Here is a 57671-nt window from a genome sequence, read left to right on the forward strand (position 1 = left end):
TATCAGGCACGCAAGTGTTTGAGCGCAGCTTATCGGCGCAGCCGATAAGCATGCCTTGTGGACTTCGTCCACAAGCCGGGGCATTCGCCCCGAGGATCATCAAAAACAAATGCTTACGAATGCGAGTATTCGACGCATTGTTTTTTCCGATCCTTGCGGCTCAAAGATAACTTCATATTTTCGGTGGCGATGCGCCTGAGGGGAACACCCGTTAACATCCCGAACACGATGGTTAAGACTCAGGCGGCCGACAGTACTCGGCTGGAGACGGCCCGGGAGGATAGGTGGCTGCCGAATTATGGGCTTATAGCTCAGCTGGTTAGAGCGCACGCCTGATAAGCGTGAGGTCGGTGGTTCGAGTCCACTTAAGCCCATTCTCAACGCAAAGAGCGTTGAAGAGATACATAGCAATAGAAGATTAAAAGTATATGGTGAAATCGTCTGTTGCTGCATAGAAGTACCCATGGGGGTATAGCTCAGTTGGGAGAGCACCTGCCTTGCAAGCAGGGGGTCAAGGGTTCGAATCCCTTTATCTCCACTGACCGGTTTTCCGGTCACGGTACCTTGAAAACTTCATACAGATAGAAGAATTGATAAAAAGACCTTCTGAATCTGCAGATCATGAGCGGACCTGTTCGCGAATGAGATGGAGATTGCGACAGAAGGATCGACAAATATCAAGACATCCGAGAATTAACAAACCGATCGAAAGATCAAAACACAAGCTTTTTTAAGCTGATGCAACGCTATGCATCAAAACGAATACGAGGACAAAAGCAGCGTGCGAATAACGCGCCTGGCTACTAGGTTCAAGCTTCGTCTTAACAGACTCGCTTTCACCAAGGGCCATGCATGCATCGCACGTAAGACGCTAACATCGCCAAAGGGCTCGTTACCGTCTAAGTGCTCGTAGCGAGGTCAAGCAAGAAAGAGCGCAGGGTGGATGCCTTGGCACTAAGAGCCGAAGAAAGACGTGATAAGCTGCGAAAAGCCGTGGGGAGCTGCACATAAGCTGTGATCCACGGATCTCTGAATGGGGAAACCCGGCCGGACAAACTCCGGTCATCCATAGCCCAATCCATAAGCTATGGAAGGGAACCCGGCGAACTGAAACATCTAAGTAGCCGGAGGAAGAGAAAGAAACATCGATTCCGTAAGTAGCGGCGAGCGAACGCGGAAGAGGCCAAACCACGGTGCGTGCACTGTGGGGTTCGGACCGCAGAATTGATTCAACAAAGACAGCAGAAGGACTTTGGGAAAGTCCGCCAGAGAGGGTGACAGCCCCGTAAGCGAAGTCTGAGTTGACAAGGCGGGATCCAGAGTACATCGAGACACGAGAAACCTTGATGGAAGGAGCGGAGACCACTCCGTAAGCCTAAATACTCCTTAGTGACCGATAGCGAATAGTACTGTGAAGGAAAGGTGAAAAGAACCCCGGGAGGGGAGTGAAAGAGAACCTGAAACCCTGTGTTTACAAGCTGTGGAAGTGCAATGAAAATGCGCACGACCGCGTACTTTTTGTAGAACGGTCCGGCGAGTTACGCAGTGCGGCGAGGTTAAGGGCTTAAGGCCTGCAGCCGAAGGGAAACCAAGTCTGAACAGGGCGAGTCAGTCACATTGCGTAGACCCGAAACCGGGTGATCTATCCATGTGCAGGTTGAAGTTGCCGTAAAAGGCAATGGAGGACCGAACTCACATCCGTTGAAAAGGGTGGAGATGACGTGTGGATAGGGGAGAAATTCCAATCGAACCCGGAGATAGCTGGTTCTCCTCGAAATAGCTTTAGGGCTAGCCTCGGTTTAGTCTTATGGAGGTAGAGCACTGAATTTCCGCGGGGGCGTCAAAGCTTACCAAAGAATATCAAACTCCGAATGCCAGAAAGATGATGACCGGGAGTCAGACTGCACGAGATAAGTTGGGTAGTCGAAAGGGAAAGAGCCCAGACCACCAGTTAAGGTCCCCAAATACGTGTTAAGTGGAAAAGGATGTGGGATTTCGAAGACAACTAGGATGTTGGCTCAGAAGCAGCCACACATTCAAAGAGTGCGTAACAGCTCACTAGTCGAGAGGTCCTGCGCCGAAAATGTCCGGGGCTAAAACACGATACCGAAACTGTGGGATGTATCTAAGATACATCGGTAGAGGAGCATTCCCCAGGCCGACGAAGCCGTACCGATAAGGAACGGTGGAGGTACGGGAAGAGAGAATGCCGGAATGAGTAGCGAGAGCGAGGTGAGAATCCTCGCGGCCGAATATCTAAGGTTTCCAGGGTAAAGCTGATCTGCCCTGGGTAAGTCGGGGCCTAAGGAGAGGTCGAAAGACGTATCCGATGGACAACAGGTTGAGATTCCTGTACCTGATATCAACAGAACTGTGGGGACGCAGAAGGAAAGCGCGAGCCGGGAATGGAAAGACCGGTACAAGCGAGGTAGGAGACGCGTTGGCAAATCCGCTCATCAATCCGAAGACGTGACGTGGAGCGAAATTATAGTAGCGAAGCGCGTGAGCCGGCTGCCGAGAAAAGCCGCTATAGTTTGATATGAGCCCGTACCGCAAACCGACACAGGTAGATGAGGAGAGAATCCTAAGGCCGACGGAAGAAGCATTGTTAAGGAATTCGGCAAAATGACCCCGTAACTTCGGGAGAAGGGGTGCCATCCTTTCGGATGGCCGCAGAGAATAGGTTCAAGCAACTGTTTAGCAAAAACACAGGTCTATGCGAAACCGCAAGGTGAAGTATATGGGCTGACGCCTGCCCGGTGCTGGAAGGTTAAGAGGAGAGGTTAGCTTCGGCGAAGCTTTGAATTCAAGCCCCAGTAAACGGCGGCCGTAACTATAACGGTCCTAAGGTAGCGAAATTCCTTGTCGGGTAAGTTCCGACCCGCACGAAAGGCGTAATGATTTGAACACTGTCTCAACAATGCATCCGGTGAAATTGAAGTACCAGTGAAGATGCTGGTTACCCGCGCCAGGACGGAAAGACCCCATGGAGCTTTACTCCAGTTTGGTACTGGGATTCGGTGCTGCATGTACAGGATAGGTGGGAGACTGAGAGCCCAGGACGTCAGTCCTGGAGGAGTCGCTGTTGGGATACCACCCTTGCAGTATTGGATTTCTAACCTGCGGCCGTGACCCGGTCGGGGGACAATGCCAGGCGGGGAGTTTGACTGGGGCGGTCGCCTCCGAAAGGGTATCGGAGGCGCTCAAAGGTTCCCTCAGGATGGTTGGAAACCATCCGCAGAGTGCAAAGGCAGAAGGGAGCTTGACTGCGACACCGACGGGTGGAGCAGGGTAGAAATACGGACTTAGTGATCCGGTGGTATAACGTGGGATTGCCATCGCTCAACGGATAAAAGCTACCCTGGGGATAACAGGCTTATCACTCCCAAGAGTTCACATCGACGGAGTGGTTTGGCACCTCGATGTCGGCTCATCGCATCCTGGGGCTGTAGCAGGTCCCAAGGGTTGGGCTGTTCGCCCATTAAAGCGGTACGCGAGCTGGGTTCAGAACGTCGTGAGACAGTTCGGTCCCTATCCGGCGCGGGCGGAGGATATTTGAGAGGAGCTGACCCTAGTACGAGAGGACCGGGTTGGACGGACCACTGGTGTACCGGCTGTCTACCAAAGGCACCGCCGGGTAGCCAAGTCTGGTCGGGATAAACGCTGAAGGCATCTAAGCGTGAAGCCCCCCTCAAGATGAGATATCCCGTCTATAAGGACATAAGATCCCTTGCAGAGTACAAGGTAGATAGGGCAGAGATGTAAGCACAGCAATGTGTTAAGTTGACTGTCACTAATCGATCGAAGGCTTGACCAAAAGCGAAGAAAGCGGACGAGCAGGAAAAGAGGAGCGAGAGCGCTTGCGCTTGGAGCGACCTGTTTTCGAGCGAGTCCATTTGCGAAGCAAATGCACCGAGAAGAAGCGTCGAAGACGCGGATTCGAGGTGACCGCTTTCGTAGAAAATGGAAGAGTTTGCAAAGCAAACACATCGAGCAGAAGCAACGAAGTCGCGGATGCGAGATGACCATTTTCAAAGGTTTGCAATTCATCTGTATGAAGTTTTGAAGGTATCCTAATCGAATACTTTCAGAAATATTCCTCAATAGCTCAATGGTAGAGCACTCGGCTGTTAACCGAGGTGTTGTAGGTTCGAGCCCTACTTGGGGAGTTTTCTTTATCCGCAAACAAGAGATAAAGAGTTTGGGCTCCGTGGTCAAGCGGTCAAGACATCGCCCTTTCACGGCGGTAACACGGGTTCGAACCCCGTCGGAGTCATTTGAAGTGTGCCGATGTGGCTCAATTGGCAGAGCAGCTGATTTGTAATCAGCAGGTTATCGGTTCGAGTCCGATCATCGGCTCTTTGGACCTTTAGCTCAGTTGGTTAGAGCAACCGGCTCATAACCGGTTTGTCCCGGGTTCGAGTCCCTGAAGGTCCACTTTTTGATCATCTTTCATTTTTGGCCTAGTGGCTCAGTTGGTTAGAGCGCCGCCCTGTCACGGCGGAGGTCGAGGGTTCGAGCCCCTCCTGGGTCGTTTCATGCGAGGAAGTCTCAGAATATTTCGCATGAGTCACGCGGGATCTTAGCTCAGCTGGGAGAGCATCTGCCTTACAAGCAGAGGGTCATAGGTTCGAGCCCTATAGGTCCCATTTTTGTTGTATGGAATCCATACGACAGATCTGCCGCTGTGGCGGAATTGGCAGACGCGCGGGACTTAAAATCCCGTGGTGGCAACACCGTGTCGGTTCGAGCCCGACCAGCGGCATCATGAGAAAACCCCATCCATTCCAATCCTGGTCTGGCTGGGGTTTCTTTTTGTTATTTCGATAAGTATTCCTTTAATTCTTCGATGCGCTGTTTGGTCTCACGATATCCCTTCCAGTAGAGATCGCCGAGCTTATCCATGTCCGATTCAAAGCGGTTGATTTCGACGGGATCTTTGGGGGAGAAAACAAAGATTTTGCCGGCTTTTTCATCCCGGTCAATTTGATCTAAAAGGGCATTGTAATTCTCTGTGGAATGGCTGAGCGCATCCAGGAGTCTGGGATAGTTGTGATAGTAGAGATGGTTGATTCTCTGCTGGCGGAAGGCACCGCCCGTCGGCTTGCGATAGGAGTGATCTCTGGTTTTTACAACGACAATTTTGTCATAGCCTTCATCAACTGCCCACTGATAGGGAATATTGCAGACCATTCCGCCATCCAGATAGGGAACCTGATCGATGACAACGGGACGGGAGACATAGGGGACAGTTGCGGAAGCCCGCGCGGCGCGAAAAAAATCCCTGCGGCGGCCGTTTTCAAAGAAATGCACCAGACCGGTATTCATGTCCGTCGCCCCGACAACAAGGCGGCGGCGAGGATCGTTGAGGCGATCCAGTTCGATGGGATGCTCTTTGAGCTGGTCCTCAAAAATATAGGAGAAACCGGTGATGCCATGGTCGCGGCGCATGGCGTCAAGACCAATATAGTTGGTATTGTGGCGCAGGCTCAGATTCAAACGGGCAGACCAGCCGATTTCTCCGGAGACATAGCCCAGAGCGGAAAGTGCCCCGGCTGAAATACCTGCGGTCGTCTGAAAATTGATATTGGCCTCCATCAGGGCATCTAAGACGCCCTGCGTGTAGAGACCGCGGAAGGCGCCGCCCTCCAAGATTAAAGCACCCGGTCTGATTTCCCGACTGGCCCTGCCGCGGGGAATCTGATCCAGACCAGAGTAGATCGAAGCCCTGCTCCGGTCCGGAAGGAGCTCGCTGATGCGTTCGACAGCGGTATCCGGAACCAGGCCCGCAAGTTTCTCCATGGGATGGTCAGGAATCAGGTCTGAAATTTTTTCCGCGGTGGCGCGGGGGAGGGAACTGATTCCAGAGAGAAGAGAAGTCTTTGTCTCTGAAGATATGGCATCTTCGTCCGGAAGATCTTCGGGAATCAGGTCGTCCAGTTCCAGAATTGCCATGTGGAGAGAGTTGCTCATATGCTCCAGGCTCTCTGTCAGAGCATTGTCCTGATCACAGGACACTTCTGACAGTTGAGATCCGGCTTCAATCAGGTCCTCCTGCGCGCGCAAGACAGATTCCTGGGCCCGGCGGAGGAGACGGTATATGTTTTCGCTTTCCTGTTTCATCTGTGTACCTTATCCTATGGTCCTTTATCTTTGGACAGAATCTATGATACCACAGAAGACAGGGCAGCATTTGCTATTGGGACTTCGATTTACAGGCAAAAAAGGTGCAGCCCTTTTTCGGACTGCACCCTACGACGTGTTATCCGTACGCCGTGTTATCCGTACGCCGTGTCATGAAAGCACTCTTATCTGCCGAATGCCGCTGCTAAGGAGACAGGTTTGTCCACCTTGTCGTGCTGGTCTTCGATCTGACCGTACTTGTCTTTGAGCTCATCTATCATTGCCAGATAGTGATCCTGGACGCCTTTTTCAGCTGTCTCGGATTCAAAGGCCTCTACCTGGGCATCAATCCTGGCGATGATGTCCTCTGAGAGGGAACGCTCCGCCAGAGGGTAAACTACGGTGTTTTCCTTGCTGATATGCCGGTGGAGAGTGGTGGCATAGCCCTCAGCGGCGGTCAGGATATCCAGTTTGTAAATCGTCTGTGGATCCTTCTCGTAGAGATCCAGGGCTGTCTCCAGGTCCATGACATGCCTGCGGCAGAGATCGTGCTCTACGAGCATGCCGTGTTTGATCAGCTTGTCAGCGATGGGGCCAAGGTTGGTAACCATCTCGTTGAAGAGGAAATTCTCCTCCTTGCCGTGATGCTGGTGGTCAGAGTAATTGCGGGCAAAGCTGACGATCTTGCGAAAGTCATCGACCGGAAGAGGAAGACCTTCTAATACCTGGCAGCAAAGGGCACGCACCGTCTTGAGAAAGGTGAAAATATGATCGTGCTCCGCACGCATGATGTCGGTAGAGTACATAAGCGAATCCTTTCTGACTGGCTTAATCCAGTCTCTCCTCTGTCAGATCAGGGCAATTCGTATGGACAGGAGATGACAAGAGGCAGTTTAAAAGAGGACGTTTTGCTGTCAGGATTTCAATGATGCGACCTGCGCAATATGATAAGAGCCGTCCCCATCGGAGTAGAGTCTGTAGCCGCTCACAGCCAGCATTGCATTGACCAGTTCGCCGCGCAAAAGGTAGAAGATATCCCTGTCACCCCCTTCTTCTTCCCAGAATGGACCGTGCAGATCCTCAACCAGGGAGAAAGAGACCTGATCTTCCGCCTGCTCATTTATTTGGATAGCGTGGTCACAGGGCATACCGTCCAGAAGCACATCGTTTATCCCCTGGAAGGCCATGGTCGGATTGGCGGCGGAGACAGGATGGGCAGCGCCAAATGCTCTGACGCATTCTCTAATGGAAGCGAGGCGGGCAGGATCCTGTCTGAGCAGGCTGGTGATCAGTTTCGCGTAGCGCCTTTCAACTCCGTCAATCTGCCCGGAGAGAGAGGCATGAATCTGGGAGAGATCAAGGGCTTTTTCAATGGGAGGAAGCTCTCTTCTGGCGTAGGATTCCAGGGGAAAGCCATCCGGATCTTCATCGTAATTCTGCCTTTTGGCCAGGTCGACAAGGGAGGCGATCAGTTCCTCCCGCAGTCTGATCTTATTGTACATCCAGTAGTGGATGGGGCCGAGTGTTGCGCTCATGGTGTTCCTTTCCAGCTGTTGCTTGTCAGAGAATGCATCCGCATTCGATTTCGATCTCCTCAGGCGATATCCCCAAAGAAGAGATCCAGGTCGTCATCGACAGAGCCGATTCCCGCGATGCCGAAGTTATCGACCAGAACCTTGGCGACGTTGGGGGAGAGGAAAGCGGGAAGGGTGGGACCCAGGTGGATGTTCTTTACGCCCAGGTAGAGCAAGGCTAAAAGAACAATCACGGCTTTCTGCTCATACCAGGCGATATTGTATGCGATGGGGAGATCATTGACATCATCAAGACCGAAGACCTCCTTGAGCTTTAAGGCGATCAGGGCCAGAGAATAGGAGTCATTGCACTGCCCGGCATCCAGAACACAGGGGATTCCAGCGATGTCCCCAAGATTTAACTTGTTGTACTTGTACTTGGCGCAGCCGGCGGTCAGGATCACGGCATCCCTGGGCATCTTCTCGGCGAATTCGGTGTAATAGGAACGGGCCTTCTGACGACCGTCACAGCCGGCCATGACGACGAACTTCTTGATGGCGCCGGACTTAACGGCATCGACAACCTTGTCAGCCAGGGCAAATACCTGCTCGTGGGCGAAGCCGCCGATGATGGAACCGGTCTCAAGCTCTGTGGGAGCAGGCAGGGTCTTGGCCAGAGCGATGATCTCGGAGAAGTCCTTGGTCTGTCCATAGGGAGCGTCGATGTGCCTGACTCCCGGGTAGCCTGCGGCGCCGGTGGTGAAGATACGATCCTTATATGAGTCGCGCACGGGGACAATACAGTTGGTGGTCATGAGAATGGGGCCGTTGAAGGACGCAAATTCCTCAGCCTGCTTCCACCAGGCATTGCCATAGTTGCCGGCAAAGTTATCGTACTTCTTGAAGAAGGGATAGTAGTGGGCGGGAAGCATCTCGGAGTGAGTATAGACGTCGACTCCTGTGCCCCGGGTCTGCTCCAAGAGCATCTCTAGATCCTTTAAGTCATGACCGGAAATGAGAATAGCCGGATTTTTGCGGACGCCGATATTGACCTCAGTGATTTCGGGATTGCCATAGGCGCCGGTATTGGCGCTGTCCAGAAGAGCCATGCCCTGGACGCCGAATTTACCGGTTTCCAAGGTCAGGGCAACCAGGTCGTCGACACTGAGACTGTCATCTAAGGTTGCCGCCAGAGCTCTCTGGATGAATGCGTCCACCTCACCATCGTCCTTGAGCAGAGCGTTTGCGTGCTTGGAGTAAGCGGAGAGGCCCTTGAGCCCATAGGTGATCAGCTCGCGAAGAGAGCGGATATCCTCATTTTCTGTCGCGAGAACACCGACGGTAGCAGCCTTGACGGCGAAGGAGGCGGCGTCTCCCCTCCATGTAGCAGCTTCCGGCAGCAAAGAGCGGTCAGAGACCTGCTGCAGCAGCTGATCCTTGCAGGCTAAGGTCTTTTCAACTCTTGCCTGAATCGCTGCCAGATCAAAGTTGGCGTTGGTGATGGTTGTGAAGAGATTGACGGATACCAGATGGTTGACCGCCTCATCGATAGACTTGCCCTCCGCGCGCAGCTGAGTGCTGACAGCGGACAGACCCTTTGTCACATAGACCAGAAGATCCTGCATAGCGGCGACTTCCGGTTTCTTGCCGCAGACGCCGGAAATTGTACAGCCGGTACAGCCGGCGGTTTCCTGACACTGGTAACAGAACATTTTGTTTTCCATAATCGTATGCCTCTTTCTTTCCCATAGTGAAGTGAATATCGTTAAGTTCTAACCTGACAAGAGCAATCATAGGGAAATGAAAAAGGAAAGTTCGTTGGATTTCCAACGAAAATGCGGAAACATAAAGTTCACATTCGCCTTGAATTAGGGAAAACCAATAACAAAACCAAAACCGGACATTCGATGGATCTGCTCAATGAGCAGTCGGGGCTAAGCTGGCGTTCTGCCAGAACTGGACGGCTTCTTCCAGCCAGCCCTCAAGCTCCAGGCCGATTCCAAGGCCAAAGGAGTGTCCGCCTGTCCTTCCGATCCGGCAAATATGCGCAACGCCCAGTTCATTCAGCTTTGCGTCAAAGTTTCTGGTGTTTACAACAGGAACAACGTCATCGTCCTCGTTGGCAAGCAGATAGGTTCTGGGGTAAGAGCTGTCAATATGCCGGAGGATTTCGAAGGGCTCCAGGGATTGTTCGTCGAAGGCCGGACCGCCGATGCGGCGAAGGAAAGGGGACATGCCTGCGCGCTGGGGAGAATCGGCGGGAAGCTTCTGAAGCCGGTAGTAGCTGTCCATATTGCTGCAGGCAGTATAGGCAAGAAAAATCGCTTCCGGAGCAGGAATCGCCTCAGGCTTCCAGGAAATCTGTCCGGCGCTTCCGGCCTTGATGACAGCGGGGCGCGAGGCATATCCAAAATTATCACTGGCGATCTCCTGAGCCAGGCAGGCACCGGCGGAGAAACCACCGATCATATAGTGACCCTTTTGAATTCGAAAGGATGCCGCGTGCTCTTCAATATAAGCGACGGCCCGGTGCATATCCTCAATCGGTTTTGGCATAAGCGGCTCCTGCTTGGTGCGGTAGTATAGGACAAAGGCCGTATATCCCATTTCATTTAAGGCGGCGGCGATGGCCTGGCCCTCAATAAAGCCCCATTGGCGGTTAAAAGCGCCGCCGGGGATGACAAGGACGTAGGGAGTGCAGGGGGCGGAAGCAGGTGTTTGGATGTCAGACGAAAAAGATTCCGTTTCCCGGATTTTCGCGGGAAAGTGAAGCAGCGCGACAGCGGCCTTGTCATAGTTGGCAAGACAATCCTCCGTAGAATAAATCCGGTGGATGTAGGAGGAACCTCCCTGCCTGTCGGAAGCAGCCAGTTCCTCTAAGCGGTGCAGTCCGGGAACAAATCCGGCAGTCTTAAATCCCAGGCTGTCCAAGCTGGCATAATAGCGATCGGGAGTCATATACGTAAAGATATAGCGGGACAAGAGGCCATAGGCCGGATTTTTCACCAGGTCTCCGATGGTCATCTGCGGGGAAACGGGACTGTAATTCATGAGAACTTCCTTTCTGTCACTTGTCTTTGGGAGCAGCTTTTGCGGAAATTATAAGTACCATCTGTGTCCTTCATTGAAGACAGAAAACTATGCCTGCCGATTAGCTACCGCTTGTAGGCAGATCGACAAGAAAATTGCGCCAAAAACCGCATAACTTGCAGCTGTCATCCCAATTGTTCCAAATAGGAATAGCGGAGTAATCGAAAACAGCAGCGAGATGATGCTGCAAATAAATATGGCTTTTTTGAGTTCGGCAGCTTTCTTAAACTTGAACAAGGCGCCTACACCGAGCAAGATACTCAAAATTGTCAGGATCCCTGTCAATAATGGAGAGAAATTCGCATATCCAACATGAAGAATATTGAAATAGGAATACACTTTAATGCTTCGTTCCGTTGGACTCGTCGCAAAAACCATGACCGCACCAACCGGCAGTATCTCTAAAACGAATGCTACACCCTGTAGCAAAAGAGCAGATAGATAATACACTCTATTTGACGTTTTCATGGAAGCCCCCTTTTTTCGTATGTAGATAGAAAGAATTGCCACTGTTATGATAACGAGACCTGATGTCCAGGTGTAACTTTGACTTATCATAAATAGCGGTGAAATTATGAATGCGATGCCAATAATGAAAAGGATCACGCTTATAGCACTCGTAAGCATACGTTTTGAATAAATCAATGACTCCAAAAATATTTTGGCAATCTGTTCTTTCATACCCACATCCTCAGTTTTTGCCAGACAGCAATCACTGGCGGAGGCACCTAAAATATCTCCAATTGATTTTAAACAATGAGGTGTTTGGAAGTCCTTTACAAAATACTTTATCAAATAATCCTCTGGAATGAAACTTATGAGCGTAGAGAGTTGACGTTTTACATTTCACGTTTTGAAATGGTATTCACCAGGTCGCCGATGGTCATCTGCGGGGAAACGGGACTGTAATTCATGAGAACTTCCTTTCTGTCACTTGTCTTTGGGAGCAGCTTTTGCGGAAGGCAGTCGGCGTCATACCGGTTACTGAGCGAAAGACCCTGCTGAAGTGGGTGGAGGAGGCAAAGCCACAGTTGGCGGCCACCTGGGAGAAGGGGTGGTTGGTCTCCATGATTTCTCTCTGCGCATTGAGGATACGGGTCGTATTGATATATTGGTTGATGGTCCGGCTGGTGTATTTCTTGAATTCACGGCAGAGATAATACTGGCTGACGTAGAAGCGGCCGGCCAGTTCGTCCAGACGAAGGTCTTCCATGTAATGGTCGGAGATGTACTCGATGACCTTAATGACGCGTGATTTATTTACCGTGGGATTTAAGGTGCGGACATCCTTCAGGAGGAGAAGGAGAATCGCGCGGAGAATGGTCTCCATAGTAATATCATGCAGATCATCTGTCTCTGACTGCTCCATGAGCATCATTCCCAGAAGCCCATGAATCTGATGGTTCATTCTCCGGTCGGGGTGGTAGAGCCCGCCTGCATGCCGCATTTTCTCAATCAGGGTAAGGTCGCCGATCGCCTTTTCCGTGAAATAGACGACGATACGCTGGAAGGCCTGATCTTCGGAGGGAGCGTAAGAGTGATGCATGGAATAAGGGGGAAAGAGGATCATTTCGCCCGCTTCAGTCCGGTAGATCTGATCGGAAACAGCGTGCAGGCGGCAGCCCTCCTCCAGATAATAGAGCTCGTAGTAGGTGTGATAATGGGATTTCATCATATTCTCTGAGGAGCGGACACGCTCGGCGGCGATATCGGCGCCCTGTTCGATGAGAATACCTGCGTGATCAATCATAAGAATACCTGCCCTTCAAATGACCTTTTTCAAATGACAAGACGGGAACCACTGTCAGGATACCACAGGATATGTAAAATGAGTGAGACACCAGGACAAAAATAGTATAGTTTTGTCTTTTTTTTCGGGCTAAAATAAATACGATAGCGTTGATCTGACAGGCCGATTGGATCTGTGCAAGCAGGGGATGGACGAGTCCTCTTTGTGGGATCTCTGCAAATATGACGAATGTGGCGGATATCGGCTGTCTTAGAATCCAGGGAGGATGTCGGATGCGTGTTGCGAATAAAGTGACTTCGATTGAGAAAAGAGGATCAGGCTTCTCTATTATGACGGACGCGGTTGAAATCCGCCTGATGTTCATGACGGATGACATCCTGCGAATTCGCGCCGGCTTTGACGGCGATTTCGCCGAGGAATCCTATACCCTGGCCATGACGGCCTGGGAGGATCGGATGGACGATGTCCTCACGGGCTATCGACGCAGGATTGAACCAAAGGAAGGGAGACTGCTTACCGCCGATGAGAAGATTGCGCGTCTGGCCGGGCTGGACCATGCCCTTGGCTATCCCCACGCAGATGTCGACGGGGTTGAGCTGATCTGCGGAGCAAAGATGACCCTCGTGGTCTTCAGGGAACCCTATATGCTGAAAATCTTTAATGAGGACGGACAGCTGGTGCACGAGGATATTCCCTATATGGGTCTGCAGGAGGATTCGAACCATCGCCGCATCCACTATTCCGCCCTGACAGACCAGGATCACTATTACGGGTTCGGCGAGAGAACCGGCAAGATCGACAAGCGGGAAGAATATATGCAGCTGATCCCGGGCGATTCAATGGGTTATAACGCAGAGAAGACAGATCGTCTCTATAAGCATATTCCCTTCTATGTGCGTCTGAATGACCGAACCAGACAGGCGGTCGGCTATTTCTATCACAACACCTTTGAGTCTGACTTCGATATGGGAAGAAGCCATACGAACTATGTCAGGCACCACTCCATATACCGGACGGACGGGGGAGATATCGATCTCTTTTTTATCAATGGTCCCAAGATTTCCGATGTCATAGAAAGATACACAGATCTGACCGGCAAGTCCGTCATGCTCCCTGTGGGAGCCCTGGGCTATCTGGGGTCTTCCATGTACTATCCTGAGCTCCCAAAGGATGCGGACGATGCCGTCATTGATTTTATTGATACGACAAGGGAAGAGAATATCCCCATTGACGGTTTTCAGCTCTCCTCCGGTTACTGCAATGTGGAGACTTCCCAGGGACTCAAGAGATGCACCTTTACCTGGAACCATGATCGCTTCAAGGATCCGGCCAGGTTCTTCGCCGAGATGACAAGGCGCGGGGTATCGGTATCCCCCAATATCAAGCCGGGCATGCTCCTCTGCCATCCCCTGCACGACGAGTTTGTCGCCAGAGGGATGTTTGTCAGGGACTCCAAAGAGGATAAGCCCGCTGTCGGCATCTGGTGGGGCGGCCTGGGAAACTATGTGGATTTCACGGATCCGAGGGCTCGCACCGAGTGGAAAAACTATGTCAGGAAGTCTCTGGTTGACTATGGCAATTACTCCATCTGGAATGATAACTGCGAATACGATGGCCTGACCGATAAGGATGCCAGAGTTTCCTTCGAGGGCAAGGGAGCGACGATTGGCCGGACCAAGGCCGTCATGGCCAATATGATGTGTCAGCTGGCCCAGGAGGCAATTCATGAGGCCAAACCTGATCAGAGAGCCTTTGTTGTGACCCGGTCAGGGCATGCGGGATTACAGCGTTACGCCCAGACCTGGGCGGGCGACAACTTCACCTCCTGGACCTCCCTGAAATACAATATTGCGACCATTCTGGGCATGGGCCTGTGCGGAGTCTCCAATATGGGCTGCGACATTGGAGGTTTCTACGGCCCGGCTCCGGAGGAGGAACTGTTTGTCCGCTGGGTGCAGAACGGAATCTTCCAGCCCCGATTCTCCATTCATTCCACCAACACCGATAATACGGTCACAGAGCCCTGGATGTACTCCGGCTCCAAGGGCCTGATCTCAGCGGCGATTCACTTTCGCTATCAGCTGAGCCCCTATCTCTACTCCCTGATGCGCAGGGCAAATGAGACCGGACTTCCTATGATGCAGCCCCTTTTTATGGTCTATCAGGATGATGTCAATACCTATGGGGAGGGGATCAACTTCATGGAGGGAGACTCTCTTCTGGTCGCCAACGTCGTCGATCAGGGGGCGACAAGCAAGGAGGTCTACTTCCCCGCGGGTCATACCTTCTATGATTTCTACACCAGAGAAGCATATGAGGGCGGAGAGACCTATTGCTTTCCGGTCGATATGGGGAGCATTCCACTCTTTCTGGCGGACGGGGCCATCCTTCCCATGGCCGGCAATGAGCTCAATAATTTGACGACAGAGAAGGTGACAGGGCTGCGGCTGCTTCTGGTTCCCTCGGGAAGATCCTCCTTCGTCCTCTATGAGGATGACGGCAATACCATGCAGTATCAGCAGGGGGACTACAGGAGAACTGTGATTGAGATGGAAGAGGGGGAGAGAACTTCTGTGAAATTCGCATCCACCGGGACCTACCGGTCCCCCATCGAGGATATCTATGTCGATATGGTTCACAGAGAAAAGGCGCCCTTCTGGGTGACCGTTGCGGGAGAGCAAATTCCCCATTCCCTGCATCGGGCAAGATTTGAAGAGGCGGATTGCGGCTGGTACTACAGCCAGTCCAAGAGGTCAGTGCAGATCAAGTACCCGAATCCCGGGAGGGATTATGAATTGCTTGTCAGCTTTGAGGATATTGATCTGCTCGGGATGTGAGAGGAAAGGAAGTCTATTATGGCACTGATGGAAGTTCACTATTCCAGTTTCGCAATGGGATCCAATATCAGCTTGAACGTCTTTGTCCCGACGCCGGGATCTTCCGAGGCGATCACGGACATCAACGCAAGTCCCAAGTATGATTACTGTCGGGGGCTGCCTGTCTTATATCTTTTGCATGGCGCTTTCGGGGACGCTTTCTCCTGGATCAGGTACTCGAATATTGACCGCTATGCCCAGGACAGGGGGATCGTGGTGGTTATGGCGTCCGCGGAGAATTCTTTTTATCAGAACCTGAAGGGCGGCAGGAGGTACTACGACTTCTTTACCGAGGAGCTCCCGACCTTCATCCAAAATGTTTTTCCTGTATCCAGGGACCCGGCCAGGACCTATATTGCCGGTTTTTCCATGGGAGGCTATGGGGCCTGGTATCTGGCAAACAGAAGGCCGGATTTGTTCTCAAAAGCAGCATCCATGTCCGGCGCCCTGAATATCGCCTCGGTAATCAGCAATCCGCCTGAGGGGGTCTTCCCCCTTGAGAGCGCCTTTGCCGATGTGAGGGATCAGGATGGCAGCTACCGGATGGAAGGCAGCCGGTATGACTTGAAGACGCTGATTGCGGAGAACCATCAGAGGGGATGCCTGCCCCGGCTCTACCAGGCTGTGGGAAAGAAGGACATTCTGTATGAGGATAACCTGGCAATGAGAGACTGGGTCAGAAGTCAGGGCATTGCCCTGACCTACGAGGAAGGACCTGGCGCCCATGACTGGGATTTCTGGGACGAATATATCAGACATATCCTGGACTGGCTGCTGGAGGATTGACCGGTGAGGGTAGGATAAGGAGGATGAAATGAGAGATCGAAGTAAGGAAGCGGTGATGAACGAATTTGAGGAGCGGGCAAAAAAGCCCTTTGGCATTGCAGATAAGATCGGATATGCGGCCGGCGATTTCGCCAACGATCTGACCTTTGTGATTGTCGCCCTCTTTATGCTGAAGTTCTACACCGATATCATGAGCGTGCCCGCTGTCCTGGTGGGGATCCTGATGATGCTGGGGAAGTTTGTGGATGCATTTACTGATGTGGCCATGGGACAGATCGTTGACCGAAGCTCTTATACCGCCAAGGGCAAGTTCACTCCCTGGATCCGCAGGTTCATGGGGCCGGTCGCAGTTGCCTGTTTTCTGATTTTTGCCCCCTATATGGCGGGGGCTTCCATGGGAGTCAAGGTTGCCTGGATGGCAGTTACCTATATCCTCTGGGGCTCCGTCTGCTACACCGGGGTGAATATTCCCTATGGATCTATGGCCTCCGCGATGACGGAGGATCCCAACCAGCGCCAGCAGCTGTCCACCTGGAGAAATATCGGTGCGACGGTTGCCCAGATTGTCATAGTGGCTGTCCTTCCTCTGATTGTCTACCAGACCGACGCCCAGGGACACCAGGTGCTCAGCGGGGATCACATGATGGCTGCCGCCGGCGTCTGCTGTGTCTTGGCGGTTTTAGTCTATATCGTCTGCTATGCCCTGTCTACCGAGCGCGTTAAAATCGAGACGAAGAAGGAGGAGCAGAAGAATATCCTTCAGATCTTCGGCATGCTCTTTACCAACCGTGCTTTTGTGGGGATTATGAGCTCTGCTCTGGTTCTCCTTCTGACACAGCTGACCTGGTCCGGTATGTGGAGCTATGTCTATCCGAACTATTTTAATGATAAGACCTTTATGTCGATCGGAGGTTTCGTCAATAACATTGTCGTACTGCTGCTGGCGACTGTCATTTCCAAAGTCACATCAATCACCGGAAAGAAGGAAATCGCCGTGGTCGGAGCCGCTTTCTCCGCCGTCATGCTCTTTGTCACATATGCCCTTCAGGTAAAGAGTCCTCTTGTCTTTATGATACTGGCAGCTGTCACCTATGTCGGGCTTGCCCTCTTTAATCTGGTATGCTGGGCAATGATTATTGACGTCATTGATGATGTGGAGATTCGGACCGGCAGCCGGAATGACGGAACGGTGTATTCCGTCTATTCCTTCGCCCGTAAGCTGGGGCAGGGTCTTGCCACCGGGCTGACCGGCTGGCTGATCTCTTTGGTTGGCTACAGCAAGGAAACCGCGTTTGATCCGTCTGTCACCCAGGGAATCTATAATTTGGGAACTCTGGTTCCGGCCATCGGTTTTCTTGTGATGGCGCTTCTGCTCTTCTTTATCTATCCCCTGAGTAAGAAAAAAGTCCTGGAGAATAACGCCGAACTAAAAAAACGCCACGCCATGAGATAATGCGCGGGTGTCATAAAATAACAGAGCTATATTTTTTCGTTTCAGCCAATAGACAGCAGGACATGATTATAGTCGATAAATAGTAGAACATGGTTAGGCTGAATTTATCCTAAAACTCGTATATTCTATAAGAAAAGATCACGGAAGTGTTCACAATGACTATAGATACAAATACGATGATCTCCATTTCTGAAGCAAATCAGAATTTCTCCAAGGTGGCAAGACTGGTAGATGAGCGTGGCTCTGCTGTTATTTTAAAAAATAATGTGCCGAGATATCTTGTGATTGACTTCAGTAAGGCAGATAAAGATGCAGTTGCATCAGATGAGGATGTGCTGAGTATTTCTAAGAGGCTAATGGCTCAAAACAAGGAAGCATACGAGGTACTGGCGAAATGAAGAAATTGAGTAAAGAGCAAATTTTATTGCTCCATACTCAGCTGATCAAGGAAACCGGAGGAAGGAATTGGTCTCTCTGTCTTGAGTATCAATTGATTTATATGAGAAACAGCAAATCAAATTGGTTTGCTGTTTTTTAAGTGGTCATTCAAAGCAGTCAGGAAGGTACAGCCCGGAAATCTGTCGTCTGCCGCCAGTCGAAATACATAAGGTTTTCTCTCTGCAGGTTATTTTAAAGGAGAGAATTTGCGCAGACGAGAGGAGAGAGAGTATAATATACCAATCTATGGCTATCAGGGAGAAAAAATGAAAATCTGGATCAGTCGACATGGACAGACAAATCTGAACCGGGACCATCTCATGCAGGGGAGGACGGATGAGCCACTGAATGAGACAGGCCGCAGGCAGGCAAGGGCGGCCAGGCGGGCCGTGGAAGAATCCTTGGGAGAGGTGCCGGTCTTTGACGCAGTCTACGCGTCGCCCCTGGATCGAGCCATTGAGACGGCCTGCATTTTGTCCGGCAGACCCAGAGAGGAAATCACCATTGATCCCCGCATAACAGAGACTGATTTCGGAAGGTATGAGAGACGACCCTATTGGGCTCTGGGGCCATGGATGGGTCTCTACTGGTCCTGCGCGGACTATCTGCCCTGCCCGCCCACGGTGGAGCCCCTGCAATCCATGCGCAGAAGGTCGGCCTCCTTCCTCAGGGATCTTGAGCAAGCGGGAGAGGCCTGTGGCTATGATAATGTCCTGGTGACCTGTCACGGGGGAATTACGCGGACTTTGATCGGCTATATGGAGAATGCCCCGCGGGGGGTGGTCTGGCGGCCGAGGATGAAGAACTGTGAGATTAGAGTCTTCGAGAGCCGGGGCGCAAATCGCCGTTTTCTGCGGAGGATTTTGCCTGCGACAGATTAGCTCCTGCCAAATCAAGTCGCAGACAGGGACTTCCGCGGGAATCACTCTCTGTGGCAGGAAGACAGAGGGCGGACGGGATTTTGATTGAAAGAGAAGTCCTTACTGGACGGGAAGCAGAAAGAAAAGTGATCCCGGAGGATCGCGGGATACATGCAGGGAGATGGGAAGGAAGATGAAGAGAGAGGAAGAGTTCGAGTGCCCCTACTGCGGCTGGGTTCCGGATGCGGGGATGGAGAATATCGCCTGGGAGCACTGCCCCAACTGCCTGTCCGGGCTTCACGACTATGATCGGGAGGGAAATGCCTGCGGGGGTGAATTGGAGCCGATTTCCATCTGGGCCAAAAGCAGGAGTCAGGGACGGATCATTCAGCGCTGCGTCATCTGCGGTGAGCTGCGGACAAGTCCCATTACAAGGCACGATAATCCAGTCAAGCTGATGAGTCTGGCGGCAGGCCCGCTGGGAGCTCCGGCATTTCCGGTGGAACGCATGCAGGAGCTCCTGGATCTGATGGGGGGACAGGGGTCTATGGAGGGCTGGAATCGTGAACAGAGAGAATAAACGCCGCAAATATGATAAGAACTACTATATGAAGCATCCGGCGGTAGACTCCTTCAAGTGCAAAAACTGCGGCTGGCTGATCGTCTCAAACGGGGCCGGATCCAATCATCGCAACCACTGTCCCAACTGCCTGTACTCCAAGCATGTAGACAACCGCCCGGGCGACCGGGCAGCAGGCTGCGGAGCTCTGATGGAACCCATCGGGGTCTGGGCCAGATCCGATGGAGAATGGGCCATTATTCATCGCTGCACACACTGCGGGGCCATGTCGTCGAACCGTATTGCCGCGGATGACAATCCCATGAAGCTGATGGCCCTGGCACTGAAGCCCTTTGCCATGGACTACTTCGACAGGGACCGCTTATCTTCTATGCTGGAGACTATGGAAGATCAGGGAAATCTATTCTAAGGAGAGTGAGTTATGGAGAGACAATTGCCGGTGATAACCATTTCCAGGCAGTATGCTGCCTATGGATCTACCATTGCGAGGAAGCTGTCAGAGCGCCTGGGAATTCCCTTCTATGACAAGGACTTTCAGAAGCGGGCAGCTTTGGAATCCGGTTACGGGGAGGATGAGGTCGCCAGAGAGGGAGAGGAGATCTCCAGGGGCTCCATGTTTCTGAACACGGTACTCAATAACTCTGCCGCCTACACCTCATCTCACGATGAAATCAACCGGGCCCAGCGAAAACTGATTCTGGAACTGGCCCGGGAACACCCCTGTATTATTATCGGCAGGTGCTCGGACTACACCTTGAAACAGGCGGGAATCGATGTCTTTCGCGTCTTTCTTCACGCGGATTTAAAGAGCCGCAAGGCCCATGCGAAAGAGCTTGGCGGCTATACCGGAGATGTACTCAAGTATATTGCTCACAGGGATCAGCTGAGGGAGAACTACTGTAAGCAGTACACGGGACATGTGATGGGAGACAGCCGCCACTATGAGATCAGTCTGGATGTCGGAGCCATTGGAATCGAAACATGTGTCGATGTCCTTGCAAAAATCATCACAGAGAAATATGGAGTGAATCATGAGCGATAAAACAAATCAAGGCGGAACATTTACCGGACAACTGGGATTTGTCCTGGCGGCGGCAGGCTCTGCGGTCGGTGTCGGTAATCTCTGGAGATTTCCCTATCTGGCAGCTAAGGACGGCGGCGGTCTGTTCATCCTGATCTATCTGATTTTGGTTGTCACCTTCGGCTTCACCCTTCTGACTTCAGATATTGCCATCGGGCGAAAGACGGGAGTATCCTCTGTCAATGCCTATGCCAAAATGAAGAAGGGCTGGGGTTTTCTGGGAATTCTCACTTTCTTCGTCCCGGTTCTGATTATGACCTATTACGCGGTGATCGGGGGATGGATTTCCCGCTATATCGTCACCTATCTGATCGGGGAGACCCAGGCGGCGGCCGGGGACAAGTATTTTACCGGCTTCATCACAGGGGAAATATCCCCTGTCGTCTATGCTCTGATCTTCATGCTGATCACCGCGTTCATTGTCTACAAGGGTGTTGAAGGGGGAATCGAGAAGGCCTCCCGCTTTATTATGCCGCTTCTCCTTCTGATGATTATTTTCATCGCGATTTTTGCCCTTTTCCTGCACCACCGGGACGCGGACGGGGTCAGCCGAACCGGCCTGCAGGGGCTGGCTGTCTATCTGACGCCGAATCTGGAGGGCCTGACCCTGGGGCGTTTCCTGCAGATCCTGCTGGACGCTATGAGCCAGCTTTTCTTCTCCCTGTCTGTATCCATGGGAATTATGATCACCTATGGCTCCTATGTGAAGAAAGACGTCAACCTGTCCAAGTCCATCGCGCAGATTGAGATTTTTGATACCCTGGTCGCCTTTTTGGCAGGCATGATGATCATTCCGGCCATTTTCGTCTTCTCGGGAACGGAGGGGATGGGAGCAGGACCCTCCCTTATGTTTATCTCCCTTCCCAAGGTTTTCGCGGCCATGGGGGTCGTGGGACCGGTCTTTGGCCTGATTTTCTTTGTCATGGCGGCCTTTGCCGCGCTGACCTCCTGCGTCTCTGTCCTGGAGACCGTAGTGGCCAATTGCATGGAGATCTTCCACAGCGAGCGCAGGAAGACGACTTTGATTGCGACGGTGATCTACTGCATCGCCTCTGTGATCATTGTCCTCGGCTACTCTGTCTTCTATATGGAGATCAAACTCCCCAATGGCTCTACCGGTCAGCTTTTGGATATCATGGACTATATCTCCAACAGTTTCCTGATGCCCTTTATCGCCCTCTTGTCTACGATCCTGATCGGCTGGGTGGTCGGGCCAAAGTATGTGACGGATGAAGTGGAGTCCTCAGGGCACAGGATGAGCCGGAAGGGCCTCTATGTCGTCATGGTGAAATTCGTGACCCCCGTCATGATGCTGGTCCTCTTCCTGCAGTCCACCGGCCTGCTCAATTTCCTGAAATAGGAAGGCTTCCGGGAATCATCTCAGGAAGCATAGGTTGATTCACAGGCACAAATAGATTTCAAACATAAATGGATTCCAGGTATCAATAGATTCCAAGCATGGATGGATTTCAAGGATAAATAAATTCTAGGTATCAATAGATTCCAAGCATGAATGGATTTCAAGGATAAATAAATTCTAGGTATCAATAGGTTTCAGGCATGAATGGATTTCAAGGATAAATAAATTCCGGGTATCAATAGGTTTCAGGCATAAACAGATAGCAGGTATAAAAATTTTCTCCGCGAACAGGAGAAGAACAGCAACAGGGCCCCCGCAGGACAAAATCGTCCTGCGAGGGCCCTGTTATCGTCTTGCTGAAGATTGTGAGAAGCCGCTGCTAAGAGCATGGACTGCTCTGACCTTGCCCTGCATCCGCCCTGTAAATGGGGACTGTGAGAGGCCGCTTGAGGGCTTAATCCTCCCGGTCCATATGGGTCTTGAACTTGGACTGGGGGATCTTGTACTTGGCCATATAGCCGGCAACCAGAATCTCGAAGTTGTTGTCCTTGGCCTCACGGGCTCTCTGGACGAAATCGTGGGTGACGAAGTTGTTGTCGTTGGTAGCCATCATGTAGACAGCCATATTGGCGCAGTGGTCAGCGACACGCTCCAGATCGATTGTGATATCGGAGAGGACAAGGCCCATCTCAATCGTGCACTCGTTGTGCTGCAGACGGCGGGCGTGATGATCCTTGATCTCCATATTGAGGAAGTCGATGGTGTCCTCCAGAGGATCGACGCTGCGGGCCAGCTCCAGATTGTTGTCGTCGAAGGTTCGCATGGTCAGATCCAGGATCTCGCGGACAGCGTCGGTGAAGACTTTGAGCTCTTCCTTGGCCGCGTCTGAGAAGGACTGACCCTCCTCCCGCATTTTCGTAATGGAGCTGGCGATGTTAAGCGCATGATCGGAAATGCGCTCCAGATCGTTGGTGGAGTGGACATGCATGGTCAGGCGGTTGGCCTCGTGTTCCGTGTGGGTTCTGGTAGACAGAAGGGTCAGATAGGAGTCCAGTCGATCTTCATACTGGTCGACCAGGGCCTCAAGGCGAATTACATTTTTGGCCTTCTTCTCGTCGTACTCGAAGATCAGGTCCATAGCATCATTCATGGCCTCATTGGAATGCCGGAACATCTCCATGAGAACGACCTTGGACTGGTCTAAGGCCAGGACAGGAGAGTCCAGGAAACGCTCGTCCAGGACGTCGAAGGTGTGCATACTCTCTCTGGCCCGGGTCTCCTCCTCAGTGATGGGGAAGACGGTCTCAACCATCTTGACCAAAATGTCGGAGATGGGAAGTATGATGGCGACAGCCGCGATATTGAAGATGGAGTGAAAGATGGCGATGATGACAGGGTTGGCTGCCTGATACATGACGGGGAAATGAAAGAGCAGGTTTAAGGAGTAAAAAGCGATCATGAAGGTAAAGGTCTTTAAGATGCAATAGAACATCTGAATCCAGGCGGCGCGTTTGGCGTTGCGGGAGGCTCCGATGGAGGAAATGACTCCGGTCAAGGCGGAGCCGATGTTCTCTCCCATGATGATGGGAATGGCGGCGCCCATGCTGACGGTTCCTGTCGTGGACAGGGCCTGCAGGATACCGATGGAAGCAGAGGACGACTGGAGGATAGCGGTCATGATCAGTCCGGCCAAAAGTCCCAGGATGGGATTGGAGAAGGCGGTCAGAAGACTGGTGAAGGCCTCGTTGTTAGAGAGAGGAGCTGCCGCTGCCGACATAGAGCTCATTCCAATTAAGAGAATGGCGAAGGAGAGGAGGATGGAACCGATGTCCTTGGTCCGCTCCTTCTTGGCGGCCAGGAACATGACCAGGCCGATGAAGCCGAGAATGGGAGAAAAGTTAGCCGGTTTAAAGAGCTGAAGAATGATATTGTCCGAGGTAATGCCGGACAGGGACAAGAGCCAGGCGGTGATGGTGGTACCGATATTAGCGCCCAGGATGACGCCGACAGACTGGGTCAGGCTCATGATGCCGGAGTTGACGAAGCCGACGCACATGACGATGGTTGCCCCGGAGGACTGGATCAAAGCAGTGACCAGCATTCCCAGGAGGGCTGCCTTCCACTTGTTGGAAGTGAGGGTCTCCAGGATCTTCTCCAGGCGTCCGGAAGATACCTTCTTGAGCGAGTCGCCCAGATACTGGATCCCATAGAGGAAGAGAACCAGACCGCCGATCATCTGCAGGATAATGGTGATGTCCATATGTATATCTCCTTTTCGCGTTAGGGGGGCTATGGCCCATACACCGCTTATTCTACATTGCAAGGGGAGGTCTTAGCAAGAAAATAGATGCAAAACCAGCCACAGCGTCAGCCAGGAGCTGCAGAAATCAACCGCAGAAAACTCTCTCCGATTTTCTATGGAAAGGTATTTTTCTGGAAGCTATAAGGGGATTCCTATGGAAGCTATATAGAAGTTTAAATTAATTTGCATGTGTATGCACATGTATAGGTAAAATAAATATTCTATATAAGCGAAGCAAAAGGAGAAGCAAAAGGAGAAGCAAAAGGAGAAGCAAAAGGTGAAGTAAAAGCGAAACGATAGGTGAGAGGGGGGAGAATGTTAAATATAATCAAAGAAAGAAGATAAATTTATACATTAAAACCAGAAAATCAATATGATACTATAGACAAGAAAGATCAGTGCCTGTCCGCTCGCGGACGAAAAGAATGGGAGGGAGTCCTGTAATGAAACATGTGGAGAAATATACGAGGCAATATTTTCTACCCCCAGTCTTTATGTCAGACTGGGTCAGAAAGGATCATTTGGATCGTCCGCCCATCTGGTGTTCTGTCGACCTGCGCGACGGCAACCAGGCCCTGATTGAGCCCATGGGACTGGAGGAGAAGCTGGAATTCTTCCGTATGCTGGTCGAGGTCGGATTCAAGGAAATCGAAGTGGGATTTCCCGCCGCCTCCGAGACGGAATATGATTTCATGCGGGCTCTGATTGACCGCGATATGATTCCCGAGGATGTGACGGTACAGGTGCTGACCCAGGCCAGACCGCACATTATCAAGAAGACCTTCGAGGCGGTCAAGGGCGCGCCGCACGCTGTGATCCACCTCTATAATTCCACTTCCGTCGCCCAGAGAAATGTGGTCTTCCGCAAGAATAAGGAGGAGATCCGGAAGCTGGCGACAGAAGGGGCAAAGATGCTTTTGGACCTGGCAGAAAAGACAGAGGGGGACTTCTCCTTTGAGTACTCTCCAGAGTCCTTTCACGGGACAGAGGTGGAGTATGGACTGGAGGTCTGCAACGCCGTTCTGGATATCTGGAAGCCCTCCGCGGACAGGAAGTGCATCATTAATATTCCGGGGACGGTTGAGACGGCGATGCCCCATGTCTTTGCCAGTCAGATCGAATACATTTCCAAGAATCTGAAGTACAGGGACAATGTCATCCTGTCCCTACACCCGCACAATGACCGGGGCTGCGCGGTCGCCGACGCGGAGCTCTGCTGCCTCGCGGGAGTGGAGCGCGTTGAGGGGACACTCTTCGGCAATGGAGAGAGGACCGGAAATGTGGATCTTGTGACCCTGGCGATGAATCTCTATTCCTACGGCGTCGATCCGGGACTGGATTTTTCGGATATGCCAAAGGTTCGGGGAACCTATGAGCGCCTGACACAGATGCGTGTTCCTGCCCGCCAGCCCTATGCTGGAGACCTTGTCTTCTCCGCGTTCTCCGGCTCTCATCAGGACGCGATCGCCAAGGGGATGGCAGCCAGAGAGAGAGAGACGCAGGGCGAGCCATGGACGGTTCCCTATCTGCCCATTGACCCCAAGGATGTCGGCCGCAATTATGATAAGGATGTCATTCGCATCAACTCCCAGTCCGGCAAGGGCGGCGTGAGCTATATCCTCCAGCACAACTTTGCCTTGACCCTTCCCGCCAAGATGAAGGAGTCCGTGGGCTATGCCATCAAGCAGGTATCCGACGAGACCCATCAGGAACTGTCGCCGGACGAGGTCTATAAGGCCTTTCGGGCCAGATTTGTGGACCCCATGCCCTATTTCGCGGTCGAGGACGCGGAGTTCAAGCGTATGGGGGAGGCGGTTGTCGCCCAGGTAGAGATCCGCAGAGGAGACCATGTGAGCAAAGTGGAGGCCATCGGGAACGGACGCCTGGACGCGGCCTCCAACGCGGTGAAGGAATTCTTCGGCGTCAGCTATGAACTGGTTGCCTATGAAGAGCATACCCTGTCAAGAGGGTCTGCCTCCAAGGCAATTGCCTACGTGGGAATTTCTACGAGCGAGAGGGATTTCTGGGGAGCGGGAATCAATGAGGATATTCTGACTGCCTCAATCCATGCTCTCTGTGTCGCGGTCAACCAGCTGCCGAAGATCGCCGCGCAGGATAAGAGCGCGGATGCAAGGCTTACAGATATGCTCGACTTTATTCGCAAGAACTATCGGAATGTCACCCTGGAGACCATGTCAAAGACCTTCCACCTGTCAGAGCCCTATGTCTCCAAATACATCAGGGAAAAATCCGGCAAGACCTTCGGTGAGCATGTGACGGCAGAGCGAATGAAGAGAGCGAAGGGCCTGCTCAAGAACGGTGTCGCCACGGTGGAGAGCATCGCCTATGAGTCAGGCTATGCCAATGTCGAGCATTTCAACCGTACCTTCAAGCGTCTCTTTGCCATGACTCCCCTGGCCTATCGCAACAGGGAGAACGGACTCCCGGTTGACAAGAAAAGGCGCAAAAGCTAAACTGTAGGCACTTATTGACAAAGGCGTTGACGGAGACAGTAACAGATTCCAGAGAGACTCGCCAGAGAGGATGCCCCAGGCTGGAAGACATCCGGGTTTCGGAATCTGCCAAGACCACTCCACAGCTTCAGACCCCAAGCTTGTACCATCTTTTGACATGGACTGTGTGACAGCGGGTGTGTAAGGTCTGACGGTATCCCCCGTTACGGGAGAATGAGTGAAAGCTTAGGTGGAACCGTGCAAGAAGCACCCTGGGCGCGCATGCAAGGCGCACCTGGGGTGTTTTTGATGACAATGGAAGGATCGCGAAGCGCGCATCCTGTTGTCGCCGACAGGGAAATGCTTACAGAAGAGTGTACAGGATGATCCTGGATCCTAAGTGACAGGATGATGCATCCGATGCGATCAGCAAAAGGAGATACGCAATGGAGAGAGAGGAATTCTTACAGGTCTATCGTCATTCCCTGGCCCATATCCTGGCCAAGGCTGTCATTGAGCTCTATGGCCCCGAGACCCAGTATGCCATCGGGCCTCAGATCGACACGGGCTTCTACTATGATTTCAAGCTGCCCGTATCCATCACCGAGGATGATTTTCCAAAAATCGAGGCCAAGATGAAGGAGATCTTAAAGCGCAAGGAGGACTTTACTCGCGAAGAGGTCACCCGCGATCAGGCTCTGGAGATTTTTCGGGATCAGAAATATAAGACAGAGATCATTAAAGACCTGCCCGAAGACGCCGTGATCACCGTCTATAAGACCGGCGACGACTTCACGGATCTGTGCAGAGGACCTCATGTGGATAATGCCAAAGAGCTCATGTCCGCGGCCTTTGCCATCCGATCCACCTCCGGCGCTTACTGGAGGGGAGACGAGAAGAACGATACCCTGCAGAGAATCTATGTGGACGCATTCCCATCCAAGGAGGAGCTCAAGGAGCATCAGAGACTGCTTCGCGAGGCCAAGGAGAGAGACCACAAGAAATTAGGACCGGCACTGGAACTCTTCATGTTCCATGAGTCCGCTCCCGGAATGCCCTATTGGCTGCCCAGGGGCTGGAAGCTCTTCAATGCCCTGCTCGATTACTGGAGAAGCGTACATGAGCGCCATAACTACCTGGAGATCGCGGCCCCGGTCATCAACAATCAGAAGCTCTGGGCGACCTCCGGTCACTGGGGACACTATAAGGAGAATATGTTTATCATCCCGGGGGAGAAGGAGGATGAGTCGGATTATTACGCGGCCAAGCCCATGAACTGCCCCAATGCCATCATGTTCTATAAGAACGGTCTGCGCTCCTATCGTGATCTTCCCTTCAGGGTTTCCCAGGTGGATGTCATTCACCGCAAGGAGAAGTCCGGAGAGCTCAACGGTCTCTTCCGGGTGCAGATGTTCCGTCAGGATGATGCTCATATCCTGGTGACGGAGGATCAGATCGCCAGTGAGATCGCGGATATTATGTCTATCGCGGATGAGATCTATTCCACCTTCGGCCTTACCTTCCGCGCTGAACTGTCCACCAGACCGGATGACTTCATGGGAGATATCGCGACCTGGGATAAGGCAGAGGCGGAGCTCAGAGAGATCCTGGACAACATGTATGGGGAGGGTAATTATGACGTCAATGAGGGGGACGGCGCCTTCTATGGACCCAAGATTGATCTGCAGATGAAGGACGCTCTGGGAAGAGAGTGGCAGATGGGGACCATCCAGCTGGACTTCCAGCTGCCCCTCAACTTCGGGCTCAAGTACGCCGCTCAGGATGGAAGCGAGAAACAGCCGGTTCTGATTCACAGAGCGATCTTCGGCTCCATGGAGCGCTTTATCGGAATCCTGATTGAGAACTTCAAGGGCAGCTTCCCCTTCTGGGTATCCCCCTATCAGGTCGGTATCGTTCCCATCCGAACCAGTCACAACGCCTATGCCGAGAAGATCCAGGAGGAGCTGCGTTCCATGGGGATCCGTGTGGAAGCCGACTACGCGGACAAGAACATGAATGAGAAGATCAAGCGTTTCAGAACCCTGCGTGACCCTTATACCTTAGTCATCGGCGACAAGGAAGTGGAGAATGGGACGGTATCTGTGACGGTTCGGGGGCAGAAGGAGCAGATTCATGATCTGCCTCTGGCTGATTTCTGCGCCATGTGCAGGAAACTTCAGATGGAACACCTGAAAGATCTGCTGACCGGACCGGTCGGAAACGAAAACGGATGACAGCAGTGTCATAAGCTTATAACTTTCCACAGGTCGAAAGACCTGAAAATGGTGATGAAATGACAGATGCTTTCACGGGGAAACTTGGGATTTTGGGAGGTATGGGGCCTCAGGCCACGCAGATCTTCTATCAGTGGATTTTGGACCGGACCCCGGCCGCTCGCGACCAGGACCATATTCCGACTCTGATTTATTCTGACACCCAGATGCCGGATCGGACGGAGGCGATTTTGTCGGGAGATGAGGGACCGGTAGAGGAACGCCTGCTTAAGGACTGTAAGACATTGGAAACCTGTGGCTGTTCGGCCATTGCCATCCCCTGTAATACATCTCACTACTTTGTGGACCGTCTGCAGGACCAGCTGGCAGTGCCTATTATTCACATGCCCCGCCGGACCGTCCGGAGGCTGGCAGATGCGGGGAAGAAGAAGGTGGCCATTCTGGCGACGGACGGAACCATAGTGACGGGCGTTTACCGCAAGGCCCTGGAGGCGGCGGGAATCGTGGCCTATGAGCCTGATTCGCAGACGCAGAAGAAGGTCATGTCCCTGATCTACGATGAGATCAAAGCGGGAGAAAAGGGGAACCGGCATACCTTTGCAGCCATTGACAGAGCAGTCAGGGAGGCAGGATGCGACGGGGCAATTCTGGGCTGTACGGAATTATCGGTTTATCGGGAATACCATGGTCTGTCTTCCTTCTATATTGATGCCATGGAGGTTCTGGCCGAGGAGTGCATTAAGTTCTTTGGTCTGAAGCCGCTTTTGGTTTAGGAGAATGCGGGCTTTTATTTTCGGCGGAAGATCGAAAAAACGGAAACTTTTCAGCTTGGGCTTTAAACGTATGACTGCATTGAAAAAGTCATATTTATGAGGGCTTTATCAGTTGGAAGTTGTAGAGTAGGACCCGTGGGGTCAATGGAACTTCCATAAGGATTCAGGATGCCGACGCAGGATGTCTGCCCGGCGTAAACAGGTGATTTGCATGAAAGAAAAACTCTACCCCCTCCTCTTCGGAGGAGATATCAATGTCTACTCTGTCGCCAGGGCTTTCTGGGAGCAGTATCGGATCAGGGTGACCTGCTACGGCAAGTTCCCGTCAGGGCCCGCCTATCGGTCCAGTCTGATTGATTATCGGGTCAACGCGAACGCGGAGAAGGCCGAGACTCTGGTCAGGCTGATCTGCGATTTCGCCGCGGAGCACAGGGATGGTAAGGTCATGCCCATCGGCTGTTCCGATGACTATGTCTTTCTGGTGACGGACAATCGGGACAAGTACCCGGACAACGTTATTGTTCCTTATATTGACAGCAAGCTGATGGGAGAGTTGATCCGCAAGGAGCACTTCTACGAGCTGGCGGACAAGTATGACATAGATCATCCCGGGACTTTCATCTATCGCAAGGAGATGGGGCATGATTTTGAGCTTCCCTTCAAGCCTCCCTATATCTGCAAACCTTCTTCTTCCGCTCTCTATTGGCGGCATCCTTTTCAGGGCAATGACAAGGTTTTCGTCTTAAAGGATCGCGAGGCTCTTTTGGATGTCTTAGACCGCTGCTACGCAGCCGGTTATCCGGACACCATGGTGATCCAGGATATGATTCCCGGCGATGATTCCTATATGCGGGTACTCACCTGTTACTCCGACAAGAAGGGCAGGGTCAAGATGATGTGCCTGGGTCACACGCTTCTGGAAGAGCATACCCCCCACGGAAGAGGCAACCACGCTGTTGTCATCACAGAGAAGCTGGATGGGCAGTCCCGGACGCTCTGTGAGAAGATCCGATATTTCCTGGAGGAGATCCACTACACCGGTTTCTCGAATTTTGACATTAAGTACGATGAGAGGGACGGCAAGTATAAGGTTTTTGAGATCAATTGCCGTCAGGGACGCTCCAACTACTATGTGACTGCAGCTGGCTATAATGTAGCAAAGTACTGGGTCAGTGATCTGATCGAGGGGATTGATACCGGTTTTGAGATCTGTCAGAAGGAGAGCCTGTGGAGAGTGGTTCCGCGGAAGGTTTCCTATGACTATGTTCCTTCTAAATACCACGCTTTTATGAAGCGGATGGAGAAGGAGGGGCATGTGAGTAACTCCCTGATCTCACCCGATGAGAAGAACTGGTATCATAAGCTCTGGGTATGGCATAATCTGCGCAGCCATGTGAAGAAGTTCGCCAGCTACTATGAGAAGCAGAAGTAAGAAGAGATGCCATGAAACACTTGTTAGCCGATTATTTGCAAATGCTTGCGGGCCACGGTCTGCTGAGTCAGACCGAGGAAACGCTTGGCGAACGCCTGGGAGAGAGCCTGCAGAGGGAAATCACCCTGGTCTCCTGTGACTCCAGAAAAGTCATTCCGGGCACACTCTTTATCTGCAAGGGAGCCGGATTTCGGGCGGACTTTCTGCGGATGGCCAAAGAGAGAGGGGCCGCCTTCTATCTGAGCGAGAAGCCCTATGAAGGGGTCGACCTGCCATGGATTGGGGTCAGCGATATTCGCGCTGCCATGGCCCACAGCGCCAGCTTCTGCTATGACAGACCCTGGGAGGCCTTCCGTCTGGTCGGCATCACGGGAACCAAGGGCAAATCCACGACGGCCTTCTTCCTCAAGGCTATTTTCGACGTTTATGAGAAGAGCCGGGGCGGCAGGCCCTCTGGGCTGATATCTACGATCCTGACGGAAGACGGAAAGGAAAGTCGTCCCTCCCGCATGACGACCCCAGAGCCCATTGAACTGGAGGAACATTTTGCCAACGCCAGGGAAGCGGGTCTTGACTATGTGACCATGGAGGTATCCTCCCAGGCTCTCAAGTACGATCGGGTTTTGGATGTGCAGTTCGATGTGGCGGCATTTTTGAATATCGGCTATGACCATATTTCCCCCATCGAGCATCCGACTTGGGAAGACTACTTCGCCTCCAAACTCAGGATCTTCAGCCAGTGCAGGACAGCCGTCGTTCACCTGGGTGTCGATCACTCCGAGGAAATGCTTGAAGCGGCTCAGAAGGCGCGGAAAGTGATTACTTTTTCAGAGACCGACGAGAGGGCTGATGTCTACGGTTATGGGATGAAGAAGCAGGGAAGGGAGACCCATTTTAAGGCGCGTGTCCTCGGGCAGGAGAGAGAGTATATCCTAGGAATACCTGGTTTTTTCAACGTCTCCAATGCCCTGGCGGCGATTGCTGTGGCAGAGCATTATGGCATCCCATACGACTGCGTGAAGGAGGGCCTGAAGAGGGCCCGGGTGCCGGGACGCATGGAGGAGTATACCAGTGCCGATGGCAAGATCGTGACCATTATCGACTATGCTCACAACCGCCTCTCTTTTGAGAAGCTCTTCGCGGCAGCGAAAGAGGAATTCCCGGGCCGCCGGATTGTGGCTCTATTCGGGGCTTCCGGAGGCAAGGCGATCAACCGGAGAAGAGACCTGGGAGAGGTGGCGGCGGCCAATGCCGACTATATCTATCTGACGGAAGACGATCCGGGCAGGGAGGATCCGGCCCGGATTGCCGAAGAGATTGCCTCCTATATCAAACCCTTCGGCACCCCCTATGAGATTATCCCCGATCGAAAGGAGGCTATCCGAACGGCCATTCATATGGCAAAGGAGCCGACCCTGCTTCTTTTGGCGGGCAAGGGGCATGAGGTCATGGTCCGCAGGGCCAATGGCTATGAGAAGGGTCCCTCTGACGCCGACTGTGCCAGGAAGTATCTGGCGGACTATGACGGAGGACTTGCCGGAGATTGAGAGTTGAAGGAAAGAGGAAGAAGTGATATCTGTCTTGTCAAATGAAGGCGAGATCTGAAAAAGAGGCGGCGAAAGCCGTCTCTTTTTCAGTGCCGGATATCTGGAAAGGAACTTGAAAAAGAGAAAAGAAACGGTCGATATGAGCCCCTTTTTGCAGGAAATAAGAAATCATGATTATTTCTTGATAAGTCTTATGTATCGTAGCTGTCAATGGTAATACGAGAAGATTCTGGAAGGAAATATCTATGTTGATGCGAGACAATATTCTTGAGACAAGAGAACTGACCAAGAAATTCGGAGGACAATATGCGGTGCGGGGGATTTCCCTGCAAATTAAGAGAAACAGTATCTATGGCCTCCTGGGACCGAATGGAGCAGGAAAGTCCACAAGCCTGAAACTGATTCTTGGACTCCTGCGTCCGACCGAAGGTCAGATTCTATTTGACGGGGAGAACTGGAGGCGTGAACATCTTGCCAAAATCGGCGCCCTGATTGAGGAACCGGCTCTTTACGCTAATTTGACGGCAAGAGAGAATTTACTGGTGCATACCAGGCTGCTGGGACTTCCGAAGGAGAAGATCGACGAAGTATTGAATACGGTTGACCTAAAGGACACGGGGTCAAAACGTGTTGCGCAATTTTCGATGGGGATGAAAGAGAGACTGGGCATCGCAATGGCGCTGCTGAATGATCCATCGCTGCTGATATTGGATGAACCGACCAATGGATTGGACCCGATCGGGATTCAAGAGCTCAGAGAATTGATCGCCGGTTTCCCGAAGAAGGGAATGACGGTCATTCTTTCCAGCCATATTCTGTCTGAACTGGAACAGCTTGTTGATGAGGTTGGAATTATTGACAGGGGTCAGCTTGTCTACCAGGGAGAACCGGATCATGAAGAAGATTTAGAGACCTTCTTCATGGACAGAATAAGAAAGGGAGGGCGGTTATGAGGGGCTTGTCGTCAGAACTGCTGAAATACAGGAGAACAATGACAGAGAAATTGCTTGTGTTACTCCCTCTTTTCTTTGTCCTGCAGGCTCTGCCGAGTCTTTGGCTTATGCCGGCCGGGGTGGTGAGAAAATGGGAGAATGTGACCTCCATGGTCTTTAATCTCTGGACGGTTGCCTTTTTGCCTTTTGGGATTGCCTTACTTGCCTATCTGGTTGACCTGCAGGAAAAGAGAGCCGGAAATTATCGCGGCCTGCGCGTGCGTGCCTATGCACCCTGGCGCCTGTGGATTGACAAAGTCCTTGTCATGTCGATCTTCTTGCTCGTCACATCAATGGTTCTGCTTATCGCGACGATCTTTTCCGGTCTGATCACAGTGACAGAGGGGAAGTGGGCCATTCCCTGGAGCAAAATTCTGCTGGCTGTTTTCTTCTCGTGGTTTACATCCCTGGCACTGATCCCGCTCCAGCTGTGGATTGCAGCATGGAAGGGCATGTTTGCCGGTATGGGGATGGGATTTGCAGGGATGGTGTCGGGAATTGCGCTGGCCGCAAAGCCCTTTTGGTATCTGTCCCCCTGGGCCTGGAGTATACGTATGATGTGCCCTATCTTACAGTTAAACCCGAACGGTGTTATGATGGATGCCTCCGATGTCTTGCAGGATTCCTCGGTACTCCTGCCGGGTCTGCTTTTATCTCTTGGAGCTTCTTTCGTGGTTGCCGGGATCAGTGCATTTTGCTTTCAGCGGAGGGATTGTCAATGATTTCACTTTTGTTATCGGAATGGCTCAAAACAAAAAGAACAGGGATCCGCTGGCTTGGCTTTTTGCTTCCCCCTCTCTTTTCTCTGGCAGTCGCCGGATATATTGTACTGCGGGGGCAGCTGAGCGAGACAGAGATCTTTCAGCTCTTTTTCTTCTCCTGGGAGGGATTGATGGTGCCGATCATGACCGGTATCCTTGCGGCTTCTCTTGTGCAGGAGGAGGCCTTTGCCGGTAATTTCACAGGATATCTTACAACGAGCATTGACAGAAAGAAGCTCTATTTCAGTAAGTACCTGTTTTTGCTTCTCTTTCATTTCGTCAGCGCGATTCTGGCCTTTTTTGTGTTTCAACTGACGATGCAGATCGGTTCGCCGGATGCCGTTAAGGGTTGGGTTATTTTTGCCCTTGCCCTGATTTTTGGTCTGTTCGGCGCGCTTCCTCTGCTGGCAATCCATCTGTGGGCCAGCTTTGTGTGGGGGACGGGGATTTCGATCGGGATAGGAATCGGAGGTCTTATTTCCTCTATGGCTCTCGGAACATCTGTACTCGCTGACCGGGTCTGGATTTTGATGCCCTGGCTGTGGCCCTATCGTATGGCCGGATTACCGGGGGCCTATTTGAAATTTACGGCGGGGATGGATCGGCCTCCGGTTGAGATCGCCTCGGGCGCTGTCGCACGGCAGTTTTTGACAGGGAACCTTGTGCTTTTGATCAGTCTTGTGATTTTTTGCGCAGGAGGTATGGTCTGGTTTAACAGCTGGGAGGGGAGAAAATCCCAGGAATAGGATATATTGAATGTGGGATATTTTCGCGCAGGAGCTGAGGAAAGATGAGTAAAATTCTGCTGATTGACGATGAAGTCGAATTGCTTATGCTTCTGAAAAACGAGTTGGAGGCGCGAGGGCACCGGGTCCTGACTGCCTATCGGGGAGAAGAGGGAATCGCGCTTGCCAGACAGGAGCCGGATCTGATTCTTCTCGATATCATGATGCCGGATATGAGTGGATTTGAAGTCTGTCGGGCGATCCGGGATCAGATCCTGTGTCCGATTCTTTTTTTGAGCGCAAAACAGGCGGAAAGCGATAAAATCCATGCGTTGACACTGGGAGGAGATGATTTCATATCCAAACCATTCGGGCTCAGAGAACTTCTGGCCCGGATTGAGGCAAATCTTCGGAGGGAACAGAGATCTCAGGAGAATCATCATCAGAAAAAACGTACCAGACTCTATTTTGCTGACTTAAGCCTTGATCTGCTGGAGCACAGAGTTCGAATCGGCGATACGGAGATCCCCCTGTCCAGGCGGGAATATGAAATTGTAGAACTTCTGGCTCTTCGGGCCGGTCAGGTCTTTTCCAGAGAACATATCTATGAGAGGGTATGGGGCTGTGACGCCGAGGGAGATGCCTATACGGTCGTAGAACATATTCGGAAAATAAGAAAGAAATTTGCGCAAGTGTCTTCGGAGAAAGAATATATCTCCACCGTCTGGGGGATCGGCTACCGCTGGGAGCGCCTTTGAAAGAGAGATGAGAATGAGAAAACAATCACTTGTGGTCAGCTTTCGAATGACGGTCACCTGGATCGCTGTAGCATCCATTGCGGCGACCCTGCTCACCCTGGCTGTCGCTTTTGCTCTGTATCTTCTGGAAGAAAACAGGGGGATCTATCCGGCCAATTATCATGAGAGGCAGATCCCGGCGATTGAGCAGTATGTGCGGCAGATGAATACGGATCTGCTGTCAAAGGAGAGGGAAGAGGATCTGAGCGGAGTGATTGGTGATCAGGGAATTCGCTATCAGGTTGTCGATGGGCAGGGAAAATTTCTGTATGGGACAGAGACAAATCCGGTTCTTTCATCCAGAGGAGACCTGGTTCGTCATCTGAATATTACCAGCATCTATCAGGAGAAAAATAAATATCTGTCACTTGTTCCCCTGCTTGGGGAAGATGGGGAGATTCAGGGTGCCGTTGCTCTTGTCTATCAGGTGAAAATGTTTCCGGTCAATTCCAGGGGCTCATGGGTGTCAGTACTGTTAAATGGAGCTTTTTTTTCTCCAATTGTCTATATTGTCTTGTTTACCATGTACTTTTCCAGACGCTTTATCAGAAGAATCAACCAGCCCCTGCAGCTTCTGCAGGAGGCCGCAGAGAAGATCAAGAGAAGAGATCTGGACTTTCGAATCAACTACCACGCTGACAATGAGTTGGGACAACTATGCAAGGCTTTCTCGGAGATGCAGGAGGAATTGCGGAAGTCTCTGTCTGCGCAGTGGAAGATGGAACAGGAGCGTATTGAGATGGTTGATGCTCTGGCGCATGACATAAAAACGCCCGCCTCTATCATTTTGGCCTATACGGAATCTCTGCTGGATCATCCACATATGGATCCGGATCAGTCCAGGCGGTACCTGTCGGTGATTGAGAGAAACGCGAAGAAATGTACCCGTCTGGCCCGGCAGATGAAGGAGGCCTCCGAGTCGGAGCAGGCAGGGAGTAAGGCAGAATATGTCAGAATGAACCTGTACAGTTTCCTTGAACAGAAAGTAAGGGAATACCGCCTGCAGGCAAAAGAAAAGAGGATTGAGATACAATTGTGCGATGACAAAAGCCTGCACGCGTCTTATACACTCGACCGAAATAAGCTGGATCGTATCTTCGATAATATCCTGTCAAACAGTTTATCTTACACGCCCGCAGGTGGATGTATCCGTATCCGCGCATTTGCAGATGGGGAAGTCATACGGTATCAGCTGTCCGATACGGGATCCGGTTTTGCCGGAAGGGACTTAGAACACGCAACAGAGCGGTTTTACAGGGGAGATGAGGGCAGACACAGCGGGGACGGGCACTCGGGCCTTGGACTCTATACGGTAAAACAGCTTGTCAGCCAAATGGGAGGAGAGCTGGACCTGTCAAACGAAGAAGATGGCGGAGCCTGCGTGCGGTTCTCCCAGAGGATTTGCTCTGACTCGGATGATGTCTGACTGGGAAGAGGTCTGGCGAAAGAACCCTACTTCTTGACATAGGATCTGGCATTGGAGATGCGGTTGTTGTCAGTGGTCAGTTCGACCGGCTCACGGTAGTAGGAGACGACAGGAGTGCCGTCCGGGATATTTTCATAGACCCACTTGGCGGCTTCAAGAGGTAGGTTGATACAGCCGTGCGATCCCCTGGTCAGATATTCCTTTCCTCCGAAGACATGCTTCCAGGAGGCATCGTGGAAGCCGACGTCCGAGGCCCAGACGGTGAAGTACTGGACGGGAGACTCGTAATTCTCCCCCTTTAAGACAGCGGGGGATTTGCGGTAGATGATACGGAAAATGCCGTCGGGAGAGCCGCTGCCCTTGGACATATTGCCGGAGACGATGTCGCTTTCCCAGACGCGAGACCCATCCTTGACATAGTACATGTGCTGGTTGCTGTAATCCAGTTCCACGTAGGTTTTGCCGATATCATCTCCGATGGGGCCAAGCGCTGTCTGCTCCCAGTTAGGCTCCCGGGTCACCGGCTGCCCCGCCTCGATCTCCTGAGACAGCTGTTCGATTTCCTTCTTCTTGGACACGACCCATCCGTAGGTGCCGCCGGAGACCTCAATATCATCCCCCTTCTGGGTGTGGAAGGGGCGCTTGGAACCATAGGTGTTGAGCTCATGGGCCAGGCGGTCTACAAACTGACGGAGGCCGTCCGGATTGAGGCTGACATTGAAATTCTCGTCAATCTGAAGCATGGAGAAGATATCTGCTTTGGACAGGGAGGCTTCTTTGCCCTGCACCCGGTAGCTGACAGTGGACCTGGCATAGGAATCGATTTTGGCGCAGGCCGCCTTGATGGCGGGATCATCTGTCCTTCGGCTGGGGGCGGTGTAGTCGCTGTCCGGCAGGGTCAACTGGCTCTTTTGATCCGAGATCGCCCCTTTGACATCGGAGAGAATCTGATCCACTTTGATTCCCCAGTCCCCCTGACTGACCGTATAGCTGTCGCCGGAGAAGATGATTTTGGCGTCACTTGGCTCTTGAGACTGGCTTAAGATGGGATTGAGTGCGGCTTTCAGCATAGGCTCGTCATAGCTGACGGCGAGGGGGTAATGGTGTCCGGTGAAAATTCCCAGGGGCCAGAGAAAGGCATTCTGCGCCCGAAGGGCTTTTTTGGCGAGGAGGGCGTGGTCCTGATCGGTATAGGTCAGACCAATGGCGCTTCCCTCTATGGTTATGTCATGACTGTTCTTATCCCTGATCAAAAGACTGTATTGACCATCGGCCTTGTCCAGGGCGCGAGTCAGGGCTGACAGATTCATCAGGGAGACATCTATTTCAGCGACGCTGGAGCGGGGGAGGAAATGTCCCCAAAAGAAAAAGAGACCGCTCCCGTAAACCAGGAGGAGCAGGAGGGCGATTGCCAGACCGATGGCTCCGCGGCTGACAGATTTCTTTGTGGAGACAGGGAGATCCTGCGAGGCGGAAAGAGAGGGCGCGCCTTCTGTTTCCTCCCGCCTGCCGCGTGGTTTGGCAGGGACCAAGGTCAGATCTGTTTTTTCATTTGGCTCTTGCTTCATGTGTTCTCCCCCCCGGCCGAACTGGAACAGGCAGGTCATAAGGTTATATCCCTGAGGGAGAGTGGAATATCCCTGCCGGGCGCCCTTTGACGATGTCATTAGATCAATTATAGCATGACTGCTTTTGGAAGTGTAAAACCCGGGCAGGCCAGCAGACAAAGGGCTGATGAAATGAGCGGCAGCGGTCCGGCGGATTTGCGGAGACTCCGGCAGAAAGAGCATGTGTCTATGCTATAATGCGTTCCATGAAAAGACAGCGAATGGGACAGGAGGATGAAAGGAATTGGCCCTATGATGGAAGATATCTTAAATTACCTGACCAGACTGGCCAGAGACATGGTGGCCTGCGGGGCGACCATTGAGCATGTGGAAATTGCCCTGGAAAAGACGGCAGAAGCCTACCATCTGAAGGGGATGAGCATGGCCATTACCCATCAGCATGTCAGCATCTGTTTCAGTGATCGTCAGGGGAAGACATATATGAAGCAGATGGATATTCCTGAGATCAGCATTCATCTGGAGAAGCTGAAGGTGCTGAATGAGATTTCTTCTGAAATCTGTAGTCAGACGCCTGCGCCCCAGGAGCTGTGGGGGCGCCTGCGAAAGAGCCGCCAGGTAAGGCAGTATAAGAAAATGACCATAGCCCTGTGTCAGGTCCTGGCCATCTGCAGTATCTGCCTGATTCTGGGAGGGGGACTTTCGGATGTGCTCGGAACAGCTGTCGTATCCTTTGCCCTCTTCTGGATCAATCAGGGACTTGCCCGGCTTCGGACGGTGCAGATGATCAACAATGTGATCAGTATGTTCGCTGTGACGGTTCTGGCTTTCATTTTAGTGAGACTGGGATTGATGTCTGACACCCAGTGGACCCTGATTTCGGTCAGCCTTTTGATGATTCCGGGAATTCCCCTGATCAATGCCTTTCGCAATCTAATCTGCGGCAATGAGTTCAATGGCGTCATGCAGCTTTTAAATGTGTTCCTGGAGAGCGCGTCTCTGGCAGCAGGGACATTTCTGGGAGTGATTCTGATGGGAGGAGCGAAGGCATGGTAAATTCGATCATTATTCTAATACTGTCTTTTTTGGCCTCTTTTGGATTCGGCGTCGCTTTTGAGATTCATGAGAGAGAAAAACTGATCCTGGCCGGCATGGGGGGACTTGTGACAAGACTTGCCTATCTGGTTCTGATCGCCTTGACGGGGAATCCTTTTGTTACGGTTTTGCTGGCTTCTTTTGTAGCCTCTCTCTATGGGTCTATCCTGGCCAAAGCAAAACATGTCCCGGTGGCTTTTTTCACATATCCTGCGCTGATTCCTCTGATTCCAGGTGATCTTTTTCACTATATGATCGCCTCCATCCTGGTCGGGAATATGCCCCTGGCAAGGACACAGGGAATGCAGTGTGTCCTGCTTCTTCTGGCTTTAAGCATTGGCAGTATTGTCAGCTGGACAACGGTACAGAGTATTCATAGAAAAACCTTTTTCCAGGAGGAGGATTAGAGAGGGGAGCTCTGCAGAGAGAACTGCAGGAGATCAAGGAGATTTCTGTGCTGAAGACGCTTATTTGTTATATGGTACTCGGAAATAGTCCAAATACTTCTTGAACCTGTCCTGTGCAGACAGACAGGTATCACGCAGGTAGCCGCGCTCGTTCTGCCACTCCTTCAAGCCGCGGTAGTAAAACATCTTGATGTCGTCTTCAATGATAAACGGCACGATATTGTTCCGCAGACATTCTTTGAAAAGGAGCAGACGCCCGACTCTGCCGTTCCCGTCCTGAAACGGGTGGATGCGCTCAAAGCGATAGTGGAAATCCAACAGATCATCAAAGGTCTTATTTTCAATGGAGTTATATTCGGCAAGCAGCTTCTTCATCTCAGCACCGACATTCTCAGGCGCAGTTGTATCCATACCGCCGACCTCATTGGGCAGTTTCTTGTAGTCTCCGACGGCAAACCAATCGAGGCGGGCATCGGAAGTTCCGCTTTTCAGAACGGTGTGCAGCTGCTTGATGAACGCCTCGCTCAGTACATGATTTGCGCTGTCGATAACCATATCAATGCACTTGAAATGGCTGGCGGTCTCGACCACATCGTCAACTTTGACCGTCCCATCCGATACGCCGAGGGTGTTCGTCTCGAAGATATAGCGCGTCTGATCGTGGGTGAGGCGACTGCCCTCAATGTGATTGGAGTTATAGGTCAGATCGATCTGGATTTTATGATAAATACCGCCGTGCAGTTTTGCCGCTTTCTCGGCTTTCAGCACCTCAAGAAGTGTCTTTGGCGTGTTGGTTTTCTTATTAATGCGGTCGGGCTTCCCCGCGGTTTCGGGTATGTTCCATGTCTTGCCGGTCAGGAATGCATCGTCGATTTTTCCTTCGGCACAGTACCAGCGCACGCTGCGTTCGGAAACGCCCCACTTTTTTGCCGCTTCCGCGACAGAAATATACTTCATAGTGAACCCTCACCTTCTACACAGGGATAGTATAGCACGTTATCGGCAAAATATTAAGATTTAACAATTGAATAATATTGAGATTTTGCCGATAACGGAAATTATACTCATCCGGTAAATCAGACATAATATTTTTGTGCTTATCGAAAATTTGAAATCGCGTTCGCTGGATATTTTTGATTTTAAAGATGGTATGATCTAAGGAAATACAGCTATTGGAATATGAGGATGTGTCAGCTAAAATCGAGTTGTCTACTGAAATAGAAGTTCTAGCAGAAGATACATCGAATGGAGAAAAGGTTATTCATGTAAAATTTGATTCCCCAGGAAAGATGGAAGAAAGCTGCGAGAATGAAATTGCAGGGATCGCGGTTTCGGTCAAAAGTGGAATTATAGCGGTTTCAATCAAGATCTCAAGAGAGAACTATTTGCATTGCTATTAGTTGCATTATTTGGCAGTGGTGTTTTGACACCTGTATCGCTTTCGGTGATAGTACCCTCTGTTGTGCAGAAAGTCCTTCCATGATCCGGCAGAAAACACCTCTGAAAATTTAAGCAATAGGAGATCAGTCCCAAAATGCAGTATACACTTCATCCAACAGATTGTGACAAGAAAGTCCTTTTTGAACTTTTGCCTGACCAATGGGCGCATTGGAGCTTTTTAAAGAGGGCTTATATCTGGGTCTGTTTTATAATTACGATAGGAGCGCCTTTTTTTCTAGATCTAGATAAAGTGAAATTGATTATGGGTTTACGGATTGCATTGATCTTTAAGGTGCTTTTTATTTGCGTGTTTGTCCGATATGCGTGGTTTTTTTTGGTACGTTTCATAGTAAAGAAGCTGTGGAAAAAAGCGGTTCAGCGCATGCTCCCAGAAGAAATTCACGTTGAAATCTCACAGGACTCAATTCATGAAAATAGATACAGCCTCACCAAAGATGAAATTAAAAAAATATATCGGACCAGAAATTTTCTTATTTTCAGAGAAAAGAAAACGAAAAAGAAAACGATATTTCTGCCTTTTGGGGAAAATATAGAAGACATTGAGGAGGTACTGGCTCAGTTTGGCTATCCGGAAATAATCAGAAAGGAAACACTGGATCTGAAAGAAATATGGCGTTAGTTCCTGGCCGCTTCATTCATATGAATGGGCGGCCTTTATCTGTCTTTTTCGCTCGGTGTGAAATGGAGACGGTCAGGGCGGTTTTAAGGGAGTATGGTTATCCGGAAGTGATAGAGAAAACGAAATTCTAAAAGGGAAAAATAATGTATGTGTAAATCAGAATGGGAATGACTGCGGGCGTATGACAATGGTATTCTTACGAAATATGCATTCGGATGCATGGATTCTATGGGATTGCGTTTGCAGGAAAACTTGTATATAGACGGGCGTGTAGAAGATTTGCCGTAAATCCTGTGACTTCTGCCAATGGAAGAAGGAAAGGGGGAAGACTATACTTTGATAAAAGTACAGAGAAAAAGTACTGTATCTTCTTATTTTCTTGCTGCACATAACTGTCTCTTTACGCAATTCGTATGTAAGGCACATCTGTTTTTCAATTCTTTCATTTCGTAACGATATTATCTATGAACACATCGATTTCTCCCGCCTTTCTGGCAGAGGGTGCCCTTCTCGCATCGAAATATCGCATTATGGGGGAGCTTGGTCGTGGCGCAGGCTCCCGGGTTTATCTGGCAATCCAGGAGAATATAGGAATCCAAAGAGCGATCAAGTGCATTCCCAAGAACCGTTTGCAGTCAGGCTACGGAGAACTGATGGCTCTGCGGGACTTGGATCACCCTTGTCTGCCGCATCTTGTAGATCTGTTGGAGGGGGCGGATACCGTCTGCCTTGTGATGGAGCTTGTGGAGGGACAGTCACTGAGATCTTATATGGATCAGATCCGGCCCGGGGGACTGTCGGCGGATCAGCTGCTTGACTGGGGAGTAGAGCTGACGCGTATTTTAATCTATTTGCACGGGAGGAAGCCTCCCCTGATTTATCGGGATTTAAAGCCCGCCAATGTGATGATCTGCCCGAATGGCAGGTTAAAGCTGATTGATTTTGGAACGCTGACATCTCTTTCAGGTCTGCCGGATCAAGAGTCTTCTCTGGGAAGTCCGGCTTACGCGGCGCCGGAACAATTTGAAGGCAGCTTTGATGAGCGCAGTGATCTCTATGCCCTGGGCGTCTGCCTGAAGGAGATGTTTGACTATCTGCCCGATGATAAGGGCAGTCGAAGAGATGGGCTGAGGCAAGTGATTGAGAGCTGCTGCAAGAAGAGGCCGGAGGATCGCTTTCAGACGGCAGGAGAACTGGAAGCCGCGCTGACAAAATTATCCGCGACAGGAAATCTGCCTTCGGGCCAAGGACGCGTTAAAAAGAGGACTTTTCTTTTGCCCGCGGGAATCCTGCTGTTGACAGTGCTGTGTTTTTGCACAGTTCTGCCTGCTCTGTGGAGAGGCGACAAAACAAGTCAAAATCAGGCGAAAAGTATGGGAGCAAGGCTGGAGACAATGCTTCGCCGGGATAAGGAAGACCTGGTTTTCAGCCAGGAAGAGGAAAAGGACTTACTGGAGCTTCTGGCAAGCGAACCTTCAAAGAGACTCGCCAGAGAGGAGCCTCTGACTTACGCCGCGATCTGTCTGCAGCTGGGGAAGCTCTACTGGTATTACTACGGGATAGATGCATCTGGGGATCAAATCGGGCAGGAGGCCCGGATGCAGGCAGCCGGAGAGTGGCTTGAGAGGGGAGAGGAGGCCTTGCGCAGGAGCGGAGATCAGCATGTACAGGGAGAAGAGGCCCTGCGCGAGAGCATGGATCAACCTGCGCAGGGAGAGGGGACACATGAAAACAGAGCAGAACGGCAGGGCGCGTCCTTGCCTGATCTTTGGGAGAGCAGGGGGGAGGTGAAGAAGGATCTGGAAGAACACCTGGCTCTGATCCATTTCCATCGCGAGATCGCGAAGTGGACCCGTGAGGGGAGGGAGAAGGGTTTGTATCGGGCGCATTTTCTTCGGCTGAAGGAATACGAGAACAGCCTGGATAAGGCGGAGAATGACCTGATTCGATCCCGGGGGAGGCAGGAGGTCTTAGAGAGCCTCTACCGTCAGAGAGGGCATTTCCTGGAGGACGGGGTGTCAGAAGAGGAATATGAGCAGGTATTGGGCCGCCTGGCTGAGAACATTCGAGCCATGAGGTCAGGGAATCCATTTGTGACAAAGGTGCTTGAGGACAGCAGACAGGTGCTGGACTTGCTTGAGAGAGAAAGAGGGGGAAAGATATGAGAAAGATGTTGATACTGGGGCTTGTGACAGTGCTTTCAATGGGAAGGCCAATGATTCCCTTTCCGATTGAGGAGGGGGCCTTAAACCGCATGGTAGATCTGCGGATGAGTCCTGAGGTGGAAGCAGTGCAGATTGCGGACGGCAGAAAAATCTATGCAGAAAAATTTCATGTGAAGCTTGAGGTTAAGAGCGAGCAGATCCCCATCCGAAGAATTTCCTGGAGTCTTCAGTCTCTGACGGGAAGACAGAAAGAGGGACAGGAATCGGGAGAGAAACTTGAGATTAAAAAGGGAGAGCTTGCGCGGTTTGACAGGGAGGAGAGCGAAGAGGGATCTGTTTATAAGGGAGACAGTGAGATTGAGATCGAGGGCGCCGGGGAAGAAGATCGTGTTCGTCTGGCAGCAGAGATTGAGTTGATCACGGGACAGAAGATTCTCAAAAACGAGGAGTATGAACTGGACTTCCGGGAGCCGGAGCTTGCGGTCAGTCTCCGGGGAGAGAAAAAGGCAATCTATGCCGGGCCGGTTGAATTCCATCTCCTTGCCAGGGACGCTAATCTCGACCGGGAACACCTGGAAGTGACTTTAGATAAAAAACCATTGCCTGTCGAGTGGAAAGGAGAGGGAGAGGAAAGTAGAGGGAAAATCCGGGTGGGCGGGGATGGACGCCACCGGCTGGAGCTGACGGGAAGAGATCTGGCAGGGCATGAGAGCCGGCTGGTCTCAGAGACCTTTATCATTGATCAGACCAAACCGACCTTCCAGCTGGAAGGCCTGTCCGAGGGAAGCCATCGGGGAAAAGTCAGCGGAAGAATTCGGGTGGAGGACGCGCATCCTGACCCCAGGGCCACGCGGCTGCGCCTGGTGCGCCAGACCAGGGAGAAAAGAAGCGATCTGAGCCGGGAGGTTCAACAGACGTCAGAGGGAGAACTCCTCTTTCCGGAGCATATTTTTTCGGAAGATGGAAGATATTCCATCGAAGTCAGCGCAAGAGATGCGGCAGGAAACCGGAGTCATCTGTCCCGCAGCTTTCTGGTCAATCGGCGGGGATCCGCCTTTCAGCTCGAGGGGGACGCAAGAGAGCTCTTTGATCAGACCCTTCGTCATCTCCCGGATTTTTTGCTCCGCGAGGATAATCTTGACGCGATGGAGACAGGATTTCCCAGACTGCTTCTGCGGCAGGATGGGATCAGCCGTCTCCTGCGGCCGGAGGACTACCGGCTGGATTCGGATCAGGACGAGAACGGATTCTGGAGGCATATTTACCAAATTCCCAGGAATCTGTTTGAGACGGACGGGCTCTATGAAATAGAGGTGATGACCAGAGACGTTTCGGGTAACCAGGGCCGATTCGGAGAAAAGGAGGGCTTGCGCTTTCGCCTGGATCGGACGAAACCGGTAATTTATGCCTTGTCCCTGGAGGACGGACTCCGCGTGGATTCGGATCAATACACAGTGGAGCTTGTGATCCGGGATAATCAGGAGGTCAGCAAGGTTCGCTGTTTCCTAGATAAGAATGAGGCCCCCCTGCGGATTGAGGGAAATCGCTATTTCTTAGACCTTGCGAGAGGAAGCTATGAGGAAATCCGATTGGAGGCAGAAGACGCGGCGGGAAATCAAAGCGAAAAGGTCTATCGCGGCATTCATGTGGAGAAAAAGAATATCCTGGAGAGACTGACGGATCTGACACGCGGGAAGGGAAAAGAGGGAGAAGAAAGGGGGCAGCGGGCGGATGATCTGACAGGAAAGGAAGAGGCCAATACAGATGGTCTGATGTCAGCCGCCGGGCAATCGGATTTGAAGAAAGAGGATGCGTTTTTGGGCCGGGGATCACAGGGAAAGGCAGGGTTGAAAAAGACGCTGCCGACCAGTCAATATCTGATTCTTGGAGGCGCTTTCGGGGCGCTTCTGGCCGGGGGATTGATATGGGGCGTCCTGATCCGCCGCGCTCGCGATAAGAAATAATCATCAGGCTGACTGTCGCAGACCGCAGCTGTATTTCGGGATTTTTATGGAAGTGCGGGGTGGGAGAGATGGCGGTTGGCCTTTGCGTATTTTTATGGGAAGTATTTGTGTTAAAATAAAGCCGATTTATGTGTTCGGACGCGTTTTAACAGTGAGAATAATTCCGGAAAGGTACTTGAATATTGATGAAAACACAGACCATATACCTGGTCGATACAGAAAATGTGAATGAAATCTGGGTGGACGCGATCGCGGAGATCCAACCCAGAGATAAGGTGGTGGCCTTCTATACAGACAACAGTCCCAAATTGTCCTGGGAGCGTATGGCGGATTTTGCGGCCAAGGGATGTGAGTTTGAGGCGATCGGATGTCATAAGGGAACCAATGCCCTTGATTTTCAACTGGTCTCTTATCTGGGCTACATGATCGCTTCTAAGAGGGATTGTCACTATGTGATTATTTCCAATGACAAGGGCTATGATCCGGTCTCCTGTTTCTGGCAGGAGAGAGGGATCCAGATCAAGCGCCAGCCGATACAGACGAAGATGGAGAAAAAGGCGAGCCCTCAGCCGGTCGCGAAGGAGAGCGTCGTTTTAAAGATCTTTAAGAAGGTGACCGGTCAGGACCAGGCAGTCAGGACGCAAGAGCCTGCGGCGGAAAAGAGAAGTGAGACGCGATCTGCGGAGCCGTCAGGTCAAGGCTCCGGGCGAACGGGATCGAGGGCCGGTTCCGGTCAGGCCCCTGGTCGGACTAGATCGAGGGCCGGGTCGGGTCAAACTTCTGCGCAAACCAGAAAAAGTGTGCAGGGAAAGGAGAGATCCAGTTCAGGTCAGAGCTTTGCGCGGACGGGATCAAAGACCGGGCCAGGTCAGGATTCGGGGCGGACGAAATCAAGGACAGGGACAAGCCGGACCCCCGCACGGGCGGGATCAAGGACAGGAAGAGGTCAGGCCCCTGCCGGGGCCGGGACCAAGGACAGACCGCAGCAGCTGGCCTCGTCAAAAGGAGAAAAAGAGGCCGGGCGCTCACTGCCGGGTGCAAGAGAACTTCAGGCAGTCAAGGGACTGAGCAAATCCATTCCGATTTCAAAAGAGGCGGATTTTCGCCAGAGCCTCAATCATCTCCTGGGAGAAAATCCGGGCAATCGGGTCTTTGAGCAGCTGCAGAATCAGGCGGATTGGAAGACGGAAGCGGACAGGGCATATCTGGCCAATGCAAACGGCAGGCTGCGAAACTATGTGGAAATCTTTCTGCGGGTGAATGAGCTGCCGCAGACGGACCGCCCCGAGATCTGCAAGCTTTTGCGTCAGGCGGACGCAGACCATCTTGCGGACCTTCACAGGGAATTTGTCAAGCGTTTTGATGATGAGCAGGGTACAGCATACTATAAGCTTTTTAAGGGGAATCTCAGGGTGATCCAGTCTATGCTGAAGTAATGAATCGAGTGGTTGAAGGATGAAAATCAGTAAAAACTTTTACAAACAGACCTGGGTGCAGATTGCCCTGGGATTAGGGACAGCAATCCTCATTTATCTGGCCCTGTCTCATCTCAATGTGCTTGCGGGGGCGATCAGTACCGTCGCCGCGGTCACCCGTCCCGTCCTTCTGGGACTTGTGATTGCTTACGTACTGCATCCGCTGGTCAACGTATTTGAGCGGAAGGTCTTCTCGCGGATGAAGCATTTCAGGCCCAAGACCCGGCATGTCTTCTCGGTGACGGCAACCATACTTGTGGTATTGCTTCTGATCGTGCTTTTAATGATTGCCCTGATTCCGCAATTGATCGGGTCTGTGGTGCGCTTCCTTCAGAACGCGGGGGATTACATCGCAAGTCTGCAGAAGCTGATTGCTCTGGCTGTGGATGCCTTAAGGCAAAACGGGCGTGATGTCAGTAATCTGTCAGACATGATCAAGGAAGGTCTGGACGGCCTGACCAATCTTCTTCCCAGTCAGCCCAGTCAGCTTCTGCATTTTGTTACTAATATCGGCGTCGGCGTTTTCGACTGGGTGATCGGTATTATCATGGCCATCTATTTTCTGATGGACATGGAGCGGTGGATGGGGGGCCTGCGCCAGCTGATGGGATTGCTTTTGAGCCGGCAGCGTTACCGGGAGCTGAGAGATTTTGCCAAGAGGTCGGATCGGATCCTGATCCGCTATATTGGAGGTACGATCTTAGACGGTCTGATCGTCGCGTTTGCCAACTTCATTTTTATGATGATCATGCAGATGCCCTATGCCGTGCTTCTATCTCTTGTTGTCGGCGTGACGAATCTGGCTCCGACCTTCGGACCGATTCTGGGCGGGGCCATCGGATCTCTGATCCTGCTTCTGATCAATCCCTGGCATGCCCTTTGGTTCCTGATCTTTACGATTATCCTGCAGACCATCGACGGATACGTGATTAAGCCCCGTCTCTTTGGCAACACCTTAGGAGTGGCGGGCATTTGGATTTTGATCTGCATTATCGTGGGAGGCAAGGCCTTCGGCGTGATTGGAATCCTTTTGGCAATTCCCTTTGCGGCGATTTCCGATTTTGTCTATCGAGAGTCGATCCTGGTTCGGCTGAGGCATTTCCGCGAGAGAAGAGACGCGGAATTCCGCCGGGGAGAGGGCCAGGAGCATGCCAGGGTCATTTCTCCGGAAGATCCCACGACAAAGGTGCCTGATTCGACCGGGGAACCTTTGGAAGCGGACAGCACTGCCCCGTGAAGAATGATCCCGAACGGGATGGAGCGAAAATACAGGCAGCTATTGAACGCAACTAACTTATAGAGGTTTATATAGGGAAACAGGTTTACATAGGGAAACAGGAAAGTTAAGCAAGCTATCAGGAAGAGGAGGAGTGTATGTTTCAGATTCTCAAGGCCATTCTCTTTGGCATTGTGGAGGGAGTGACAGAGTGGCTCCCGGTATCCTCCACAGGTCACATGATTCTGCTGAATGAATTCGTCAAGCTGGATGTCTCGAATGAATTCTGGAAGATGTTTCTGGTTGTCATTCAGTTCGGCGCTATTCTTGCGGTCATCCTCCTCTATTGGAAGACGATCTGGCCGGTTCGAAGGTCGAAAAAAACGGGAAGGCACTATGTCAGCCGCAAGACCATTGCCCTCTGGATCAAGGTCATAGCGGCCTGTATCCCGGCGGCTGTCGTGGGGCTTGTCCTGGACGACTGGTTAGATGAGCATCTCTACAACTGGTGGGTGGTTTCGATTATGCTGATTTTAGTCGGCCTTGTCTTCCTTTTGGTGGAGAAGAGAAATGCCGACAGACAGCCTCTTGTGACAAGCCTGGAAGAGCTGACCATGAAGGATGCCCTGATCATCGGGATCTTTCAGCTCCTGGCAGCTGTCTTCCCGGGAACATCCAGATCCGGAGCAACCATCGTCGGCGCCCTCTCCATTGGCGTCTCCCGCAAGATTGCCGCGGAATTCACCTTTATTCTGGCGATTCCGGTGATGCTGGGGGCCAGCCTTCTGAAGATTGTCAAGTATTTTGTGGGGGGAGCTTACTTCAGCGGCATGGAAGCGGCCATTCTTTTGACGGGGATGCTTGTCGCCTTCTTTGTATCCCTTGTGATCATCCGCTTCCTGATGGACTACATCCGCAAGCACGATTTTAAGCCTTTCGGCATGTACCGTATCGTGCTGGGGTTCGCGGTGATTCTCTATTTTGCGCTGTTGCATTAAACCGGTTCGAAGGGGGCCTCGCTGAGCAGGCATTTTGTTGACATGAAGTTGACATGGGCCGCAGGCTGTAAGCGCTGCTGATGCCCTGTGGTCATGAAATCGATGAGAGGATGGGAAGAATATGAGTATTTTCGGGCGTGAGCACAAAGAGGATGGAATCGGAGTCTGCCTTTTGACTCTCACGAACGAATTTGAGGCGGACCGGGCTATTGCCGCCTTAAAGAGCCAGGGGATATGCGCCTACAAGCACGAGGACGGAGCCAATCAGCTGATGGGGATTTACATGGGGGCAGGGGATTTCCACCCTGTCAGTATTTTCGTGGCCGAGGAGGCCAGGGAAAAGGCGGCTGAACTCCTTGAAGAGATGGGATTCACCGGTGACCTCACGGACAGCTCCAACATCCGTCTGATCACACACGCGGCTGTTCGGATGGAAGTCTGCGGCAAAGTAGTCTATCTGGATCCCTATCAGATCAGGGAGGCTTCTCATGACGCGGATCTGATTCTGATCACCCATGAGCACTATGATCACTACTCCCCAGAGGATATCGACAAGCTGGCGACAGAGGAAACGCGCTATGTATTCCCGGAGAGCATGGAAGAGATGATCTCAGTGGGAAGGGCGGATCTGCGGGGGAAGACCCGTTATCTGAGGCCGGGCCAGGAGATGGACTGGGAGGGGATAGGGATCGCCGGCATTTTAGCCTATACGATCGGGAGAGATTTTCACCCGAGAGAAAAGGGCTGGCTGGGGTATCTGATCGATGACGGGAAGAAAAAGGTCTATGTCGCCGGGGACACGGACGCGACGGCTGAGGCCAAGTCCGTGGTCTGCGATATCGCCCTGATTCCATGCGGGGGTAAATACACCTGTGACCCTGAGCAGGCGGCGGAACTGGCCAATGCCATTGCACCCGATATTGTCATCCCGAGTCACTATGGGAGTGTGATCGGAGACGCCTCCTGCGCCGATCGCTTTGAGAGCCTGGTAGCCCCCCAGATTCAGGTAGAGAAGAAGATGGAGTATCTGGATTAATGGGATTAAGACGAATTGAGAATTAAGAAGAATTAGGGAGAATCAGGACGGATTAGGGGAAAAGAAAACAAAAAACAAAAAACGAAAAATGGGGGAAGAAAAAGAAAGATAAAAATTGTTAGCACTCGAACTTGACGAGTGCTAATTTTGGTGTTATAACATACCTGTGAAACGAAAAGAGGATGTGAGAACTCACAGAAGATTTTTTCGGGAAAGCAGACAATGGAATCCGCGCCTTGCGGATATTCCATTGTCACGAATCTAAGAGAAAAAGGAGGTGGACCTATGAACATTCAAAAATTCACACAGAAGTCCATCGAGGCAGTACAGAATACAGAGAAGCTGGCGGCTGATTACGGCAATCAGACCATTGACGACGAGCACCTTCTGGTCGCTCTCCTGCAGCAGGAGGACGGACTGATCCCCAAGCTTCTGGAGAAGATGGAGATCAATGGGCAGCATTTTACAGAAAATGCCCTGTCCAAGCTCAATGCTCTGCCCAAGGTCTCAGGGGCCGGTCAGCGCTATTTCTCACAGGCGCTCAACGACGCCTTGAATCACGCGGAGGATGAGGCGAAGGCCATGGGAGATGAGTACGTCTCCGTGGAGCACCTCTTCCTGTCGATGATGCGCTTCGCCAGCAGGGGCATGAAGGCTCTGATGAGCGAGTACGGGCTGACCAGGGAGCGTTTTTTGACGGCCCTCTCTCAGGTGAGAGGCAATGTCCGGGTCACCAGTGACAATCCAGAGGACACCTATGAGGCCCTGGACAAGTACGGTCATGAGATGGTGGCCAGAGCCAAGGAGCAGAAGGCGGACCCCATCATCGGAAGGGATGAGGAGATCCGCAACGTGATTCGGATTCTCTCCCGCAAGTCCAAGAACAACCCCGTCTTAATCGGCGATCCCGGCGTTGGCAAGACCGCCGTGGTCGAGGGCTTGGCCCAGCGTATCGCCAGGGGAGATGTGCCGGATACCTTGAAAGACAAGAAGATCTTCGCCCTGGATATGGGGGCTCTGGTGGCCGGAGCCAAGTATCGGGGCGAGTTCGAGGAACGTCTCAAGGCTGTCCTCGACTCCGTTAAGAAGTCAGAGGGACAGATCCTTATGTTCATTGACGAACTCCACACCATTGTGGGCGCCGGAAAGACAGACGGAGCTCTGGACGCCGGCAATATGTTAAAGCCCATGCTGGCCAGAGGAGAACTTCACTGCATCGGGGCGACCACATTAGATGAGTACCGGGAGTATATTGAGAAGGATCAGGCCCTGGCAAGGCGGTTTCAGCCGGTTATGGTGGATGAGCCGACGGTGGAGGATACCATATCAATCCTGCGCGGACTCAAAGACCGCTATGAGGTCTTCCATCATGTGAAGATTCAGGACGCGGCCTTAGTCTCCGCCGCGACCCTCTCTAACCGCTATATTACAGACCGTTTTCTCCCGGATAAGGCAATTGACCTGGTCGATGAGGCCTGTGCTTCGATTCGCACAGAGATGGATTCCATGCCGGAGGATCTGGACGAGATCAACCGCAAGGTGATGCAGATGCAGATTGAGGAGGAGGCTCTGAAGAAGGAGACCGATTCCCTCTCTAAGGAGCGACTGGAGAAGCTGACCCGCGAGCTGGCAGACTTAAAAGAGGAGCTCAACAGCCGCAAGGCACAGTGGGAGAATGAGAAGAATGCCCTGGACAAGGTCTCTGCCCTCCGTGAGGAGATCGAGGAGACTAAGAAGGAAATCGAACGGGCCAAGACATCCTACGACCTGTCCAAGGCGGCGGAGCTGCAGTACGGCAAGCTGCCCAAGCTGCAGGAATCCTTAAAAGCGGAAGAAGCCAACATAGAAGGCAAGGATATGGGCATGGTCCACGAGGCTGTGACGGAGGATGAGATCGCCCGCATTGTCTCCCGCTGGACCGGGATTCCGGTGGCCAAGCTGGGAGAGAGCGAGCGCAATAAGACCCTGCATCTGGACGAAGAGCTTCACAAGAGGGTAGTGGGTCAGGATCAGGCGGTTCAACTGGTCACTGAGGCCATCATCCGCAGCAGGGCGGGGATCAAGGACCCGTCCAGACCCATCGGATCCTTCCTCTTCTTAGGACCCACCGGCGTCGGTAAGACAGAGCTGGCCAAGACCCTGGCCGCCAGTCTCTTTGACGATGAGAAGAATATTGTCCGTCTCGATATGAGCGAGTACATGGAGAAGTATTCCGTATCCCGCCTGATCGGAGCGCCTCCCGGATATGTCGGCTATGACGAGGGCGGCCAGCTGACCGAGGCGGTTCGCCGCAAGCCCTATTCCGTTGTCCTCTTCGACGAGGTGGAGAAGGCTCATCCGGATGTTTTCAATATTCTCCTGCAGGTTTTGGATGATGGGCGTATCACGGATTCCCAGGGCCGGACGGTGGACTTCAAGAACACCATCATCATTATGACCTCCAATCTGGGCAGTGACTATCTGCTGGACGGCATTGACGAGTTCGGAGAGATCGGCCCTAAGGCGGAGGAGATGGTTATGAACCAGGTCAAGACGCACTTCCGGCCGGAGTTCATCAATCGTCTGGATGAGATCATCATGTTCAAGCCCCTGACCAAGTCCAACATCGGTAAGATTGTAGACTTGCAGCTCGCGGAGCTCAATGCCCGTATGGATGACCGTCAGATCAAGGTTGTACTGACAGACCAGGCCAGGGACTTTATCATCGACCATGGTTATGAGCCAGCCTATGGTGCCCGTCCCTTAAAGCGCTATATTCAGAAGACCGTTGAGACCCTGGTTGCCCGTATTATTCTGCAGGGACAGATTGATATGGGAGACAGCATCAAAATTGCAGTGAAGGATGATCAGCTGTCCGCAGAGAAGGAGTGAGCCTGATCAGGACGCCGTTTTACTATGGAATGCCCGCGCCGCGGGTATTCCATAGTTATGAACGACAGAATACAAGTTCTGTGAGTATTCTATTGCTATATAGAAAAGAAAATGAGAAAGCAAAGCCGGTTTTCCGGCATCATGCATCAGGTTTGTGTGCATGATGCCAGGGAAGCCGATTTTTATATTGGCTTGCCCTCGGCGGGGGGCCTGTGGGACAATAGCTCTATGAAAACGCTTTCTCTCAATCGAAATCAAATTAAATACCTGGTGATCCTGGCCATGGTCATTGATCACATCGCCTGGCGCTTTGTTCCATCCTGCAGCTGGCAGGGGCAGGTCATGCATTTTATCGGGCGGTTGACAGGGCCGGCGATGGCCTTTTTCATAGCGGAGGGATTTATCCACACGCGGAATCTGAAGAAATACCTGACCCGTATGGGGATTTTCGCTCTGATCTCCTGGATTCCCTTTTGCCTCTATTTCAATGTTCGCAGTCCTCTGGGGACCAATTTCGGTATCATATATACCCTCTTTCTGGGCCTTCTGGCCTGCTGTTTTGACCAGAGGAAGGACCAGAACCCCCAGGTCCGCCGACTGGCGGTCTGCGCCTGTATGCTCCTTAGCATCTGGGGGGATTGGCCGGGATACGGGGTGATCATGCCCCTTTTGCTGGTCCGCAATTATCAGGATAAATCTCGCATGTGGAGAGCCTATTTTGAGATGACCATCATCTATACTTTTCTCCTGGGGTTCTTTGAGATTGTCGGCGGGGCGCCGATCCGCTGTGAAATGTATCTGTCGGGCATCCTCCTCCCCCTCTTTTTGCTCCGTTTTGCCTACAATGGCCAGGCCGGGAGCAGGAGGCCTTTTCACAAGTGGTTTTTCTATGTCTTCTACCCTGGGCACCTGCTTGTCCTGTATGGGATCAGCCGCCTTGTGGCTTCTTGAGTCAAACAGAAAGGCCGGTCCGCGGTCAGGCAGGGCGGCGCCCTGCGAGAGGGATTGGATTTCATAAGATTTGACCTCATGTATCATTTGGGAAAGTTTGATCGGATCCCTGTTACAGGGGCCAAAAATATTCTATAATGGACAAACTCTCCTGAGTGATATCAGAATAGTCAAAGAGGAGCAGACATGGGAATTAAGAGAAAGCGAATCGTTGTCAAGGTGGGGACCTCAACTCTGACCAATGAGATGGGAAAGAGCAATCTGCGGACCCTGGATCATCTGGCGAGAGTATTGTCCGACATTCAGAATATGGGGCATGAAGTCCTCCTGGTTTCCTCCGGGGCTATCGCCGTGGGAGCCAACAAGATGCACCTGCCCGAGAAGCCGAGCCAGATGCGGATGAAACAGGCGGCTGCCGCTGTGGGTCAGTGCGAGAATATGTTTCTCTATGATAAATTCTTCGGGGAGTACGACAAGACAGTCGCTCAGATCCTCTTAAATGCGGAGGACATCGAACAGGAGGTCAAGCGGGAGAACCTGGCCAACACCTTCTTTGCCCTTTTGGAGCAGGGGATCATTCCCATTGTCAATGAGAATGACTCCGTCTCCTACACGGAGATCGAGTCGGAGGAGAAGCTCTTCGGAGACAATGATATGCTGTCTGCCGTCGTCTCCGTCCTCTGCCAGGCAGACCTTTTGGTGATCCTGTCAGATATTGAGGGATTTTATGACGCGGATCCCCGCCTCTTCAGGAATGCCAGGCTGATCTCCCGCATCGAAGAGATCACAAAAGAGACCTACGACCTGGCCGGCGGCGCCGGAAGCCGACGGGGAACCGGAGGTATGCAGACCAAGCTCAAGGCGGCGGAACTGGCTACGGCCAATGGAATAGATACCATAGTGACCAATGGGGCGCATCCGGAGTCCCTCTATGACATCATGGATGAGAAGAAGGTGGGGACCCTCTTCGTAGCCCGGGGAAAGTAATCGGATCAAATGAGATATCAGCCGGAGGGAGCCTTTGGAGTGGGCCCGGGCCGAAGAAAGGACTGTGATGACGAGTGTACATTTGACAGAGGGAAGACCCCTGGCAGTCATTCTCCGCTTTACTTTGCCGCTTTTTCTGGGCAATATGTTCATGCAGCTGTACAACCTGGTGGACACGGTCATTGTGGGCCGGTTCCTGGGGGAAAATGCTCTGGCGGCAGTCGGGTCAACCGGGACGATCATCTTTCTGGTCCAGGGGCTTGCTACCGGGCTGACAACCGGCTTTACCGTCCTGACAGCCCAGCATTTCGGGGCCATGGATCCGAAGGGGACCAGGCGGTCGGCCTCCAATGCCCTCATGCTGAGCTTTGGGGTCATTCTGATCCTGACCTTCTTCTCCACCCTCTTTATGCATAGAATCCTGCTGGTAATGAACACACCGGCGGAGATCTATGATGACGCCTACCGCTATATCATTGTCATCTGTGCAGGCCTCTTCAGCATAGTACTCTACACCCTGGGTTCTTCTCTCCTGACTGCGGTCGGCAATTCCAGGCTCCCCCTGGTCTTTCTCATGATCGGTGCCGGCTGTAATATTGTGCTCGATTTGCTTTTTATTCCGGGCTTGGGCATGGGAACGGAGGGGGCGGCCTATGCCACGGTTATCTCCCAGGTGATCGCAGCCCTTGTCGCAGCTGTATATATCGGGCGAAAAATGCCAGATCTGCGACCTTATCGGGATTTTTGGAGACTTGACCGGGGCATGGCCATACGCCAGATTCGAGTCGGGGTTCCCATGGCCCTGCAGTTTGGCATCACCGCGTCGGGGACCATGGTCCTGCAGACGGCGGTCAATACCTTCGGCCCGACAGCCGTGGCGGCCTTTACGGCGGCCAGTAAGATGTCCACCCTGCTGACCCAGGGCTTCGCGGCGCTCGGACAATCCATGGCTGCCTACGGAGGACAGAATTATGGGGCGGCTCGTCCCGACCGCATCCGGTCCGGGGTCAGAGCGGCCATGCAGATCGACGTCGCCTATGCGGCCCTGATCTCCATCCTGATCCTGCTCCTTCTTCATCCGCTCATGCGCCTCTTTTTCCCGGCGGGGACAGATACCGGGAAATTGATGGAATTTGCCAGACCCTATATCTACTTTTCCATGTCCTGTTACATTCCCCTGGGCATGATCTTCATCTTCCGCAACATCATGCAGGGCTGCGGTTACGGCTTTCTGCCGATGATGGGAGGCGTGGTAGAGCTGGTGGCCAGAGTCATTCCGGCGGCTGTCTCCATGCGGCTGGGCTCTTACCTGCTCGCGGCTGCCTGCGACGCGTCCGCCTGGCTTACGGCCGGTCTCTTTACGGCCTTTGCCTATCATTTTTATGTGATTGGCAGGATCGAGCAGAGGATCAGGAGGGGCAGGGCCAGGATGGATGCAAGCCCCCCTGCGCCAAAGAAGGAATGAAAGACCGCGAGGAAGCGGATTTGAGAGGACCATATGGATTTAT

At 52.1% G+C, this 57671-nt stretch carries 45 protein-coding genes, 9 tRNA genes and 2 rRNA genes (1 of these 56 running past the window's edge); 45 read left to right on the forward strand and 11 right to left on the reverse strand.

The window, feature by feature from the left end:
- Nucleotides 1–179 precede the first annotated feature (179 nt).
- From rrf to HMPREF1508_RS02960, 11 genes are all read left to right on the forward strand, one after another.
- Nucleotides 180–297 (forward strand): 5S ribosomal RNA (gene rrf, locus HMPREF1508_RS02910).
- A gap of 3 nt (nucleotides 298–300) precedes the next feature.
- Nucleotides 301–374 (forward strand) — tRNA-Ile (locus HMPREF1508_RS02915).
- 91 nt (nucleotides 375–465) lie between these two features.
- Nucleotides 466–538: transfer RNA gene (locus tag HMPREF1508_RS02920), tRNA-Ala, on the forward strand.
- A gap of 378 nt (nucleotides 539–916) precedes the next feature.
- A 23S ribosomal RNA gene (locus tag HMPREF1508_RS02925) occupies nucleotides 917–3817 on the forward strand.
- Between the two features lie 280 nt (nucleotides 3818–4097).
- Nucleotides 4098–4169 (forward strand) — tRNA-Asn (locus HMPREF1508_RS02930).
- A gap of 35 nt (nucleotides 4170–4204) precedes the next feature.
- Nucleotides 4205–4276 (forward strand) — tRNA-Glu (locus tag HMPREF1508_RS02935).
- A 10-nt stretch (nucleotides 4277–4286) separates the two neighbouring features.
- Nucleotides 4287–4359, forward strand: a tRNA-Thr gene (locus HMPREF1508_RS02940).
- 4 nt (nucleotides 4360–4363) lie between these two features.
- Nucleotides 4364–4437: transfer RNA gene (locus HMPREF1508_RS02945), tRNA-Ile, on the forward strand.
- Nucleotides 4438–4460: 23 nt separating this feature from the next.
- Nucleotides 4461–4534, forward strand: a tRNA-Asp gene (locus HMPREF1508_RS02950).
- Between the two features lie 42 nt (nucleotides 4535–4576).
- A tRNA-Val gene (locus HMPREF1508_RS02955) sits at nucleotides 4577–4649 on the forward strand.
- 32 nt (nucleotides 4650–4681) lie between these two features.
- Nucleotides 4682–4765, forward strand: a tRNA-Leu gene (locus HMPREF1508_RS02960).
- 53 nt (nucleotides 4766–4818) lie between these two features.
- On the opposite strand, the gene HMPREF1508_RS02965 is transcribed toward HMPREF1508_RS02960, so the two are convergent.
- From HMPREF1508_RS02965 to HMPREF1508_RS02995, 7 genes are all read right to left on the reverse strand, one after another.
- The gene (locus tag HMPREF1508_RS02965) at nucleotides 4819–6123 is read right to left on the reverse strand and encodes a patatin-like phospholipase family protein (RefSeq protein WP_049906861.1); all 1305 of its coding nucleotides are present in this window, start codon (nucleotides 6121–6123) and stop codon (nucleotides 4819–4821) included.
- Between the two features lie 185 nt (nucleotides 6124–6308).
- Nucleotides 6309–6929, reverse strand: a complete 621-nt coding sequence (locus HMPREF1508_RS02970) for a hemerythrin domain-containing protein (RefSeq protein WP_044959282.1) — start codon at nucleotides 6927–6929, stop codon at nucleotides 6309–6311.
- Nucleotides 6930–7037: 108 nt separating this feature from the next.
- Nucleotides 7038–7658, reverse strand: coding sequence for a hypothetical protein (locus HMPREF1508_RS02975; protein ID WP_044959285.1), 621 nt, complete (start codon nucleotides 7656–7658; stop codon nucleotides 7038–7040).
- A 59-nt stretch (nucleotides 7659–7717) separates the two neighbouring features.
- Entirely contained in the window at nucleotides 7718–9361 is a 1644-nt protein-coding gene (gene hcp / locus HMPREF1508_RS02980) for a hydroxylamine reductase (RefSeq protein WP_044959287.1), read from the reverse strand.
- Between the two features lie 193 nt (nucleotides 9362–9554).
- Nucleotides 9555–10688, reverse strand: coding sequence for an alpha/beta hydrolase (locus tag HMPREF1508_RS02985; protein WP_049906862.1), 1134 nt, complete (start codon nucleotides 10686–10688; stop codon nucleotides 9555–9557).
- 87 nt (nucleotides 10689–10775) lie between these two features.
- A complete protein-coding gene (locus HMPREF1508_RS09600) occupies nucleotides 10776–11408 on the reverse strand; it encodes a hypothetical protein (protein ID WP_049906863.1) in 633 nt (210 codons plus the stop codon).
- A 229-nt stretch (nucleotides 11409–11637) separates the two neighbouring features.
- Nucleotides 11638–12477, reverse strand: coding sequence for a helix-turn-helix transcriptional regulator (locus tag HMPREF1508_RS02995; RefSeq protein ID WP_044959289.1), 840 nt, complete (start codon nucleotides 12475–12477; stop codon nucleotides 11638–11640).
- 272 nt (nucleotides 12478–12749) lie between these two features.
- Here HMPREF1508_RS02995 and HMPREF1508_RS03000 point away from each other — a divergent pair, with 272 nt between their 5' ends.
- The 9 genes from HMPREF1508_RS03000 (at nucleotide 12750) to HMPREF1508_RS03040 (ending at nucleotide 21911) form a co-directional block, all read left to right on the forward strand.
- A complete protein-coding gene (locus tag HMPREF1508_RS03000; RefSeq protein ID WP_044959291.1) occupies nucleotides 12750–15314 on the forward strand; it encodes a glycoside hydrolase family 31 protein in 2565 nt (854 codons plus the stop codon).
- Between the two features lie 18 nt (nucleotides 15315–15332).
- Nucleotides 15333–16139, forward strand: a complete 807-nt coding sequence (locus HMPREF1508_RS03005) for an alpha/beta hydrolase (protein ID WP_044959293.1) — start codon at nucleotides 15333–15335, stop codon at nucleotides 16137–16139.
- A gap of 28 nt (nucleotides 16140–16167) precedes the next feature.
- On the forward strand, nucleotides 16168–17592 hold the full coding sequence (locus HMPREF1508_RS03010; RefSeq protein WP_084640218.1) for an MFS transporter: 1425 nt from the start codon (nucleotides 16168–16170) through the stop codon (nucleotides 17590–17592).
- 155 nt (nucleotides 17593–17747) lie between these two features.
- On the forward strand, nucleotides 17748–17990 hold the full coding sequence (locus tag HMPREF1508_RS03015) for a prevent-host-death protein (RefSeq protein WP_044959295.1): 243 nt from the start codon (nucleotides 17748–17750) through the stop codon (nucleotides 17988–17990).
- Nucleotides 17991–18236: 246 nt separating this feature from the next.
- Entirely contained in the window at nucleotides 18237–18911 is a 675-nt protein-coding gene (locus tag HMPREF1508_RS03020; RefSeq protein ID WP_242834487.1) for a histidine phosphatase family protein, read from the forward strand.
- Between the two features lie 172 nt (nucleotides 18912–19083).
- Nucleotides 19084–19470 (forward strand): RNHCP domain-containing protein, encoded by a 387-nt coding sequence (locus HMPREF1508_RS03025; RefSeq protein ID WP_198015552.1) that lies wholly within the window; start codon nucleotides 19084–19086, stop codon nucleotides 19468–19470.
- Nucleotides 19454–19879 carry an RNHCP domain-containing protein gene (locus tag HMPREF1508_RS03030; RefSeq protein ID WP_044959297.1) on the forward strand — a complete coding sequence of 142 codons (426 nt, stop codon included), beginning with the start codon at nucleotides 19454–19456 and terminating at the stop codon, nucleotides 19877–19879. The genes HMPREF1508_RS03025 and HMPREF1508_RS03030 overlap by 17 nt, the downstream gene beginning before the upstream one ends.
- A gap of 12 nt (nucleotides 19880–19891) precedes the next feature.
- Nucleotides 19892–20512, forward strand: coding sequence for a cytidylate kinase-like family protein (locus HMPREF1508_RS03035; protein ID WP_006905847.1), 621 nt, complete (start codon nucleotides 19892–19894; stop codon nucleotides 20510–20512).
- On the forward strand, nucleotides 20502–21911 hold the full coding sequence (locus HMPREF1508_RS03040; protein WP_044959298.1) for a sodium-dependent transporter: 1410 nt from the start codon (nucleotides 20502–20504) through the stop codon (nucleotides 21909–21911). Before HMPREF1508_RS03035 ends, HMPREF1508_RS03040 begins: the two co-directional genes overlap by 11 nt.
- A 454-nt stretch (nucleotides 21912–22365) precedes the next feature.
- On the opposite strand, the gene HMPREF1508_RS03045 is transcribed toward HMPREF1508_RS03040, so the two are convergent.
- Entirely contained in the window at nucleotides 22366–24171 is a 1806-nt protein-coding gene (locus tag HMPREF1508_RS03045; protein WP_044959299.1) for a Na/Pi cotransporter family protein, read from the reverse strand.
- Between the two features lie 485 nt (nucleotides 24172–24656).
- On the opposite strand from HMPREF1508_RS03045, the gene HMPREF1508_RS03050 reads away from it, so the two are divergent.
- From HMPREF1508_RS03050 to HMPREF1508_RS03070, 5 genes are all read left to right on the forward strand, one after another.
- On the forward strand, nucleotides 24657–26687 hold the full coding sequence (locus HMPREF1508_RS03050) for a 2-isopropylmalate synthase (protein ID WP_044959301.1): 2031 nt from the start codon (nucleotides 24657–24659) through the stop codon (nucleotides 26685–26687).
- Between the two features lie 425 nt (nucleotides 26688–27112).
- On the forward strand, nucleotides 27113–28900 hold the full coding sequence (gene thrS, locus HMPREF1508_RS03055; RefSeq protein WP_044959303.1) for a threonine--tRNA ligase: 1788 nt from the start codon (nucleotides 27113–27115) through the stop codon (nucleotides 28898–28900).
- A gap of 59 nt (nucleotides 28901–28959) precedes the next feature.
- A complete protein-coding gene (locus HMPREF1508_RS03060) occupies nucleotides 28960–29673 on the forward strand; it encodes an aspartate/glutamate racemase family protein (protein WP_044959305.1) in 714 nt (237 codons plus the stop codon).
- 211 nt (nucleotides 29674–29884) lie between these two features.
- Nucleotides 29885–31105, forward strand: a complete 1221-nt coding sequence (locus tag HMPREF1508_RS03065) for a carboxylate--amine ligase (RefSeq protein ID WP_044959307.1) — start codon at nucleotides 29885–29887, stop codon at nucleotides 31103–31105.
- Between the two features lie 11 nt (nucleotides 31106–31116).
- Nucleotides 31117–32652, forward strand: a complete 1536-nt coding sequence (locus HMPREF1508_RS03070) for a Mur ligase family protein (protein ID WP_044959309.1) — start codon at nucleotides 31117–31119, stop codon at nucleotides 32650–32652.
- Nucleotides 32653–32689: 37 nt separating this feature from the next.
- Here HMPREF1508_RS03070 and HMPREF1508_RS10625 read toward each other — a convergent pair whose 3' ends face one another.
- Nucleotides 32690–32824 carry a hypothetical protein gene (locus tag HMPREF1508_RS10625; protein WP_006905836.1) on the reverse strand — a complete coding sequence of 45 codons (135 nt, stop codon included), beginning with the start codon at nucleotides 32822–32824 and terminating at the stop codon, nucleotides 32690–32692.
- 79 nt (nucleotides 32825–32903) lie between these two features.
- Here HMPREF1508_RS10625 and HMPREF1508_RS03075 point away from each other — a divergent pair, with 79 nt between their 5' ends.
- From HMPREF1508_RS03075 to HMPREF1508_RS03095, 5 genes are read left to right on the forward strand one after another with little or no spacing between them, the layout of a single operon-like run.
- Complete coding sequence (locus HMPREF1508_RS03075) at nucleotides 32904–33605, forward strand: lantibiotic protection ABC transporter ATP-binding protein (RefSeq protein ID WP_044959404.1); 702 nt, start codon at nucleotides 32904–32906, stop codon at nucleotides 33603–33605.
- Nucleotides 33602–34366 (forward strand): lantibiotic immunity ABC transporter MutE/EpiE family permease subunit, encoded by a 765-nt coding sequence (locus HMPREF1508_RS03080; protein ID WP_044959311.1) that lies wholly within the window; start codon nucleotides 33602–33604, stop codon nucleotides 34364–34366. Before HMPREF1508_RS03075 ends, HMPREF1508_RS03080 begins: the two co-directional genes overlap by 4 nt.
- Nucleotides 34363–35151, forward strand: a complete 789-nt coding sequence (locus HMPREF1508_RS03085; protein ID WP_044959313.1) for a lantibiotic immunity ABC transporter MutG family permease subunit — start codon at nucleotides 34363–34365, stop codon at nucleotides 35149–35151. The genes HMPREF1508_RS03080 and HMPREF1508_RS03085 overlap by 4 nt, the downstream gene beginning before the upstream one ends.
- Before the next feature lie 44 nt (nucleotides 35152–35195).
- On the forward strand, nucleotides 35196–35888 hold the full coding sequence (locus tag HMPREF1508_RS03090) for a response regulator transcription factor (protein ID WP_044959315.1): 693 nt from the start codon (nucleotides 35196–35198) through the stop codon (nucleotides 35886–35888).
- A gap of 13 nt (nucleotides 35889–35901) precedes the next feature.
- Nucleotides 35902–37353 (forward strand): sensor histidine kinase, encoded by a 1452-nt coding sequence (locus tag HMPREF1508_RS03095; protein ID WP_044959317.1) that lies wholly within the window; start codon nucleotides 35902–35904, stop codon nucleotides 37351–37353.
- A 26-nt stretch (nucleotides 37354–37379) separates the two neighbouring features.
- On the opposite strand, the gene HMPREF1508_RS03100 is transcribed toward HMPREF1508_RS03095, so the two are convergent.
- Complete coding sequence (locus tag HMPREF1508_RS03100; protein ID WP_049906866.1) at nucleotides 37380–38921, reverse strand: L,D-transpeptidase family protein; 1542 nt, start codon at nucleotides 38919–38921, stop codon at nucleotides 37380–37382.
- 273 nt (nucleotides 38922–39194) lie between these two features.
- On the opposite strand from HMPREF1508_RS03100, the gene HMPREF1508_RS03105 reads away from it, so the two are divergent.
- Together HMPREF1508_RS03105 and HMPREF1508_RS03110 are read left to right on the forward strand one after the other, a co-directional pair.
- The gene (locus tag HMPREF1508_RS03105; protein WP_044959319.1) at nucleotides 39195–39974 is read left to right on the forward strand and encodes a threonine/serine ThrE exporter family protein; all 780 of its coding nucleotides are present in this window, start codon (nucleotides 39195–39197) and stop codon (nucleotides 39972–39974) included.
- Nucleotides 39968–40420, forward strand: coding sequence for a threonine/serine exporter family protein (locus HMPREF1508_RS03110; protein WP_006905827.1), 453 nt, complete (start codon nucleotides 39968–39970; stop codon nucleotides 40418–40420). The genes HMPREF1508_RS03105 and HMPREF1508_RS03110 overlap by 7 nt, the downstream gene beginning before the upstream one ends.
- Nucleotides 40421–40480: 60 nt before the next feature.
- Here the strand turns inward: HMPREF1508_RS03110 and HMPREF1508_RS03115 are convergent, their stop codons facing one another.
- The gene (locus HMPREF1508_RS03115) at nucleotides 40481–41377 is read right to left on the reverse strand and encodes a Fic family protein (RefSeq protein WP_044959321.1); all 897 of its coding nucleotides are present in this window, start codon (nucleotides 41375–41377) and stop codon (nucleotides 40481–40483) included.
- A 215-nt stretch (nucleotides 41378–41592) separates the two neighbouring features.
- Between HMPREF1508_RS03115 and HMPREF1508_RS03120 the strand changes: the two genes are divergently transcribed.
- The 13 genes from HMPREF1508_RS03120 to HMPREF1508_RS03180 form a co-directional block, all read left to right on the forward strand.
- Complete coding sequence (locus HMPREF1508_RS03120; protein WP_044959323.1) at nucleotides 41593–41820, forward strand: hypothetical protein; 228 nt, start codon at nucleotides 41593–41595, stop codon at nucleotides 41818–41820.
- 134 nt (nucleotides 41821–41954) lie between these two features.
- Entirely contained in the window at nucleotides 41955–42500 is a 546-nt protein-coding gene (locus HMPREF1508_RS03125) for a hypothetical protein (RefSeq protein ID WP_044959325.1), read from the forward strand.
- Between the two features lie 464 nt (nucleotides 42501–42964).
- A complete protein-coding gene (locus tag HMPREF1508_RS03130; RefSeq protein WP_084640221.1) occupies nucleotides 42965–44665 on the forward strand; it encodes a serine/threonine protein kinase in 1701 nt (566 codons plus the stop codon).
- Nucleotides 44662–46629, forward strand: a complete 1968-nt coding sequence (locus tag HMPREF1508_RS03135; RefSeq protein WP_044959329.1) for a hypothetical protein — start codon at nucleotides 44662–44664, stop codon at nucleotides 46627–46629. The genes HMPREF1508_RS03130 and HMPREF1508_RS03135 overlap by 4 nt, the downstream gene beginning before the upstream one ends.
- Nucleotides 46630–46814: 185 nt before the next feature.
- Complete coding sequence (locus tag HMPREF1508_RS03140; RefSeq protein ID WP_044959331.1) at nucleotides 46815–48065, forward strand: PIN domain-containing protein; 1251 nt, start codon at nucleotides 46815–46817, stop codon at nucleotides 48063–48065.
- 19 nt (nucleotides 48066–48084) lie between these two features.
- Nucleotides 48085–49341, forward strand: coding sequence for an AI-2E family transporter (locus HMPREF1508_RS03145; protein WP_044959333.1), 1257 nt, complete (start codon nucleotides 48085–48087; stop codon nucleotides 49339–49341).
- Between the two features lie 137 nt (nucleotides 49342–49478).
- Nucleotides 49479–50318 carry an undecaprenyl-diphosphate phosphatase gene (locus tag HMPREF1508_RS03150; RefSeq protein WP_044959334.1) on the forward strand — a complete coding sequence of 280 codons (840 nt, stop codon included), beginning with the start codon at nucleotides 49479–49481 and terminating at the stop codon, nucleotides 50316–50318.
- Between the two features lie 121 nt (nucleotides 50319–50439).
- Complete coding sequence (locus HMPREF1508_RS03155; protein ID WP_049906867.1) at nucleotides 50440–51354, forward strand: MBL fold metallo-hydrolase; 915 nt, start codon at nucleotides 50440–50442, stop codon at nucleotides 51352–51354.
- Nucleotides 51355–51639: 285 nt separating this feature from the next.
- Nucleotides 51640–54225: an ATP-dependent chaperone ClpB gene (gene clpB, locus HMPREF1508_RS03160; RefSeq protein ID WP_044959335.1), complete on the forward strand. Its 2586-nt coding sequence runs from the start codon at nucleotides 51640–51642 to the stop codon at nucleotides 54223–54225.
- Between the two features lie 141 nt (nucleotides 54226–54366).
- Complete coding sequence (locus tag HMPREF1508_RS03165) at nucleotides 54367–55176, forward strand: TraX family protein (protein ID WP_198015553.1); 810 nt, start codon at nucleotides 54367–54369, stop codon at nucleotides 55174–55176.
- A gap of 186 nt (nucleotides 55177–55362) precedes the next feature.
- Nucleotides 55363–56163: a glutamate 5-kinase gene (proB, locus tag HMPREF1508_RS03170; RefSeq protein WP_006905812.1), complete on the forward strand. Its 801-nt coding sequence runs from the start codon at nucleotides 55363–55365 to the stop codon at nucleotides 56161–56163.
- 67 nt (nucleotides 56164–56230) lie between these two features.
- On the forward strand, nucleotides 56231–57628 hold the full coding sequence (locus HMPREF1508_RS03175) for an MATE family efflux transporter (RefSeq protein WP_044959410.1): 1398 nt from the start codon (nucleotides 56231–56233) through the stop codon (nucleotides 57626–57628).
- Nucleotides 57629–57661: 33 nt separating this feature from the next.
- Nucleotides 57662–57671: the beginning of a replication-associated recombination protein A gene (locus HMPREF1508_RS03180; protein ID WP_044959336.1), read on the forward strand. Its footprint extends 1334 nt past the window's final position; the window shows 10 of its 1344 coding nt (coding positions 1–10); its start codon is at nucleotides 57662–57664; its stop codon lies beyond the right edge, outside the window.

Source organism: Shuttleworthella sp. MSX8B (assembly GCF_000524295.1).
Classification (GTDB): domain Bacteria; phylum Bacillota; class Clostridia; order Lachnospirales; family Lachnospiraceae; genus Shuttleworthia; species Shuttleworthia satelles.

Coding starts and splice junctions, on each gene's coding strand:
- proB (WP_006905812.1), top strand. CDS start 55,363: ATGGGAATTAAGAGAAAGCGAATCGTTGTCAAGGTGGGGACCTCAACT.
- HMPREF1508_RS03090 (WP_044959315.1), top strand. CDS start 35,196: ATGAGTAAAATTCTGCTGATTGACGATGAAGTCGAATTGCTTATGCTT.
- HMPREF1508_RS03005 (WP_044959293.1), top strand. CDS start 15,333: ATGGCACTGATGGAAGTTCACTATTCCAGTTTCGCAATGGGATCCAAT.
- HMPREF1508_RS09600 (WP_049906863.1), bottom strand. CDS start 11,408: ATGAAAGAACAGATTGCCAAAATATTTTTGGAGTCATTGATTTATTCA.
- HMPREF1508_RS03035 (WP_006905847.1), top strand. CDS start 19,892: ATGGAGAGACAATTGCCGGTGATAACCATTTCCAGGCAGTATGCTGCC.
- HMPREF1508_RS02970 (WP_044959282.1), bottom strand. CDS start 6,929: ATGTACTCTACCGACATCATGCGTGCGGAGCACGATCATATTTTCACC.
- HMPREF1508_RS03115 (WP_044959321.1), bottom strand. CDS start 41,377: ATGAAGTATATTTCTGTCGCGGAAGCGGCAAAAAAGTGGGGCGTTTCC.
- HMPREF1508_RS03105 (WP_044959319.1), top strand. CDS start 39,195: ATGAAAGGAATTGGCCCTATGATGGAAGATATCTTAAATTACCTGACC.
- clpB (WP_044959335.1), top strand. CDS start 51,640: ATGAACATTCAAAAATTCACACAGAAGTCCATCGAGGCAGTACAGAAT.
- HMPREF1508_RS03165 (WP_198015553.1), top strand. CDS start 54,367: ATGCATCAGGTTTGTGTGCATGATGCCAGGGAAGCCGATTTTTATATT.
- HMPREF1508_RS02985 (WP_049906862.1), bottom strand. CDS start 10,688: ATGAATTACAGTCCCGTTTCCCCGCAGATGACCATCGGAGACCTGGTG.
- HMPREF1508_RS03025 (WP_198015552.1), top strand. CDS start 19,084: ATGAAGAGAGAGGAAGAGTTCGAGTGCCCCTACTGCGGCTGGGTTCCG.
- HMPREF1508_RS03085 (WP_044959313.1), top strand. CDS start 34,363: ATGATTTCACTTTTGTTATCGGAATGGCTCAAAACAAAAAGAACAGGG.
- HMPREF1508_RS03050 (WP_044959301.1), top strand. CDS start 24,657: ATGAAACATGTGGAGAAATATACGAGGCAATATTTTCTACCCCCAGTC.
- HMPREF1508_RS03010 (WP_084640218.1), top strand. CDS start 16,168: ATGAGAGATCGAAGTAAGGAAGCGGTGATGAACGAATTTGAGGAGCGG.
- HMPREF1508_RS03040 (WP_044959298.1), top strand. CDS start 20,502: ATGAGCGATAAAACAAATCAAGGCGGAACATTTACCGGACAACTGGGA.
- HMPREF1508_RS03095 (WP_044959317.1), top strand. CDS start 35,902: ATGAGAAAACAATCACTTGTGGTCAGCTTTCGAATGACGGTCACCTGG.
- hcp (WP_044959287.1), bottom strand. CDS start 9,361: ATGGAAAACAAAATGTTCTGTTACCAGTGTCAGGAAACCGCCGGCTGT.
- HMPREF1508_RS03015 (WP_044959295.1), top strand. CDS start 17,748: ATGACTATAGATACAAATACGATGATCTCCATTTCTGAAGCAAATCAG.
- HMPREF1508_RS03080 (WP_044959311.1), top strand. CDS start 33,602: ATGAGGGGCTTGTCGTCAGAACTGCTGAAATACAGGAGAACAATGACA.
- HMPREF1508_RS03000 (WP_044959291.1), top strand. CDS start 12,750: ATGCGTGTTGCGAATAAAGTGACTTCGATTGAGAAAAGAGGATCAGGC.
- HMPREF1508_RS03110 (WP_006905827.1), top strand. CDS start 39,968: ATGGTAAATTCGATCATTATTCTAATACTGTCTTTTTTGGCCTCTTTT.
- HMPREF1508_RS03070 (WP_044959309.1), top strand. CDS start 31,117: ATGAAACACTTGTTAGCCGATTATTTGCAAATGCTTGCGGGCCACGGT.
- HMPREF1508_RS03175 (WP_044959410.1), top strand. CDS start 56,231: ATGACGAGTGTACATTTGACAGAGGGAAGACCCCTGGCAGTCATTCTC.
- HMPREF1508_RS03155 (WP_049906867.1), top strand. CDS start 50,440: ATGAGTATTTTCGGGCGTGAGCACAAAGAGGATGGAATCGGAGTCTGC.
- HMPREF1508_RS03060 (WP_044959305.1), top strand. CDS start 28,960: ATGACAGATGCTTTCACGGGGAAACTTGGGATTTTGGGAGGTATGGGG.
- HMPREF1508_RS03145 (WP_044959333.1), top strand. CDS start 48,085: ATGAAAATCAGTAAAAACTTTTACAAACAGACCTGGGTGCAGATTGCC.
- HMPREF1508_RS03045 (WP_044959299.1), bottom strand. CDS start 24,171: ATGGACATCACCATTATCCTGCAGATGATCGGCGGTCTGGTTCTCTTC.
- HMPREF1508_RS03065 (WP_044959307.1), top strand. CDS start 29,885: ATGAAAGAAAAACTCTACCCCCTCCTCTTCGGAGGAGATATCAATGTC.
- HMPREF1508_RS03150 (WP_044959334.1), top strand. CDS start 49,479: ATGTTTCAGATTCTCAAGGCCATTCTCTTTGGCATTGTGGAGGGAGTG.
- thrS (WP_044959303.1), top strand. CDS start 27,113: ATGGAGAGAGAGGAATTCTTACAGGTCTATCGTCATTCCCTGGCCCAT.
- HMPREF1508_RS02995 (WP_044959289.1), bottom strand. CDS start 12,477: ATGATTGATCACGCAGGTATTCTCATCGAACAGGGCGCCGATATCGCC.
- HMPREF1508_RS03135 (WP_044959329.1), top strand. CDS start 44,662: ATGAGAAAGATGTTGATACTGGGGCTTGTGACAGTGCTTTCAATGGGA.
- HMPREF1508_RS10625 (WP_006905836.1), bottom strand. CDS start 32,824: ATGATTTCTTATTTCCTGCAAAAAGGGGCTCATATCGACCGTTTCTTT.
- HMPREF1508_RS03100 (WP_049906866.1), bottom strand. CDS start 38,921: ATGAAGCAAGAGCCAAATGAAAAAACAGATCTGACCTTGGTCCCTGCC.
- HMPREF1508_RS03075 (WP_044959404.1), top strand. CDS start 32,904: ATGCGAGACAATATTCTTGAGACAAGAGAACTGACCAAGAAATTCGGA.
- HMPREF1508_RS03130 (WP_084640221.1), top strand. CDS start 42,965: ATGAACACATCGATTTCTCCCGCCTTTCTGGCAGAGGGTGCCCTTCTC.
- HMPREF1508_RS03140 (WP_044959331.1), top strand. CDS start 46,815: ATGAAAACACAGACCATATACCTGGTCGATACAGAAAATGTGAATGAA.
- HMPREF1508_RS02975 (WP_044959285.1), bottom strand. CDS start 7,658: ATGAGCGCAACACTCGGCCCCATCCACTACTGGATGTACAATAAGATC.
- HMPREF1508_RS02965 (WP_049906861.1), bottom strand. CDS start 6,123: ATGAAACAGGAAAGCGAAAACATATACCGTCTCCTCCGCCGGGCCCAG.
- HMPREF1508_RS03125 (WP_044959325.1), top strand. CDS start 41,955: ATGCAGTATACACTTCATCCAACAGATTGTGACAAGAAAGTCCTTTTT.